At 55.0% G+C, this 57,671-nt stretch carries 45 protein-coding genes, 1 tRNA gene and 1 other RNA gene (1 of these 47 running past the window's edge); 31 read left to right on the forward strand and 16 right to left on the reverse strand.

All coding sequences use genetic code 11. The annotated features are described in order from the left end of the window. Positions 1-229: 229 nt before the first annotated feature. Positions 230-1,342, forward strand: a complete 1,113-nt coding sequence (locus HFD95_RS15185; protein ID WP_181955271.1) for a hypothetical protein — start codon at positions 230-232, stop codon at positions 1,340-1,342. A 49-nt stretch (positions 1,343-1,391) separates the two neighbouring features. On the opposite strand, the gene HFD95_RS15190 is transcribed toward HFD95_RS15185, so the two are convergent. Beyond that, entirely contained in the window at positions 1,392-2,303 is a 912-nt protein-coding gene (locus HFD95_RS15190; protein WP_167430449.1) for a bacteriophage abortive infection AbiH family protein, read from the reverse strand. Between the two features lie 91 nt (positions 2,304-2,394). Between HFD95_RS15190 and HFD95_RS22165 the strand changes: the two genes are divergently transcribed. The 5 genes from HFD95_RS22165 (at position 2,395) to HFD95_RS15215 (ending at position 8,774) form a co-directional block, all read left to right on the forward strand. Beyond that, positions 2,395-2,736, forward strand: a complete 342-nt coding sequence (locus HFD95_RS22165) for a hypothetical protein (protein ID WP_243208634.1) — start codon at positions 2,395-2,397, stop codon at positions 2,734-2,736. 1,104 nt (positions 2,737-3,840) lie between these two features. Continuing rightward, positions 3,841-5,340 (forward strand): SAVED domain-containing protein, encoded by a 1,500-nt coding sequence (locus HFD95_RS15200; RefSeq protein WP_167430450.1) that lies wholly within the window; start codon positions 3,841-3,843, stop codon positions 5,338-5,340. Positions 5,341-5,345: 5 nt separating this feature from the next. Continuing rightward, a complete protein-coding gene (locus tag HFD95_RS15205; protein WP_167430451.1) occupies positions 5,346-6,491 on the forward strand; it encodes a hypothetical protein in 1,146 nt (381 codons plus the stop codon). 68 nt (positions 6,492-6,559) lie between these two features. Further along, complete coding sequence (locus tag HFD95_RS15210) at positions 6,560-8,290, forward strand: ThiF family adenylyltransferase (RefSeq protein WP_167430452.1); 1,731 nt, start codon at positions 6,560-6,562, stop codon at positions 8,288-8,290. Next, entirely contained in the window at positions 8,280-8,774 is a 495-nt protein-coding gene (locus tag HFD95_RS15215; protein WP_167430453.1) for a Mov34/MPN/PAD-1 family protein, read from the forward strand. The genes HFD95_RS15210 and HFD95_RS15215 overlap by 11 nt, the downstream gene beginning before the upstream one ends. Positions 8,775-9,616: 842 nt before the next feature. On the opposite strand, the gene HFD95_RS15220 is transcribed toward HFD95_RS15215, so the two are convergent. Then, positions 9,617-10,921, reverse strand: coding sequence for a site-specific integrase (locus tag HFD95_RS15220; protein ID WP_167430454.1), 1,305 nt, complete (start codon positions 10,919-10,921; stop codon positions 9,617-9,619). Positions 10,922-11,068: 147 nt separating this feature from the next. Here HFD95_RS15220 and HFD95_RS15225 point away from each other — a divergent pair. Next, a tRNA-Met gene (locus tag HFD95_RS15225) sits at positions 11,069-11,153 on the forward strand. A 605-nt stretch (positions 11,154-11,758) separates the two neighbouring features. Then, positions 11,759-12,031, forward strand: coding sequence for a hypothetical protein (locus HFD95_RS15230; RefSeq protein WP_242459332.1), 273 nt, complete (start codon positions 11,759-11,761; stop codon positions 12,029-12,031). A 118-nt stretch (positions 12,032-12,149) separates the two neighbouring features. Here HFD95_RS15230 and HFD95_RS22240 read toward each other — a convergent pair whose 3' ends face one another. Next, entirely contained in the window at positions 12,150-12,305 is a 156-nt protein-coding gene (locus HFD95_RS22240; RefSeq protein WP_216844881.1) for a YnfU family zinc-binding protein, read from the reverse strand. 305 nt (positions 12,306-12,610) lie between these two features. Here HFD95_RS22240 and HFD95_RS15235 point away from each other — a divergent pair, with 305 nt between their 5' ends. Beyond that, positions 12,611-21,196, forward strand: coding sequence for a GH36-type glycosyl hydrolase domain-containing protein (locus tag HFD95_RS15235; RefSeq protein ID WP_167430455.1), 8,586 nt, complete (start codon positions 12,611-12,613; stop codon positions 21,194-21,196). A 225-nt stretch (positions 21,197-21,421) separates the two neighbouring features. After that, complete coding sequence (ddlA, locus tag HFD95_RS15240; protein ID WP_111534648.1) at positions 21,422-22,519, forward strand: D-alanine--D-alanine ligase; 1,098 nt, start codon at positions 21,422-21,424, stop codon at positions 22,517-22,519. A gap of 20 nt (positions 22,520-22,539) precedes the next feature. Here ddlA and HFD95_RS15245 read toward each other — a convergent pair whose 3' ends face one another. The 4 genes from HFD95_RS15245 to HFD95_RS15260 all read right to left on the reverse strand — a co-directional run bounded on the left by HFD95_RS15245 (position 22,540) and on the right by HFD95_RS15260 (position 27,728). Beyond that, on the reverse strand, positions 22,540-23,961 hold the full coding sequence (locus HFD95_RS15245) for a GGDEF domain-containing protein (RefSeq protein ID WP_163799470.1): 1,422 nt from the start codon (positions 23,959-23,961) through the stop codon (positions 22,540-22,542). Between the two features lie 269 nt (positions 23,962-24,230). After that, a complete protein-coding gene (locus HFD95_RS15250; RefSeq protein WP_167430456.1) occupies positions 24,231-25,706 on the reverse strand; it encodes a SulP family inorganic anion transporter in 1,476 nt (491 codons plus the stop codon). Next, positions 25,703-26,338, reverse strand: a complete 636-nt coding sequence (locus HFD95_RS15255; protein WP_029519418.1) for a carbonic anhydrase — start codon at positions 26,336-26,338, stop codon at positions 25,703-25,705. Before HFD95_RS15255 ends, HFD95_RS15250 begins: the two co-directional genes overlap by 4 nt. Before the next feature lie 580 nt (positions 26,339-26,918). Next, positions 26,919-27,728: a 5'-nucleotidase, lipoprotein e(P4) family gene (locus HFD95_RS15260; RefSeq protein ID WP_010699771.1), complete on the reverse strand. Its 810-nt coding sequence runs from the start codon at positions 27,726-27,728 to the stop codon at positions 26,919-26,921. Positions 27,729-27,834: 106 nt separating this feature from the next. On the opposite strand from HFD95_RS15260, the gene HFD95_RS15265 reads away from it, so the two are divergent. Both HFD95_RS15265 and HFD95_RS15270 read left to right on the forward strand, forming a co-directional pair. Continuing rightward, positions 27,835-28,542: a polyphenol oxidase family protein gene (locus HFD95_RS15265; RefSeq protein ID WP_167430457.1), complete on the forward strand. Its 708-nt coding sequence runs from the start codon at positions 27,835-27,837 to the stop codon at positions 28,540-28,542. 267 nt (positions 28,543-28,809) lie between these two features. Beyond that, positions 28,810-30,828, forward strand: coding sequence for an NADPH-dependent 2,4-dienoyl-CoA reductase (locus HFD95_RS15270; RefSeq protein ID WP_167430458.1), 2,019 nt, complete (start codon positions 28,810-28,812; stop codon positions 30,826-30,828). Here HFD95_RS15270 and rlmG read toward each other — a convergent pair whose 3' ends face one another. Then, positions 30,829-31,947, reverse strand: a complete 1,119-nt coding sequence (gene rlmG, locus HFD95_RS15275) for a 23S rRNA (guanine(1835)-N(2))-methyltransferase RlmG (RefSeq protein ID WP_064704043.1) — start codon at positions 31,945-31,947, stop codon at positions 30,829-30,831. Between the two features lie 83 nt (positions 31,948-32,030). Between rlmG and HFD95_RS15280 the strand changes: the two genes are divergently transcribed. Continuing rightward, complete coding sequence (locus HFD95_RS15280) at positions 32,031-32,534, forward strand: M48 family metallopeptidase (protein ID WP_010256568.1); 504 nt, start codon at positions 32,031-32,033, stop codon at positions 32,532-32,534. Here HFD95_RS15280 and HFD95_RS15285 read toward each other — a convergent pair. Continuing rightward, positions 32,531-34,219 (reverse strand): chloride channel protein, encoded by a 1,689-nt coding sequence (locus HFD95_RS15285; RefSeq protein ID WP_167430459.1) that lies wholly within the window; start codon positions 34,217-34,219, stop codon positions 32,531-32,533. The genes HFD95_RS15280 and HFD95_RS15285 overlap by 4 nt on opposite strands. A 146-nt stretch (positions 34,220-34,365) precedes the next feature. On the opposite strand from HFD95_RS15285, the gene HFD95_RS15290 reads away from it, so the two are divergent. The 3 genes from HFD95_RS15290 (at position 34,366) to sstT (ending at position 38,046) form a co-directional block, all read left to right on the forward strand. Continuing rightward, the gene (locus HFD95_RS15290) at positions 34,366-35,352 is read left to right on the forward strand and encodes a Gfo/Idh/MocA family protein (protein ID WP_033769826.1); all 987 of its coding nucleotides are present in this window, start codon (positions 34,366-34,368) and stop codon (positions 35,350-35,352) included. A 257-nt stretch (positions 35,353-35,609) separates the two neighbouring features. Then, positions 35,610-36,578, forward strand: coding sequence for a TerC family protein (locus HFD95_RS15295; RefSeq protein WP_010699777.1), 969 nt, complete (start codon positions 35,610-35,612; stop codon positions 36,576-36,578). 235 nt (positions 36,579-36,813) lie between these two features. Then, complete coding sequence (gene sstT / locus HFD95_RS15300; RefSeq protein WP_033785571.1) at positions 36,814-38,046, forward strand: serine/threonine transporter SstT; 1,233 nt, start codon at positions 36,814-36,816, stop codon at positions 38,044-38,046. A gap of 196 nt (positions 38,047-38,242) precedes the next feature. Here sstT and HFD95_RS15305 read toward each other — a convergent pair whose 3' ends face one another. The 3 genes from HFD95_RS15305 to uxaC are packed head-to-tail and all read right to left on the reverse strand — an operon-like array spanning position 38,243 to position 42,604. After that, positions 38,243-39,733, reverse strand: a complete 1,491-nt coding sequence (locus tag HFD95_RS15305) for a UxaA family hydrolase (protein WP_167430460.1) — start codon at positions 39,731-39,733, stop codon at positions 38,243-38,245. Between the two features lie 4 nt (positions 39,734-39,737). After that, entirely contained in the window at positions 39,738-41,186 is a 1,449-nt protein-coding gene (locus HFD95_RS15310) for a tagaturonate reductase (RefSeq protein WP_167430461.1), read from the reverse strand. Between the two features lie 2 nt (positions 41,187-41,188). Beyond that, a complete protein-coding gene (gene uxaC / locus HFD95_RS15315; protein WP_010256553.1) occupies positions 41,189-42,604 on the reverse strand; it encodes a glucuronate isomerase in 1,416 nt (471 codons plus the stop codon). 399 nt (positions 42,605-43,003) lie between these two features. Here uxaC and HFD95_RS15320 point away from each other — a divergent pair, with 399 nt between their 5' ends. The 10 genes from HFD95_RS15320 (at position 43,004) to HFD95_RS15365 (ending at position 49,776) form a co-directional block, all read left to right on the forward strand. After that, on the forward strand, positions 43,004-44,308 hold the full coding sequence (locus tag HFD95_RS15320) for an MFS transporter (protein WP_010699779.1): 1,305 nt from the start codon (positions 43,004-43,006) through the stop codon (positions 44,306-44,308). 86 nt (positions 44,309-44,394) lie between these two features. Next, on the forward strand, positions 44,395-45,171 hold the full coding sequence (exuR, locus tag HFD95_RS15325) for a transcriptional regulator ExuR (protein ID WP_022623920.1): 777 nt from the start codon (positions 44,395-44,397) through the stop codon (positions 45,169-45,171). A gap of 324 nt (positions 45,172-45,495) precedes the next feature. Then, a complete protein-coding gene (locus tag HFD95_RS15330; RefSeq protein WP_010699781.1) occupies positions 45,496-46,170 on the forward strand; it encodes a DedA family protein in 675 nt (224 codons plus the stop codon). Continuing rightward, entirely contained in the window at positions 46,170-46,517 is a 348-nt protein-coding gene (mzrA, locus tag HFD95_RS15335) for an EnvZ/OmpR regulon moderator MzrA (RefSeq protein WP_010256540.1), read from the forward strand. The genes HFD95_RS15330 and mzrA overlap by 1 nt, the downstream gene beginning before the upstream one ends. Positions 46,518-46,711: 194 nt before the next feature. Then, positions 46,712-47,086: a DUF1090 domain-containing protein gene (locus tag HFD95_RS15340; protein WP_010256536.1), complete on the forward strand. Its 375-nt coding sequence runs from the start codon at positions 46,712-46,714 to the stop codon at positions 47,084-47,086. 35 nt (positions 47,087-47,121) lie between these two features. Next, positions 47,122-47,427, forward strand: a complete 306-nt coding sequence (locus HFD95_RS15345; protein WP_010256532.1) for a YqjD family protein — start codon at positions 47,122-47,124, stop codon at positions 47,425-47,427. 2 nt (positions 47,428-47,429) lie between these two features. After that, positions 47,430-47,825 carry a phage holin family protein gene (locus HFD95_RS15350; RefSeq protein WP_010256529.1) on the forward strand — a complete coding sequence of 132 codons (396 nt, stop codon included), beginning with the start codon at positions 47,430-47,432 and terminating at the stop codon, positions 47,823-47,825. Beyond that, a complete protein-coding gene (locus HFD95_RS15355; protein WP_010256526.1) occupies positions 47,825-48,109 on the forward strand; it encodes a YqjK-like family protein in 285 nt (94 codons plus the stop codon). The genes HFD95_RS15350 and HFD95_RS15355 overlap by 1 nt, the downstream gene beginning before the upstream one ends. A gap of 202 nt (positions 48,110-48,311) precedes the next feature. Continuing rightward, complete coding sequence (locus tag HFD95_RS15360) at positions 48,312-48,725, forward strand: DoxX family protein (RefSeq protein WP_010256522.1); 414 nt, start codon at positions 48,312-48,314, stop codon at positions 48,723-48,725. A 76-nt stretch (positions 48,726-48,801) separates the two neighbouring features. Beyond that, a complete protein-coding gene (locus tag HFD95_RS15365; RefSeq protein ID WP_033758880.1) occupies positions 48,802-49,776 on the forward strand; it encodes a glutathione S-transferase family protein in 975 nt (324 codons plus the stop codon). Between the two features lie 293 nt (positions 49,777-50,069). Here HFD95_RS15365 and rnpB read toward each other — a convergent pair. Further along, positions 50,070-50,448: RNase P RNA component class A (gene rnpB / locus HFD95_RS15370), an RNA gene on the reverse strand. Positions 50,449-50,481: 33 nt separating this feature from the next. Further along, entirely contained in the window at positions 50,482-51,348 is an 867-nt protein-coding gene (gene rsmI / locus HFD95_RS15375) for a 16S rRNA (cytidine(1402)-2'-O)-methyltransferase (RefSeq protein WP_010256516.1), read from the reverse strand. Between the two features lie 62 nt (positions 51,349-51,410). On the opposite strand from rsmI, the gene HFD95_RS15380 reads away from it, so the two are divergent. The 4 genes from HFD95_RS15380 to dolP are packed head-to-tail and all read left to right on the forward strand — an operon-like array spanning position 51,411 to position 54,977. After that, positions 51,411-53,435: a penicillin-binding protein activator gene (locus HFD95_RS15380; RefSeq protein WP_045139594.1), complete on the forward strand. Its 2,025-nt coding sequence runs from the start codon at positions 51,411-51,413 to the stop codon at positions 53,433-53,435. Next, positions 53,393-53,788: a YraN family protein gene (locus HFD95_RS15385; protein ID WP_010699787.1), complete on the forward strand. Its 396-nt coding sequence runs from the start codon at positions 53,393-53,395 to the stop codon at positions 53,786-53,788. Before HFD95_RS15380 ends, HFD95_RS15385 begins: the two co-directional genes overlap by 43 nt. 14 nt (positions 53,789-53,802) lie before the next feature. Further along, a complete protein-coding gene (gene diaA / locus HFD95_RS15390; protein ID WP_010256507.1) occupies positions 53,803-54,390 on the forward strand; it encodes a DnaA initiator-associating protein DiaA in 588 nt (195 codons plus the stop codon). 14 nt (positions 54,391-54,404) lie between these two features. After that, positions 54,405-54,977 (forward strand): division/outer membrane stress-associated lipid-binding lipoprotein, encoded by a 573-nt coding sequence (gene dolP, locus HFD95_RS15395; RefSeq protein WP_010256504.1) that lies wholly within the window; start codon positions 54,405-54,407, stop codon positions 54,975-54,977. Positions 54,978-55,029: 52 nt separating this feature from the next. Here the strand turns inward: dolP and HFD95_RS15400 are convergent, their stop codons facing one another. After that, the gene (locus HFD95_RS15400; protein WP_033758884.1) at positions 55,030-55,734 is read right to left on the reverse strand and encodes a pirin family protein; all 705 of its coding nucleotides are present in this window, start codon (positions 55,732-55,734) and stop codon (positions 55,030-55,032) included. Between the two features lie 129 nt (positions 55,735-55,863). On the opposite strand from HFD95_RS15400, the gene HFD95_RS15405 reads away from it, so the two are divergent. Further along, the gene (locus HFD95_RS15405; protein WP_010256496.1) at positions 55,864-56,763 is read left to right on the forward strand and encodes a LysR family transcriptional regulator; all 900 of its coding nucleotides are present in this window, start codon (positions 55,864-55,866) and stop codon (positions 56,761-56,763) included. A gap of 9 nt (positions 56,764-56,772) precedes the next feature. Here the strand turns inward: HFD95_RS15405 and HFD95_RS15410 are convergent, their stop codons facing one another. Beyond that, positions 56,773-57,671 carry the final stretch of a transcription antiterminator gene (locus HFD95_RS15410; RefSeq protein WP_031594357.1) on the reverse strand. Its footprint extends 1,024 nt past the window's final position, so the window shows 899 of its 1,923 coding nt (coding positions 1,025-1,923); the start codon falls outside the window, past its right edge; the stop codon is at positions 56,773-56,775.

Consider the following 57,671-nt stretch of genomic DNA (forward strand, 5'->3'; position numbering starts at 1 on the left):
GAAAACTTACTGTCCTTCACTTGGATGCATACTACAAATGCTCCTTCTTCTGAAATTCCTTCATCCTTATTTGATGTTTTCAAATCTGGCGGCCTGGGGCCTAGCTCAGAACCTTGAGGGCCTCGGGCTCTTTCACTCTATAAATGACCTACCTTTACAGGTCGGAAATGACGTTATCTATCCCTGGAATCTAAGCCCGACGCACGGCGTTAATGGATTATCGGGTTTAATGACTATCTTGCTCCTCCCAATCGCCCTACTGAATATCCGTGCCGGATTTTACCTTAATCGCAGCATGGGCTGGATAAGCCTGTTTTTCTGGATCTCGCCAGGGACGTTCAGCCTGATGGGTTATGTTCCTGACTTTAATAGTTTCGGTCCTGATGTGTTCCGGTTTGGGAGCGACTTTACGGGCAGTGTGTCTTCTGCGGCAGCCAATCTGCTTATCTCAATGGTTGCCGGGTGGTCCATCATTATGCTTGTCAGCGCGCTCTGGAAGAAAAATACCTTCAAAAATGCTTATGACCACATCTGGTACGTCTTGGGTCTTATCGCAGCTCTTTATTACGTTACGGACAGCGGCCTGCCCTCCTATAAAGAGGACCTGTCAGAAGCTGGTGAACGCACCACCCTGATCATGCAGCACTATCGCAACGGCGAGCAAAACCTTGGATATCTGTGTAAAGAACCGGACGTGATAAATCAGGTTCCAGATTTATGCAACCTAGCGTCTGAGATGCGGTGGTCGCTACAGGACAGCTTTGCTTTAAAAGATATTTTGCGCGCCAGAATAGATTTACCCGACTGGGTGACAAGAGTTGCGTACGATCGGGGCATCGGCAAACAGATTGAGACGTTCAATGCTCTGGCATGTTCTGCGCATGCGTTCAGGGGTAACTGTGAGGTTGTCCCCATCGAGATGGCTCTTAACGGGGTGGATTATAAAACGCCCGGGGCCTTTCTAGCCCCAGTCTACGCCCAGAGACTTCTGCGACTGCATGAATCCATGCAAAAAGCCGACTCACGCATAAAAGATATCGAGCAGGGACATAACACGCGCTATTTTGTGTTTCTTATGCTGGCCTTTGTCGCGGGGGGTAAACTTGCAAATACGTCCAGGTCGATGGTCGGCCATGATACGGTTCGCCCTCGCTCATGGCTGCTTTCCGGTATAAGGTTTATCATTCACAACACGCTGCTGGTGATAAAGTTCCTTATAGCAGAACTGGTCTTGCCGCTTCTGCAACGTATGGTACAACGGGTTAAATGGCATACCGCCCGGATTAAAACCAGAACGCCCAAAAGCGCGGTAGAACATGATGCCTCCTCCGGTAAAGGGTAACCAGTTGACGATCGTGCTGTGACCTGGAGCTGGTGCGAGAAGAGCAGACCTACAACGTATCCCAAGCGACTTGCCTGACAGAGACCGGTCTGATTCCCATCAGGTCAAGTTTGCGAGACTTTTCTATCCACTCCTCTTCGCTGCGGCACGCTATGGACCACTGTGCCGCTGCAACGGATTTCTGAAGAAAAAGATATTTGAAATAAGCCTCATCCACTTTAGACAGAGAATGGCCCAAAATCATCACTTGATTAACTCCGCTCAGTCCCTCGAAAAAGTGTCGGTGTTTAGCGATAAGTTCCTGTGAGGGTTTAAATGTCGCACAGAAATAGTCATCAATGATGCTGTTAGCCTCCATGAGCCGCGTATCCATATCTGCAATATCTGCAATATCTGTCATGTCGTTGAGAGAGGCGCGGGATTCAGGCTCCCAGGCATGTCCAAGGATCAGTTCATCGTCCCCTGCTTCGGCGGAACCATGGATGTGGAGCACACGATCTGTCCCGACGCCATAAACGCGTTTCAGTGTGCTGGTGTAGTTAAAGGTGAGAAAAAGTGCCTGCGAATCCAGTTTAGTCAGGCGATTAAGCGAACTTTCACCAGAGGGTATCGGCAATTGACGGATCCACTGACCGAATCGGCTACGCATGCCCTTTGAGAGGCGTCTGACAACCTGATCCACCTCATACTGGAAATCATGATGACCTGCGTCACTCCAGTCCTCATCACCGTATGAACTCATGAAATGGCCGAGGTTGTTGATGAGCATGTCGGCATCGAGGTATGCAAGCGCGGTTTCGAGGTCACACCAATCATCATCCACTGGAAGGTATTCTTCCACGTCCCAATAAATATCCGAATCCCTGGCCAAAAGAAATTCCTTAAAATGCCACAGGCTAGAGGGGATGTTATGCCTGAGATCGAAGCCATTTCCAATGACATAGAGTGTAGTTGTCTGCATAGCCCCTCTCACGACAGATGACCTGTTTGCGTTGAAATACCAGAATATCTCGTGTTTTATAACAGCAGATATCTTATATCCCCGGAAAATTATGGAAAAAATCAGCCCCGCAACAGTTCAGTTCATCAAACTTGGTGAGGCCGGTGAATGGGAGCAGCAGTGCCTATCGGAGGGCACGCTTCGGTTTGGTTATCATAAAACCCCAGACAATCTTTGCGTTGACGACCAATGGGAAGACGTTCACGAGATATGGCTTAAAGAGCGGAAGGGAAATAAGGTCAGCGCCAGCAGTGACGTCAGGCAGATCAAAACTTTCTACACGGCAGATGAAGATACACTATTCATTACCATCAGGGGGGATTTCGTTACTGGTGTCGACCCACGGGGCCGGTTGAGGTACTGGCAGATAGTAGCCGGATCAGAAAAACGATAGAGGGGGTGGCAAAACACCAGTGTTGGGCGCGCGCGATTAACCACGGATCACCTGAGCGGAGACCTGTTAAAGGTTCAGGGGTATCGGGGTACGATCTGTAACGTAAGCGCACATGATTACGTTGTACGAAAAATCAATGATGAAGATCTCCCTGCGGTGTCTGATGCTAAGCAGGCTGAAGCAACGTACTTGGTCGCGATAAAAAATCTGTGCCAAATGCTGACCTGACAGGATTTCGAGCTACTGGTAGACCTTGTTTTTTCAACCAGCGGATGGCGGCGCACCAGTATTGTCGGTAAAACCCAAAAAACGCTGGATCTTGAGCTTGAATCCCTCACCACCAGCGAGAAAGCTTTTGTTCAGATTAAATCATATGCGGTCGCATATTCTTTCAGCGATTACGCAAAACGGTTCAGAGAAACCTGTGCCTATGAACGGATGTTTTTTATCTGGCACATCGGACCGTTATCCGAAAGTATCAAAACCGAAGGCATCACGTTAATCGGTCCCGACAAGTTAGCTGGACTCATTCTGGACAGTGGTTTATCAAGATGGCTTCGTAAAAAAGTTTCATGATATTCCGGCTGTTTCTTCAACTCATCGGCAATAAATCAACGTGATAAGGCTCCGCAAACGGGCTTTACCTGGAAGCTATCGGACCTCAGCCGCAGGCGCGAAATGCCTACTCAAGCAGTTCGGTGAAATTTTCCGTCCTACCGGTAAGCGCAGTCGGGCTGAAGACCCGGGGAGACGAAGGGGGCACTAGGTATGATGACTGTAATGACTCTTGTGTCTTGAATAGACAGTTAATAGTTACACCGTTGATCAATTTCATATTGTTCAATAGTTGATCATCCTGCAGGAGTCTGTAGTTAAATGCTCTTTTTCAGGCATCGTATAGGAATTAAAAAAATTTTATTCTTCAGTTTAACTGAAGTTTGATTGATATAATTTATTACAACATCAAATTTAATCCTAATATCAATTATTTAAATACAAATTAACCATCAACGAATCCCAAAACCCGCAATAAAAACTGTCTACTTGAACAGTATTCTCTTACGTTATAGTTTCAAAATATTACTGTTATTTGGGAGGAATCTTATGGCGACTTCTGTATTGGCTAACTGGCACGGTCATGATTATCAGGCTCGGTATTTCTGGATTGAGGCATCCCGGCTTAAAAATCCCCAACAAGATTTCGTCGTAGAAGTTTCCTATGAAGCCGACGGCCCTAAAGCCTTTGATGACGTGATTACGCGTTATAATCCCCCCCGCCGCAGCACTGGGCCCGATCGGATTCAGGCTGATTACTATCAAATCAAGTTTCACGTTACACAGGCTGCTAGTTTCGGATACGAGGATTTGATTGACCCTACCTTTATTGGTGCTGAGACCTTCTCAATCCTTGAAAGACTAAAACAGGCAAAAGGAACTGAGCCTGCCAACTCTGCTTTTCATCTTGTCACGACAGATAGAATTATCGATGAGGACCCACTTGGTGAAATAATCAGCAATGTGGATGGCTCAATACGACTCGATAAGTTGTTTGATGGCACGACCGACAGGAGCCGTAAGGGAAAGGTTCGTAAGCTCTGGCGCCAACATCTCAAGCTTTCCACTGACCAGGAACTGGAACAGGTACTTTCTGGTTTTCACATTCAGCAGTCGCAGCCCACACTCGAAGCGATGCGTGAAAAAGTTAATACCAGCTTTCAGATCATTGGCCTGATTACCTGCGAAACCAATTCAGAATTCCGTTTCGATGGCGCTGCGCGAGCTTTACGCAGTCAGGAACGTTATCGGTTTACCCGAGAGCAATTCACAGCCCTTTGCATGGAAGAGAACTGGATCAGATCGGAAGCACCTGAAAGCTTCAGAAATGTTGCACTACGCTCTTTCAGTGATGGGCCACTGGACATCATGGATGCGCTTCCGGAACAAACACTCTCCCTGCTTTCTCTCTTCGAAGGTAGATTTCCCTCCCCAGGCATTGAGTGGAATGATGTTATTAAGCCCCAGGTAGAAACCTTCCTCACAGGTATCAGGCAGACGGAGCGTAAAGTTCGGCTGTATCTGAATACCCACAGCTCCATTGCATTGCTTGCCGGTAAATGTCTTGGTCACAAGTCAGGCGTAGAAATCGAACTGGTCCAGAAAGGGAGATCGGGCGACTCCATCTGGTCTGAATACGAACCCCATAACGAACCTGCTGCGGTTATCGAGATCGAGACTGTCGGAACTGGAAGAGATGTCGCAGTAGTGCTCAGCATGGCGAGAAATGCGCTGCCAAAAGCGCACGCTTACATACTCGCAAATCAGCCTGACATAGGACGGATCATTCATGTCACCCCTGCATACGGGTACGGGCAACGATCTGTGAAAAACGGTTCACATGCCGTAGCGCTTGCCGAACAGATATCCGATGCCGTCACTGATGCAGATTTACCGGTTGAGGCAAGCCTGCATATTTTCAGCGCTGCGCCAAATGCCGTTAATTTTTATCTTGGCCAGCACACCGATTTTTTGGGGACATGCGTCTTTTACGAGTTTGACTTTCAACGCCAGCGAGATGGCTCCTACATTCCTTCATTTAAGGTTTAATCACCATGGAACTTCAACCTCAGTTCAACGAATTTTTAGCAAATATCAGGCCCACTGATACACAGAAGGAAGACTGGAAAAGTGGTGCAAGGACACTGCGCGAGCGCCTGAAGAATTTCGAACCTCTCAAGGATATTGTCGTATCAACATTCCTTCAGGGAAGCATTCGTCGTTCAACGGCAATCCGTCCGCTCGGCGATAAGCGCCCTGATGTTGATATTGTCGTGGTGACCAATCTTGACCATACCCGGATATCTCCCACTGATGCAATGGACCTGTTCATCCCATTCCTCGAAAATTATTACCCGGGTAAATGGGAAACTCAGGGACGCTCTTTTGGTATTACCCTCTCGTATGTCGAACTGGACCTGGTGATCACCGCCATCCCTGAGTCAGGTTCAGAAAAAAGCCATCTTGAGCAGCTCTATAAGTCAGAGTCAGTCCTAACTGTTAGCTCTCTGGAAGAGCAAACTGACTGGCGCCTGAATAAAAGCTGGTCCCCCAATACGGGATGGTTGTCTGAGAGCAACAGTGCGCAGGTAGAGGACGCCCCCGCTTCAGAATGGAAAGCGCACCCGCTAGTGCTGCCTGACAGGGAAAAAAATGAGTGGGGCCGGACGCATCCTCTCGCGCAGATCAGATGGACCGCTGAGAAAAACCGCGTTTGCAACGGTCACTACATCAACCTTGTCAGGGCGGTGAAATGGTGGCGACAGCAGAACAGCGAAAACCTGCCGAAATACCCTAAAGGCTATCCGCTGGAGCATCTGATTGGTAACGCGCTGGATAATGGAACCACCTCAATGGGCAAAGGTCTGGTTCAGCTGTTGGAGACTTTTTTGTGCCGTTGGGCAGACATTTACAGCCAGAAAGGTAAACCGTGTTTGCCGGATCACGGCGTTGAAGAACATGACGTGATGGCGCGCTTATCAACCGAAGATTTCTGTTCATTTTATGAGGGTATTGCGGGTGCGGCGGAAATTGCCCGTAACGCGCTGGCGTCTGAGGATGCGCAGAAAAGTGCAGAGCTCTGGCGCCAACTGTTCGGATCCAAGTTTCCTTTACCCGGCCTTCAGGGCGGCGATCGCAATGGTGGATTTACAACGCCAAGTAAACCAGCAGAACCACAAAAAACCGGACGCTTCGCTTGAGTACAGTCGTTCAGCAGGTACCTGGAGAGCTGCAGGCAGCGTTCACTCTTATCAATAATGATCCCAGGATGCGGACGAACAATGCCTGGGTGCTCTCTGCTGACAAGAAATGGTCGCTTAAATTCACCGCTGAGCTTTCCATACCCTGCTCCAGGTTCATGCCACACAACAGCGTCTGGCATCTGGTCCTCTGGCAGGAAGAGGCTCAGATACGCATAGAGCTCTATCCCGATAAATCGGAAGGTATATCAGCAACGTTTCGGCACCAGAACTACAACTTGTCGGATGCGTCTAGCCGCGAATGGACATCAGGAAATCCGTGCCTTGAGAATACGCCCGCCGCATTTGGTCGTAACTTATGGGGGCAGGAACCCGAAGCATTACTTGACAGAATCAGCTGGCGACTCAGTAGGCTGCTGCTCTGGATTGACGCCGCTGCACAGGAGAATCTGGCCACAACCGGGGATGCTGTTGAACTCCCCGCCTTCCCCGGTCAGTCAGCCTTTACCGTGATCGGTTTTAGCGAACAGACTGATGATCTTCCTTTCTGGGCATCGAAAACAGGAGAATGGGGGTTTGCAAGCAGCACTGGATTGCTTGGCGCGCGTGGTACCCGCTTTTTGCGTGAGTTTTTTGATAACAAGGGAAAGCTTATCCGGGCAACCAAATGGTCCCCGTTCATGCGCAAAGGCGCGAGAACAACGAACGCAGTTTGGTCTGTATTGCCTACCCTCCCCGTTCTGGCTCCTTGGCAGGCACCCAGGACCTGGCAGGAGCTCAGCTATTGCTTCGCACAATCCGGGTTATCACTGCAGGACCTCTTTTCAGACATTGGGCGTTCTGTCAGAGATCTGCGCAAGCAACGCTCGCCTGGATTGCTCTTGCTGGGTTTTCCGCTGGAAAACAAAATTGGAGATGAGCCAGCGCGCATTCACTGGCTGGCTCTGCGTCTGGCCGGTCTCAGTAATAAAATGACAAAACGCCCCGGATTCCGCCCAACGGAACGGAATCGCAGAGCCTGGGATCGCGAACAGCCACTTTCACAGGAGCCCATCAGGTGGGTGAGGACGCAGAACTGGGCTGCCGACCAGCTCAGAACACGTGGCGAAGCAGCCAACGACATTCGCAGCAAAAAGATGCTGATAATCGGTGCAGGCTCACTGGGCAGCATGATTGCAGAAAACCTGATGCGCATGGGTGTTGTCAGCCAGGGCATTCTGGACGCAGACCTCCTACAGACCGGAAATCTGAGCCGTCACGCCCTGACAATAACATCAGTTGGCCATAACAAAGCGGCCGCGCTGGTTGAACATCTGAATCGCATTCTGCCCGACGCAAGTGCACGTTCATTTAGCTGCGCGTTTCCCCCTGAGAGTGAGGTCGCAAAAAACTCACTGCGTCAGTACGACGTCATCATTGATTGTACCGGTGATGATGGTGTTCTTAAGTCATTGGCGGCATTTGACTGGCAAAGTGAAAAAATATTTATCACCCTGGCTATGACATGGCGGGCTGAAGGTTTATTTGCGTTTGCTGCCAGTGAAACAACGTTTCCGGTGACGGATGCTTCCAGCCGCTTCGCCGCCTCGGCGTCACCTGAGATCGACATGGATGAGGCGAGAATAGAAGGGATCGGTTGCTGGCACCCCGTCTTTCCGGCCCGAGCCGATGACGTACAGTTATGGGCGGCCGTTGGTACAAAATTCATTTGCAGGGTCGTCAGCGCGCCAGGGAGAATCTATGAATATTTTAAGCAGATGCCTGATGGCACTGTCGAGAGAGAGCCGCATGAGTATTAAAGATGTGACTTTTTCCAGTGAGGATGCACTTTATACGGTCGTTCTTAACGCCTCAACCATTGAGCAGATGGTTTCCGAATGCCTTAAAGCCGGCGTGAATGAAACAGGCGGCATTCTGATTGGCTCATACAGTGATGACAGTTTAACGGCTATGATCGTGGAGGCCACAACCCGACCTGCGGATTCACTCGCTGGCCGGACGACATTTCAGCGGGGTGTCAAAGGGCTGAGGTCTTTACTTCATACCCGCTGGAAAAAAGGATTGTATTACGTTGGTGAGTGGCATTTTCACCCAAGAGGCTCATCCGAGCCCAGTGGTGATGACTTCAGATCCATGACAAGCATTGCAGCGAACCCTGACTACCAGTGCTTGGAGCCTGTAATGATTATACTTGGAGGGGATCCGGCAGGCTCATACAGTCTGAGCGCCAGTGTTTTCCCAAGGGGAGACGCCCCCATCAGACTGCGAGAGGTACCGATTTAATATCCGTCCCCTTTGTTTTCGATCAGACCATGGTCTTCAGGCCCGAAACGCCACTTTTTACGGCCCGGCGGAGCCGCGCTCTGCCGGTTAGCGCAGTCGACAGATACTTCAGGCTGGCCAGCGAGCCGAAGCGTTCGTTATGTGCGGCGTCACTTAATCATCGGTCCCATGAACGATTTCCGTTGAGATGCTTAACACAAACCACACACGCTTATAAAACCGCTTTCCGGAACAAGAATAAGCGGCATTGCAGGGATGATTTCTTTCAGAGCGACCATTACCAGACCATAAAGCCTGTGTCATTACCATCTGCCCCGCCGTTGATTCAAAAAGAATGCTGTCATCACTGTCCGCTTTCGCTCAAAGCGGACAGTGCCTGAAAATCATTATACTTTTCGTCAGAAATGGACATAGCTCACACGTCACAAACTAAATTTTTTTTGGACATAATCTAACTTGTTATTTCTTTCAACATCCAATATACAAACATTGAAGGTTACCTCTAAGAAGGATGGCAAACATGGGTCTCAAACCTGGTCCAAAGCCGATTGCAAAATCGACCGGAAAACCTGATCAGCGCAGACGTGATAACAAAGATACTCCGGGCAACACTCCGGGACTAAACCCGAGTAAGTCCTCAGGTAAGTGAATAGGTGGGTATAGATTATTTATCTATGCCCATTCTAATAATAAAATGCACCTAAATTTTTTTTACCGCTGAATGATAACGTCTTTCATGGAGCACAATTCAGGGCTTGTGATTTAGATATATAACGATATATCTGAAGAATTACGCATCAGCTAATTTTTGCTAAAAGTTAATATTATGCTCAGCCGGTTATTTATGCTCTCTGGAACAAATTCACCACATTGCTGGTGGCTTGTTCAATCCTATTAACGCGCCTCTCCCATAACTCAAGTGCCTTACGCTTCTCACTAAGGTAATCATAACGGTCATAATGCTTCGAGCTGACATCCTGCAAAGCATGGTTTTGAATGCGGTCGCGCAACTCTTTCGAAACACCGATTTCGCCCATCAGCGTTTTGCAGGTCCGCCGTAAATCCCTCGCAACAAACACCGGATGATCAGGAAAGTGCTCGCGATAATAGATAATTGCCTGCGCAAAGCTGTCAGTTCGTAGATGCTTGCCCGCATCCAGTCGCTGCGGGAAGATAAACGGACTATCGTTAACGTTTTCCACCTTCAGCCTTTCCAGCATTTCGACCGCTGAATCCGTTAACGGCACCAAATGGTCGCGCTTGTTCTTTGAGACGTCAGCAACAATCAACAGTGTTTTCTCTTCCCAGTTCACGGCATCCCACCGACTGGAAGCCAGTTCATGCGGGCGCTGCCCACCAGCGTAAACACATAAATTAAGCAGCAAGCTCACCGTGCTGCCAACGCTTGGCGTTTTGGGAAAGTCATCCATCAGCTGTTGCAGCTCATTCAACTTCAGCCAGTTGGTTCCCGCTTTCTCTGCAGCCGACTGCTTAGGGATGACGCTCACCGGGTTCATCTCAAGCCCAAACATCACGTTCTGCTGATGGTTGGCCGGATCGTTATCCGCTTTAAGCCCGTAGTTGAAAGCTGCCATCAGATAAGAGCGCACACGGTTCGCTTCAACGCTCGCCCCGCGATGAATGATAGCGGACAGAATCTGTTTGATATGTAGCGGTGTGACTTCGTTAGCTTTCGTATCTTTGGCGATGAAGGAATAGGTTTCCTTTTCCAGACGGTACAGCACCTGCTGCCATGTCCGCTTTCCATCTTCCCGCATTTTGTTGGTGTAGCCCTGAATAAGCTGCTCGATACTGCCCTTTAACTGTTCGGCACGCTTTTGCTTTTCCAGCGCGATTTCCTGTTCAGCCTTTTCGACCTTAGGGTTCTTCCCTTCCTTAAGCGTACCGGCATAACCTTTTGCAAGCTGACGAGCTTGAGCTAACGACATTTCAGGGTAACGACCCAACTGAATGAAGTGGCGCTTAGCATCCCAGTAGTATCGATAGTAGAAAACCCGCTGCCCGGATGGCTCAACTTTCACGCCCAGTCGCCCAGCCCCACGCTCACCACTTTTGTCCCAAACCTGATAAGCCGAGTCGCGAGCTTTAAGGCCGCGTACCAGTGAGTCCGTTAAATTATCTGCCAAAAGAGAGTCCTTACGAGTATTTTCTTGCCGTTTTCTGGGTGATGTAGCAGGTGACGTAAGGATGATACTGAAAGCAAATAGCCGGAACAACATGAAACGAAAGAACAAACATAACATTCTGTTTTTAATGAATTAATGTATAAGAGTGGTTAAGATTGGAAAATAATGAAACAAGCTATTCATATGACTCATAATCGCTTGGTCGCTGGTTCAAGCCCAGCAGGGGCCACCAAATTTTACCTGTTAAATCAGCATATTGAAGCTAGCTTTCAGGGTGGCTTTTTTGTTTATCCTTCAAATCCCCCTTCCTTGTTTCTCTCTTCCTATAAAAATCTGAAATTTTTCTGTTAAGCCACCGCCAGCTAACCCGGCAGGCCGGAAATCTGCTGATTGATGTCCGATTCCATCAGATGGAAAGTTCGGCCTTTCGCGAACTCAACAGGCGGCGTGGTGATGCCTTAGTGCGCATATCTCCACTGGTCGGGGCCGTGCCGGGTAAACTACGTCAGGGAGATGAAGGCTTCAGTATATTGCCGACTCAGCCGTTTCACCTCTCCCTTTCCCTGATTAACCTCACATTCTCTTACCCACCATTTTCCCTGTAAAAGACGCCACTCATCCCCACTCTGATAACCCGACTGATACCCCGGAGTCACTTTTTAATCCTGCAGAGGGTGTATCAGATTATTTTCATAAACCCGCTATATTTACGGATATGAACAAATGCAGTCCAGACGGGCCAATTGAAATCTGCAAAACGTGTGCACTGAGGTCAGATTCACAATTCTGCAGATTAATTTATTGAACAGAAGAGTATGAATAGATTAGAGGTTTATCATGAAAAGTTCATCGAGTGCTGAACTCTGCTGCCGGGTAATTCGTGGAAGAACCATCATGCCGCTGAAGAAAGTTGCGTTGTATCAGGTCGAATTTGAAAATGGCAGATTTGCTGTGTTACGCATTAATAATCTTCTGACGCTTCAGGAAGGCGATATTATCTCAAGAGTTAATGAAGTGTGGTCTGCAGGACCAGATATTATTCAACTTTCATCATTCGAATTTCTCGACCAGGGCGAATCACAGCGTTATTTCACCGAGTACGAAAGATAATGCAGATTTATCAGCACATTGTAATTAATGTTACGAAGATATTGTCTCAATGAGAGATAAGGTTAAACAGTATGACTTGCTGCTGCCTGTTGATCGCAACATAAAAAGACGACGGACTTTATATAACATACAATGACTTACAGTGAGGGCATAAGACTGCCTGTCCTTTATTCTTTTTAGCTACAGACTGTCTGGAAAACTTTTTACACACCGGGCACTGTGTATTGGTTTCGCTGCTGTGTAGCGCGTCGAAGAGAAAGCTCAACCAGGTCATGTCGTTATCCTCTGAAATGTTGCCATCAGCGTAACACAGTGCAGGTAAATTAATTTTTTTATCTGTCGGCTCTGATGTTAAAAAGGGCTAAGGTGAGGAGAAGGCAGCTATTTATTTTTTTAACTTTATTTTATCGCCATAAGAGAACGCCAGACGGTTAATCAGGATAGCTACGAATAACGGAAACAGGACTATAATCAATATCATCTACACCTGTTTATCACCTCCAGCCCTTCTTTTGGCTCCTTTTTTGTCATCCTTTTTTTTTCCGGATCCAGCTGCTGCGCAAGCGCAAGGAAATGAGTGTGAAAATAAAACTGACGACGTGGTTCAGCCGGGAAAGTGAATTACCCGATGAACATTTTCCTTTGTTCCCGACAGAAGGTATTTATCAGGCCCACCGGCCAGATATTTTTTCGGCTGAACAAATGGATAACTACGGCGAAAAATTAGCGAAAACGCATAATCTGTCGGGTGGAAAATGGTCCTACCGACTGTTGCAGCAGCTGGCAGATAATGAACTGTCATTGACGCGCAGCGCAGAGATCCTGAGTGAAGGCGATAAACGCAGCCAGACACCGGCGGCCGTCTGGATACTGGATAATTTTTACATCATTGAAGAGCAGATCCGCCTGGTCCGGCACCTGTTACCGGCAAAATTTGGTAAAGGACTGCCCATGCTGGAGGAGTCGGCTCATTACCTGCGCATCCAGGCTATCGCCGAGGAGATGATTAAGCACAGTGATGGCAGACTGGAAACCAGCGTCCTGCATCCTTTTATCGCTGCCTACCAGCGCGTTACGCCCCTGCTGCTCGGCGAACTGTGGGCCATGCCTGCCATGTTACGGTTTGCGCTTATCAACAATCTGGCCCGGATTGCGGCTGACGTCGCCAGGGTACATCAGGAACGTAATAAAGCGGAGCAGTGGATCAGCGATATCCTCTCCACTGCCGCCGAAGATGCGTCAAAAGTTATTCTGGTCATCGCTGATATGGCCCGCCAGAACCCGCAGGTTTCCGGCGCTTTCGTCGCTGAACTTGAACGGCGCTTAAGTGGCCAGAACAATACTCTGGCGTTAACCTGGGTCGAACAACAGCTGGAAAATACCGGCCGGAAAACCTCGGAAGTCATTGAGCAGTTCAACCGGCAGCTGGCCCTGAGTCAGCTCTCTGTCAGCAACAGTATTACCGGCCTGCGACAACTCGGCGAAATTGACTGGCAGGCCTTTGTCGAATCCGTCAGCCTGGTTGAGAAAGTCCTGCAGCAGGATCCCACCGGGACATACCCGCTGATGCATTTTGACAGTCGCGATGACTACCGCCACGTGATTGAACGTCTGGCGCGGCACAGTCGGTTTGATGAACGTGAAGTCGCCCAGGCTGTGCTGACGCTGGCAAGCCAGCCTGATCTTCCCCTGCGTCAGCAGCATGTCGGCTATTACCTGCTGGATAAAGGATTTCAGCAACTGGAACAGCAGCTTGACGTTAAGGTGACGTGGCTGAACAGGAGCCGGCAGCATCTGAGTCAGACCCCTTTACTCTCCTGGTTAGGCAGCCTTTTACTGCTGACAACCGCGTTTACCGCCGAGATGCTCTACAGCACCCATCAGGCGGGCATGGCATCTTTATTGTGGTTGCTGGTGCTGCCCGCCATCATTGTCAGCAGCCAGCTAGCCTTGCAGTTGCTGAGCGAGTTAACCACCCGTAGCCGCCATCCCCTTCCCCTGCCCCGACTCGATTATTCTCTGGCGGTACCGGAGCATGACCGCACACTGGTAGTTATCCCCTGTTTACTCAGCAGCAATGAGGGAACAGACGCCCTGCTGCGCTCTCTGGAAATCTGCTATCTCGGTAACGCCTTAGCGAATATCAGTTTTGCGTTACTGACCGACTTTACCGATAGCGCCGAACAGGACCATCATCATGACGCCGCGCTTATCCGTTACGCCGTGCTGAAAACGGAAGCGCTGAATCGGCGCTACAGCGGGGGTAAATCGGATATTGCGCTCTTCTCCCTTTTACACCGTGACCGCACCCATAATATTTCTCAGGGCGTCTGGATGGGGTATGAACGCAAGCGCGGTAAGATCCATGCCCTGAATCGCTGGCTTCAGGGTGAAGAAAACGCCTTCAGCGTCACGGTAGGTGCCACGCAGACGCAGCTGCACAGCGTTAAATATGTGATTACTCTCGACAGCGACACAATACTGCCGCGTGAGACAGCGCATAAGCTGATTGGCGTCATGGCCCACCCGCTCAATGCGCCGGTGTTCGATGATGTCAAAAATCGGGTGGTTGAAGGCTATGCCATCCTGCAGCCTCGTCTGGCTGAAGAGATACCGGTTAACGGTCAGAGCCGCTATGCCCGGCTGTGCAGCAGCATTCCGGGGAATGATGCTTACTCCTCACTCTCATCCGATATTTATCAGGATCTGTTTGGTGAAGGCTCATTTGTCGGCAAGGGTATTTACGATGTCGCTGCCTTTAGCCGGGCGATACGCAATACCTGTCCGGAAAATCTGGTGCTGAGCCATGACCTGCTTGAGGGGTGCTATGCCCGCTCCGGTGTGGTCAGTAACGTCGTCCTGTATGAACAATATCCGGATAGTTATCTGAGCGATGTTGCCCGACGATTTCGCTGGGTGCGGGGCGACTGGCAGCTCCTTAACTGGCTACGGTTGCAGGTGCGGCAGGAAGATTGCAGTCGTCAAAAGAACCCGCTCAGTGCGCTTTCCCGCTGGAAATTAACAGACAACCTGCGCCGCAGCCTGGTGGCGCCTGCCCTGCTGATGCTGGTGTTTATGCTGTGTACGATAGTACCGAATCCAATATTCTGGGTCGGGTGCATCATGCTATTTCTGCTGCTTCCAGGACTGCCAGCGTTGGTAATCGACGGGGTGACGAAAAGTAAAACGCGTGCCTGGCGGCAGCATTTATCCATGCTGGTCACCGATGCATTTAACCGCCTTTCCCGCGCTGGCCTGGCGCTGGCCATCCTGCCTCACGAGAGTTACTGGTCGCTGAAGGCGATTATCGTGACCTTATGGCGCCTGACTATCAGCCATCGCTACCTGAACGAGTGGAAGAGCGCTTCATCACTGAAACCTGTCGAGCCTGATGTGCGCCATTTCTACCGCCGCATGTGGATTAATCCGGTAGCAGGCGCGGCTCTGGTATTCCTGACCAGCCTGAGCATGCCGTCGATGACGCATGTCGCACTGGCGCTCGCTTTATTGTGGGCGGTCGCCCCCGCGTTACTGAGCCGCATGAGCCAGCCCAAACGCGCTCAGCCAGGCAGCCTTTCAGCGGAACAGCGCCTCTTTTTGCGTCGCACCGCGCGTAGAACCTGGGCCTGGTTTAACGAATTTGCCAGCAGTGATAACAACCATTTGCCGCCGGATAATCTGCAGGAGATTCCGGAGTCGCGGGTGGCCAACCGGACCTCACCGACCAACATTGGCCTGTCGCTGCTGGCAAACCTGACGGCATGGGATTTTGGTTATATCAGCCAGAATCGGGTCATCAGCCGGACGCTCGACACCCTCGATACCCTTGATCGAATGGAGCATTTCAGAGGACATCTTTATAACTGGTATGACACCCAGACGTTAAAACCACTGAACCCACGCTACGTCTCAACGGTAGACAGCGGTAATATGGCGGCTCACCTTGTGACCCTTCAGGCTGGCCTGGCGCAGTGGAAATACCAGCCGGTGATGTCTCTCCCCTGTATCCTGGAAGGTCTCTCCGATACCTTCTCACTGCTTAAAGACCAACTGAGCGACACCCGCAGCGACATTGTGGAACAAATCGCAGCTAAGCTAAGCCTGATGCAGCGCGCTTCACCCACCGATTTTCACGCCGGGATGCAGGCTCTGCTGGCATTAAGCGTATTGGCAGAACAGGCTTATCTTCCGACAACGCGGGTAAACTGGCCGGCGCTTTTCCATCAGCAGCTGGTGGATTTTACTCAGGAGTGGTCCCTCCTTTTCAGCTGGGTTAGCCCGGATGCGCCACTGCCTGCCGACATTCCGTCATTGCTGTGGCTCGCTGAGTTGAACCTGAACCGCCCCGGACTCCCGGAAAAACAGGCAGAGACTGCGATATGGGCCGCCCGCGAACGAATGGCTGCCCTGCTGGAGCTGGACAGCCGCCTTAGCGATCACGCCAGTATGGACTTCCGCTTTCTCTATTATCCGGCCACGTCTTTACTCAGCGTGGGCTATAACATGGACAGCGGTCTGCTGGACGCCAGCAAATATGACCTTTTCCCTTCAGAAGTCCGCCTGACGCACTACTTTGCTATTTCCACCAGTCAGCTTCCGGCCAAGAGCTGGTTTGTACTGGGGCGCTTATTTACTCAGCTTAATAACCAGCCCGCCGTGATGTCATGGAGCGGCTCAATGTTTGAATACCTGATGCCGCACCTGGTCATGCCGGTTTACCCCGACACGCTGCTGGAAAAGATGGCGTTATCGGCGGTCAGGCAACAGATTGCCTCGGGTAACAGCACCGATACGCCCTGGGGCGTTTCGGAATCGGGTTACGCTGCGTTTGACGTCAATCATAACTACCAGTATCGGGCATTTGGTACGCCAGAACTGGGTCTGAAACGCGGCCTGAATGACAATCATGTTGTTGCGCCCTATGCGACGCTGCTGGCGCTGATGGTGCTGCCGCAGGAGGCGACGGCTAATCTGATAAGACTTAAAAAAATGGGTGCCAGCGGTGACTACGGTTATTACGAAGCGCTGGATTTCACCGCGGATCGACTGGCTCCCGGTCAGCCATTTGCGATCGTCAAATCGTATATGGCTCATCATCAGGCGATGGGATTGCTAGCGCTCTCTCACCAGCTGCTGGATGCGCCCATGGTCGCGCGCTTTATGTCCAGCGCACTGTTTCAGTCGTCGCGTTTGCTGCTGCAGGAAAAAGTGCCTGATGATATTGAGCTCTATACCCCACGCCGCAGTTTTGTCGAAAACAGTGACCCTAAACAGCAGCGCAGCATTCCCGACCAGCGTGAATTCAGTGGTTCAGATCCGCGCCAGCCACAACTTCAGCTGCTTTCCAATGCAGATTATCATCTGATGGTGACGCACGCGGGGACAGGCTACAGCCAGTGGAAGGGGCTGGCACTCACCCGCTGGCGTGCGGATAGCACCAGCAACAACTACGGAACGTTCTGTTACGTTACCGATCAGCAATCCGCCGAAGTGATTGCTCACAGCTATCAGCCGACCTGCTGCGAGCGTCCGCATTATAAAACCCGTTTCAATGATGCCGGGATTGAGTTTGACGCTTCAGGCACCACCTTCAGCATTCACACGCATATCGTGGTCTCCCCGGAAGATGATGTGGAGATCAGACGCATCACGGTCACTAACCGTTCCCGTCAGACCCGCCCGTTCGATATCACCAGCTACACCGAAGTGGTACTGGCGCCAGCAGCCAGCGATATGGCCCACCCTGCGTTCAGTAATCTGTTCGTCCAGACTGAGATCGTTGACAGGCTGGAAGCGATTCTGGCTCACCGTCGGCCACGTGAAGAGAAAGAAGTGACGGCATGGATGTTTCACGCGATGGCGATACATGGCAATACCGGTCGCCAGACCTCTTTTGAAACCGACCGGGCTCGTTTTCTCGGGCGCGGCAGGACCCCAGCCGATGCTCAGGCGCTGATGCCGGGCAGTGAATTAACGGGTCAGCAGGGAGCGGTGTTAGATCCCGTGTTATCAATTCGCCAGTCAGTGACGTTAAAAGCGGGAGAGACCGTCACCATCGATATGCTTTACGGTGTGACACTTCAGCGTGACACCACTATTGCGCTGATTGAGAAGTACCGTAACCACATCAGCGCCGATCGGGTATTTGAACTGGCGTGGTCCCACAGTCAGGTCGCCTTGCGTCAGTTGAATATCCGCACCGAAGATACCAGCCTGTTTAATCAGCTGGCCAGTGCCGTGCTGTTTTCCAGTGCCGAAATGCGTGGCGAATCAGACGCGCTGATGCAGAACCGGCTGGGCCAGGAGTCATTGTGGCGCCATGCGATTTCGGGTGATCTGCCGATTCTTCTGGTTCGGATAGAAAACATTAATCAGCTCGACCTGGTCACCACGCTCATTCAGGCGCACCAGTACTGGCGACAAAAAGGGCTGACGGTCGATCTGCTTATCCTGAACAGCGACCAGGGCGGCTACCAGCAGAACCTGTTCAATCAGCTCACGACCCTGATCCCTGCCGGAGATGAACGGCAGCAGGCGGACAAACCTGGCGGCATATTTATCCGCAAAAGCGAAAGTTTTTCCGCTGACGATCTGCAACTGTTGCTGAGCGTCGCGGCTGTCGTGCTGGAAGGCCGGAACGGTAGCCTCGCCGATCAGCTCAGCACGCTGTTAAAACCGGTGCGCACCCCGCCTGCTTTTGCGTTTCCATCGGTCAGTAAGACGCCGCCGCCTGCAGCCGTCACCTTTTCGCCGGAGCGGTTGCAGTTTTTCAATGGCACCGGTGGTTTCAACGAGGACGGCAGCGAATATCACATCATTCTTTCCGGCCAGCAGCAGACACCTGCGCCGTGGTGCAATGTGCTGGCCAACAGCCAGTTGGGCACCGTCATTTCCGAGAGTGGCCAGGGCTATAGCTGGTATGAAAACGCGCATGAATATCGTCTGACGCCCTGGCACAATGACCCCGTCAGTGACAGCTCTGGCGAAGCGCTTTATCTGCGTGATGAAGAGACGGGTGATGTCTGGTCGCCCACGCCGCTTCCGGTTCGCGGCAAGGGCGATTATCTGACCCGTCATGGCTTCGGTTACAGCACGTTTGAACACACGGAGTATGGCATCAGCAGCACGTTAACGGTGTTCGTGGCAGAAGAGGCGCCGGTCAGACTTTCCCTGCTGACGCTGAGTAACCTCTCTGGCAAAACGCGTAATCTGTCGATTACCGGATACGTCGAATGGGTTCTGGGTGAGCTGGCGAGCCGCTCCGCAAGGCATGTGGTGACGTCCCCTGCCGCTATCGCCACAGGCAGCGCGGTTCTGGCCAGAAACTTTTATAACAGCACGGGCTCTGCGCGGACCGCTTTTTTTGCCGTCACAGGTACCCGGATTGCGTACAGCGGCAACCGGCTTGAGTGTCTGGGCCGTAACGGCACCACACGGCAGCCCGCGATGATGAATGTTCGTGGTCTGTCAGGTAACACCGGGGCAGGAATGGATCCCTGCGCCGCGCTGCAGACGCTGACGACACTGATTGACGGCGACAGCCGCAGCTTTGTTTTTGCCCTTGGCGTCGGTGAGGATGAGAGTGCAGTGACCGCGCTGATGCAGCAGTTCCTCTCCACCGGGGAGGCTCAGAACGAGCTGTCCAAAGTTAAACAGCACTGGCACCAGCTACTGACTAAAGTGCAAATCCAGACACCGGCAGCGGAGGTCGATTTACTGGCAAACGGCTGGCTGCTGTACCAGACGCTGGCCAGCCGTTTGCTGGCGCGCAGCGGATATTACCAATCCGGTGGTGCCTTTGGTTTCCGCGATCAGTTGCAGGATACGCTGGCGCTGACCCACGCTGCCCCTCAGCGCCTGCGCGATCAGCTGTTGTTGTGTGCATCCCGCCAGTTTATCGAGGGAGATGTACAGCACTGGTGGCATCCGCCTGCTGGCCACGGCGTCAGAACCCGCTGCTCCGACGACTACCTGTGGTTGCCCTATGCGCTGTGCCGCTATGTGCAGGCAACCGATGATATTGCGCTGCTGTCACAGCCCGTCAGCTACCTTGAAGGTCGCCTGCTGGCAGAGGACGAAGAGTCTGTCTATGAGCTTCCGGGCGTCAGTAAGATTAATGAACCGCTATGGCAGCACTGCGTTCGCGCGGTTAACCACGCCCTTAATTTCGGCCAGCACGGCCTCCCGCTGATGGGCTCAGGGGACTGGAACGATGGTATGAGTACCGTCGGGATTGCCGGCAAGGGTGAAAGCGTCTGGCTCGGCTTCTTCCTCTATACGGTTCTGGACCGCTTTGCCGCGCTGGCTGTGCGGTTCGGCGATACCGATACCGCCCGCCACTGTCAGGAGCACGCGCAGACGCTCAAAACCGCGCTTAACCATGCGGCCTGGGATGGCGAATGGTATCTGCGCGGCTTTTTTGACAGTGGCCAGACGCTCGGTTCACATGCTGACAGTGAGTGCCGGATAGACGCCATTGCCCAGAGCTGGTCGGTACTCTCTGGCGCAGGCGAGGACGCCAGATGCCGGTCAGCAATGGCGGCGCTTTATCAGCATCTGGTTGATAAGGATAACCGGCTGATTAAATTGCTCACTCCGCCTTTCGATGGCGCAGGGCCAAATCCGGGCTACATTCGCGGTTATTTACCGGGCGTCAGGGAAAATGGCGGTCAGTACACCCATGGGGCTCTGTGGGCGATTATGGCCTTTGCGGCGATGGGTGAAACAGAGCGCGCCTGGTCCCTGCTCTCTATGATTAATCCGGTTAATCATAGTGGCAATCAACAGGATATGGCGATCTACAAAGCAGAGCCTTATGTGATGGCTGCGGATGTGTATGCGGCCGAAGGCCACAGCGGGCGAGGCGGCTGGACCTGGTATACCGGTTCGTCAGGCTGGACCTATCAGCTTATCAGTGAGAGTCTGCTTGGGATAAGCCGGCGCGGCAACGCGCTGTCTCTTCGCCCACAGCTTCCCGCTGACTGGTCAGAGATAAAAATTGTCTACCGTGAGGGAGAAGGGATCTACAACATCCGGGTTACTCGCGGTGACAGCACCTATCAGCTGTGGCTGGATGGCAAACGGTGTGACGGTGACGAAATAGCGCTGGAAAGCCATCGCCAGGAACATCAGGTTGAAGTCAGGCTGGGCTCTGCATCAGGTTAAGTTAAACCAGACACCCCGCCTGCATCAGCTTAAAGAGGAGATTAAGTGGCCTTTGCGAGCGGGCCGTTGAGCTGCCACCCGCGTCAGGTCGGGCAGCTCAACGGCAGCGTTCTGGTGAGTGGCGAGGGTTAATCGCCTGCTCACAATTATCTGTCGCCCTGCCCTGTTTTCCCTCGCGAAGCCCATGCTATCTTGTGGTTTTGATTTTTTCAGTGGGCAAAATTGATGACAAAGTTGCGGGTAGGGATCGTGTTTGGCGGGAAATCGGCTGAGCATGAGGTGTCGTTACAGTCGGCCAAAAATATCCTTGAGGCGATCGACAAAACCAGGTTTGACGTGGTGCTGCTGGGCATTGATAAGCAGGGACACTGGCGTCTTAACGATGCTTCAAACTTCTTACTTAACGCTGAAAATCCGGCGCTGATCGCGCTGAATCACGCCGCTGAAGATGTGGCGCTGGTGCCCGGCACAACTCAGCAGCAGATCATCACCCGTCATAACGCCCATCCGCTGTCGCAGATCGACGTTATCTTCCCGATCGTGCACGGTACGCTGGGTGAAGATGGCTCCCTGCAGGGCCTGCTGCGTATGGCCTCGTTACCCTTCGTCGGTTCCGACGTGCTGGGCTCTGCGGTCAGCATGGATAAAGATTTTACCAAACGCCTGCTGCGCGACGCCGGCCTCAACGTCGCGCCGTGGGTGAGCGTCACCCAGGCCCAGCGTGCACAGCTGGACGCCAGCGCAGTCATTGCCCGCTTTGGTCTGCCGCTGTTTATCAAACCCGCCAACCAGGGTTCATCCGTGGGCGTCAGCAAAGTGGATAGCATTGAAGAGTTTGATGCCGCGCTGGCGCTGGCCTTCTCCTTTGACCGCAAGGTGCTGATTGAGCAGGGTATCAAAGGCCGCGAGATCGAGTGTGCGGTGCTGGGTAACGATGCCCCTGAAGCCAGCCCCTGCGGTGAAGTGGTGGTGCATGACGCCTTCTATTCGTATGACACCAAATATATCTCTGAGAGCGGTGCGCAGACGGTGGTCCCGGCAGCCATTTCATCGGAAACCAGCGATGCGATTCGTGAGGTCGCCATCAAGGCCTTTACCGCGCTGGAGTGCTTTGGCATGGCGCGCGTCGATGTGTTTTTAACTGACGACGGCGAAATTATCGTCAACGAAGTGAATACCCTGCCCGGCTTCACCAATATCAGCATGTATCCGAAACTGTGGCAGGCGGCCGGACTCAGCTATCAGGACCTGATCAGTCGTCTGATCGACCTGGCGATTGAACGCCACCAGCAGGCCAGTACCCTGAAAAGCAGCGTCAGCTGACACAACCCGGCGGCGTGGCGTTATGCCACGTCGCTGGTGATGGCACGGTAGTTAACCGGCGAGGTCTGATTGCGGCCATTGCGTTTCGACAGATAGAGGTTTTTATCGGCTGCGGAAATCAGCCGGTTGATGACGCGGTGCCACTCCGTCGCCTCACCGGCATTGCCATGCGCCAGCCCCAGACTGACGGTTACCGTGGCCGTACTGCCCTGCAGCCAGAACTTCTCTTTCGCCATCTTCTGCCGGATGCTCTCAGCAAGAAAGTAGAGCTTTTCCGGATTCTGGTCGAACAGCACCACCGCAAACTCTTCGCCGCCAAAACGGCAGATGCGCCCCTCTTTACCCACAACGCGCTGCATACGGCGGGCGATCTCTTCCAGTACGCTGTCACCCGCATCATGACCAAAATTGTCATTAATCGCTTTAAAGTAGTCGACATCCAGCAGGATCACGCCCACCCGGCGGTCCGGGAAGATCGGCTCAGCACGCAGACTTTCATAGAGGCCGGAACGCGACAGCAGCCGGGTCAGGAAGTCATAGTTGGCGCGCAGCGCCAGACGCTGGTTGAGCTGGCGAATCGCATCCATGCTCACCGCCACAATCAGCGGGCTGATCGCAATGGTCGCCACGCCCAGCCGTGCCGAGGTCAGATGGGTGATCGGCAGCATATTGTCATCGCCCTGGATATTCATCACGCCATGCGAAACCAGAATGATTTCGCTAATGCCGGTCAGCAAAATCACCAGGCTGGTGAGCGGCATCGGCAGCACGATGGCGCACCAGACCAGCGCCGGAACCGGGAACGTCAGGCTGCCTGCGCCGCCCATCATCGCGCCAATCATCAGCGAAAAAATCACGGCGACAACCGGTGCCAGCTTGCGCATCTGCATAAACTGCCGGGGCGACAGCGACGCCCAGTCGCGCGTCAGCAAAAAGGGCAGCAGCATCAGCCCGGTTGAGAACTGTTCGCTGAACCATTCGCCCCAGGCCGTCACCAGCCCGCTGTTAAAATCGGCCTGCTGCGCCAGCGCCCCCCAGCTGGCGCAGGCCAGTCCGGCCAGCAGACAGGCCGGAAAAATGCGCAGCACGCTGGTTATACGCTCGCTGCCGGAGTCGTGCTGAAGATGTTTTACCAGCAGCGTCACCGCCACCAGCACAAACAGAAGATTCGCCATGTTGAGGGTAAAAGCAGAGAGCGCCCAGCCTGAAAAAACGATGTCGTTAAACACCATCGCAGCAAAGGTGGCCAGGTAATAGCGGGTCTGATGCAGAAAAGGATTCCGGACGATCACGCCAGTGACAATCGCATTGACCGGCCAGAACAGCGACAGCTCCTGTGGAAAGCGCAGGTGTCCGCCGATAAAGCAAAACAGCAACGTGATTAAAAACAGTGAAAATGCGTTCTTCTTAACGTTGTGCTCTTCAAACAGCTGTATGCGCATACATCCGGACCTTGTCACAGAGAGGCTGGCTGTCCACGCCAGCCTGGACAGGCGCGTGGTGTCAGAATGATTAAATCCTGAATCTCCTCAATGTCATCCGGCGATAAAACCTCGTTTCATGGGCTAACTCAGAAAAGTTACCGTTTTGAGGCTAAACCCATCAGATGACAGCAAAAACTGGGGCTCTATTATGCATCGCAAATAAAAAAATCGGATATCCGAGATATCCGATTTTTGCTGTTCTGACGACTTTACCGTTGCGCTAAACGCTATTTTACGGCAACCGGCCACTGACTCAGGCGAATGCCGCGTTTGTCGGCGTTATCGCCAAAATCTTTCAGCACCGCTTTGACGTCGGGATCGATATATTCCGCATTGTCGTTATCGACGATGACGACGCTGTTCTCCGGGATCTCATCCAGCAATCCCTGCAGCTTTGGATTGTGCATAAAGGTCAGGTTCTGCTGAAAGCGCAGCACGTAGTGGTCGTCATAGCGGGTGAGCTGCAGCGCGTTGCGATGGCTCTTATAGATGCTATAGAGGATCTGCGTGGCGATGCCGATACCAATCCCGACCAGCATGCCCAGCGTGATAATACCGACGATGGTGGCCAGAAACGGCACGTACTGCTGCGCGCCCATCCGGAACTGCTCAATAAACAGTTTGGGTGTCGCCAGCTTGTAGCCGGTATAGAGCAGCACGGCAGCGAGGCTGGCCAGCGGAATGGCGTTCAGCATCTCACTGAACCACATACCGCAAATCAGCAGCAGCACACCGTGAATGAAGATCGACAGTTTAGTCTGCGCGCCCGCACTGACGTTAACCGAACTGCGCACGATCACCGCCGTTATCGGCATCGCGCCAAGGAAACCGGCCGCCAGGTTACCGATGCCCTGCGCGAACATCTCTTTGTTGGGCGACGGCGCGGGCGTCTGAGGACGCAGTTTTTTCAGCGCCTCCTGACTCAGCAGCGTTTCCAGACTGGCGACCAGGGCTAAGGTTACCGCAACAACCCAGACCTGCGGATTCTGCCAGGCCATCCAGTCGGGCGTTTCCAGCTCTGCTACCAGCGCGGAAATGCTGTCAAAAGCGGGCAACGAAATACGCGCCAGACCGCTGGTCATCTCCGGGAACAGCCGTCCACCCACGACGGTAGCAAGGCAGCCTATCAGCACGGCAATCAGCGGCCCAGGGATCCAGGCCAGCGCTTTGATCCGCTTCACCGGTGCGGTGGTCCAGAGACATAAAATGGCCAGGCCGACACCCGCTACCGCTACCGCAGGCAGCGAGAAGGCCATCTCACCGGTCACCAGTGAAACCAGCTCCGCATCGCCCGCGGCACCCAGCGCCACCGGGATCTGCTGCATGATCAGCAGCAAACCGATCGCCGCCAGCATCCCTTTAATGACGCTGCCCGGCACCAGCGAAATAAACCGTCCGGCACGCAGCAGGCCAAACAGACATTGCAGTGCTCCGGCGATAATCAGCGCGGTGAGAAAGGCGGAAAAACTGCCCAGAGACGCCATTGAGGCAACGACGATGGTGACCAGGCCTGCCGCCGGGCCGCTGACGGCAAACCGGGACGGACTCAGTGATGTGACCACCAGGCCGCCAATCACACCGGTCAGCAGACCGGCAAACGGCGGTAATCCGCTGGCCTGTGCGATGCCAAGACAGAGCGGTAAGGCGACCAGAAACACCACCAGACCCGCAGGAATGTCGCGACGCAGGGTATCGAGGTTCATAATGAAGGTTCCTCTGCAGATTGATGAATCAGCTCTTTAAGATGGCCGGAGCGCAGGTCATACACACAACCAAACACCTCCAGTTCCTGGCCCGATTGCCAGATTTGCCGGACCGGTTCAGATTTCACCAGTCTGGCGAATTGCGCCTTAACGTTGGCCTCAACCAGCCGATCGAGCTGTTCACCCGGCTCCGCGTCTGAAGGGGGGCTTTCCGCCAGGCCATGCTGAATATCATGACGCAACGTCTGAATGCGTCTCGCCAGCGCGCTCTCCTGCCCGTCCAGCACGCTACCCGGCAGATTCTGCGCGGCTTCCACCCCACCGCAGCCATAGTGGCCGCTTAATACAATGCGTTTTACACCGAGAAAGAAGAGCGCGTATTGCAGCACGCTCAGTAAATTGTCATCGTCCTCAATCACCATGTTGGCGATATTACGATGCACAAAGAGTTCGCCAGGATGGGAGCCGGTTAAGACTTCTGCCGGAACGCGACTATCAGAACAACCTATCCAGAGTGAGTGCGGCTTTTGCTGATGAAGGAATTTTTTAAAGTAGTCTGGATTACGCTGGCGGCGCTGTAATGCCCAACTGCGATTTTTCGCTAATAAGGGTTTAAGTGTCGTCACAATCATCTTCTCTCTACTACCGGGATGTCGCATCCTGGCTAACCACAAAGTGTATCGGCTCACAAATAAAGCGTGAGCCGCCAGGCAAATAAGAACTGAGTCACAGAAAAAGGTTATAGCCGCTAACCATTACCAATGCACGAGCAATATTTCACAGCACTTTAACATCATGCTATTTGTCAATCTGGCGTCAGTAAGAGTCAGGGGTAAGTAAATTTAATTAAGCAGCAGAGAAGTGAAATAATTAGCGGAAACTATTTTAAGATCAATAATATCAATAGATTAAAATATAAAATATAATAAACTAAAGTTATTGCTGACAAAAAAATACAATCATTAACCAAGGGGATATTCACTGCCATACCAACCGGCCTGCTTTTTACCAGGAATACTCTTAATTAAAAAATTAACCATTAGCACGATCAACCGGCTTAATTGCTGATAGCCAGTCAGATATGCCTGATTTTAGATAAGAATGAAGCAAGAGATAATTAATTTAATTTGCAGCAAAATAGTGACGGGAGAAAGTAAATCAGGACCATGTTTTAACAGAGCCTGACACGGTCAGGCTCTTTTTCTTGACGAATTATTTACCGTTCCAGCTTTGCAGGCGCGATTCCCGCACAGACAGCTGCTGTTCGGGCGTCAGTTTATTGTAGTTTTCCGCCATTCCGCTCTCCCAGTCGCCGTAGAGCGGATTCGGCAGCACGATGAACTGCGTTCCAAACTGCTGATGGTTAAGATTCACAAAATCACGACGCGTCTGATTACCCTGATGCCAGGTCGCGCCACCAAAATCGTTGAGGTTATCGCCAACGTAGAGCACCACGTTATAACCGGCATTTTTAATGGCATCGAAACGCGCCTGCTTATTGGAGCTGTCAGTATTCAGACGTACCGTTTTATCGCTGACGTTGGGGAAGCCAAGCTGCTGCATGTTAGCGACCGTGGCCGCGTAATCTTTCTGATCGCGGTTCGACACATAGAACAGCGTGCCGCCATTCTGTGTGACATGACGCGCAAACTCTATCGCGCCCGGCACCGCTTTCGCCTGCCGCGCCTGTGTCCAGGCTGACCAGGTTTTGCTGCTGAACGGCTGGCCGTTCTTCGCCTGCCACGCGCTGTAGGCACTGTTATCCAGCATCGTCTCATCCAGATCGACAATCACCGCTTTGGGTTTGCCAGTCAGCGAGGGGGCCTGATCAAACGCCATACGCGCGGTATTAAATGCCTGCCAGGTCAGCGCCTGATATTCACCAGACTGCTGGAACCAGTTTACCGCCAGCACCGATTGCTGGCCGAGTTGCTGCTGCGCGGTCTGATGTGTCGACGAGGCGCAGCCGGTAAGCAGCAGCGCGACCAGTCCGGATGCAGCCAGTTTTGCGGAGGTTTTCATCATTTCATCCTTAAGGTGAGAAAGGTCTGAGGAGAAGCTTCAAAAATGTAGCAGTTAACGTAAGCTGTGGGCAGCCCAACGCACGCTGTTATAACAGGAGATTCCTATGGCCGTGATCCCGCGCTCGCCATTGCTCGATTCGCTGGAGTGGCTCGAATATGCGTTTCAGCCAGCCGGAGAGCCACCACCCGCTGAGGCCGCCTATGGACATCAGCGCCACAGCGCGACCGTGGTCACCGATATCGAGAACATCCCACCCAAAAGCTGCGAGTCTGATGGCGTGATTGGCAGCGGGACGCGCCCGGTGGCGGTCTACACCGCCGACTGCCTGCCAGTGCTGTTCGCCGATCACCAGCAGCGGATCGTGGCCGCGGTTCATGCCGGACTCAAAGGTACGCTGGCGGGTGTGCTGACCCGCGCGGTTGAAAAACTCTGCGAGCAGGGCTGCGAGCCGCAGAACCTGATGGTGGCGATCGGTCCGGCGATGGGCCCCTGCTGTTATGAACTGGCCGAACCGCAGCTGGCGGAGATTGCGCAGAACCCGGCATTGGCCAGCGGGCTGCGCTGGCACCAGAACCAGCCGGTTAATCCTCTGGCGCAACGTCCACAGGCCGCTGCCCGCCAGCAGGGTGTCTGGTTCGATCTGCCTGCGCTGGCGACGCAGTTGCTGGTAAACGCGGGGGTGCCGGCTGCGCAGATCGATAACGTCAATGTCTGCACCTACTGTATGGCCGAAAGCGGTTCAAGCTACCGCTTTAATACCCACCACGGCAGCGGCTATCACTCCCGCTATTCATGGATCCGTCGACGTTAATGGGTTTTCTGGCACCGCGCTGACAGCATGTAGTGGAATCTGAACTGCGACGGGCGCTGACGCCTGTCGCAAAGCTACGCGGGCCACGGATGGCGGTCTTAACCTCTTTGCGCAAGGCACGGGCTACCTCCGCCCACTCTTTGTTACTCACCTCACTCCCCTGCCGTTGTTTATGATTTCACTCACACCCTGACATTCTTTCACTTTTTTTTAACGCAGAAGTGGCTAGAGTGAACTCATCCGACCACTTTACCGTGAGTGACTATCATGTCCGTCAATCCTGACTATCCTGCGCTGTTTACGCCGCTGGACCTTGGCTTTACCCGACTGAAAAACCGCTTTCTGATGGGGTCAATGCACACCGGACTGGAAGAACACCCGGATGGCGCAGCCCGGCTGGCGGCTTTCTACGGCGAGCGGGCGCGTGAAGGCGTCGCGCTGATCGTCACCGGCGGCATCGCCCCCAATGCCCAGGGGGTCACCACCGCGCATGGCGCGATGCTCACCGACGAGACGCAATGTGACTGGCACCGGCAGATCACGGAGGCGGTACATCAGCATCAGGGCAAAATCGCCCTGCAGATCCTGCATACCGGCCGTTACAGCTATCAGCCCGATCTGGTTGCGCCCTCGGCACGCCAGGCGCCGATTAACCCGTTTACGCCACAGGCGATGAGCGAGGCGGCGATTGAACAGACCATTGATGACTTTGCCCGCTGCGCCCGACTGGCACAGCAGGCGGGCTACGATGGCGTGGAGATCATGGGTTCCGAAGGCTACCTGATTAATCAGTTTCTGGTAAAGCACACCAATCAGCGCACCGACCGCTGGGGTGGCGACTTCCGGCAGCGGATGCAGTTCGCGCTGGCGATTACCCGCGCCGTTCGCGCCGCGACCGGTGACGCCTTTATCATCATCTTCCGGTTGTCGATGCTCGACCTGATCGAAGAGGGCAGCACGCTGGAGGAGACGCTGTTGCTGGCGGGCGAACTGGAGCAGTGCGGCGTCACGCTGTTTAATACCGGTATTGGCTGGCACGAGGCGCGCATCCCGACCATCGCCACCTGCGTGCCGCGTGCGGCCTTTGCGTGGGTGACGCAGCGCCTGCGTGAACAGGTGAAGGTGCCGGTCATCGCCACCAATCGCATCAACCATCCCGCCGTCGCCGAGCAGCTGTTGCAGTCCGGCTGCGCCGATATGGTGTCGATGGCGCGCCCTTTTCTCGCCGATCCCGCCTTTGTCACTAAAGCACAGCGCGGTGAACCGGACAGCATCAACACCTGCATTGCCTGTAATCAGGCCTGCCTCGATCAGGTGTTCGCCGGTAAAATCACCTCCTGCCTGGTCAATCCGCGCGCCTGCCATGAGTCGCTGATGCCGGTCATCGCCAGCACCGCCCCGCGCAGGCTGGCCGTAGTGGGTGCCGGTCCGGCCGGCATGGCGTTTGCGCTACAGGCGGCGCAGCGCGGCCATCAGGTAACCCTCTATGAGGCCGCGCCGGAGATAGGCGGCCAGTTCAATATTGCCCGGCTGATCCCTGGCAAATCGGAGTTCAGCGAAACGCTGCGCTATTTCCGGCATGAGCTGGCGGCCGCAGGCGTGACGGTTCAGACGGGCTGGCGGGTGACGGCGGATCAGCTGAGTGACGCCGATGAAGTGGTTCTGGCGACCGGCATTCAGCCGCGTACGCCCGATATTCCGGGCATCGACCACCCCAGCGTGCTGAGCTACCTGGAGGTGCTGCGCGATAAGCGCCCGGTGGGGAAACGGGTGGCGATTATCGGCGCAGGCGGTATTGGCTTTGATGTGGCGGAGTATCTGTCACAGCCATCCCATGACGAGGATCTGGCGGCGTTTTATGCCGAATGGGGCATCGACCACAGCCTGACGCAGCGTGGCGGCGTGATGAAACCCGAGCCGCCTGCCGCGTTACGGCAAATCTGGCTGCTGCAACGCCGATCGGGAAAACCGGGTGCCGGGCTGGCAAAAACCACCGGCTGGATCCATCGCGCCAGTCTGCAGGCGCAGGGCGTAGAGATGTGGGGCGGCGTTGAGTATCTGGCGATTGATAACAGCGGCCTGCATCTGCGGCGCAACGGCGAAACGCTGCTGCTGGAGGTCGATAATGTGATTATCTGTGCCGGACAGGAGCCGCAGCGCGAACTGGAAGCCGCGCTGCGTGCAAAAGGACAGAGGGTGACAGTCATCGGCGGTGCGGATGTGGCGCAGGAGCTGGATGCGCGCCGTGCGATTGCGCAGGCGACGCAGCTGGCATTAACCGTCTGACTAGCGCATTTTCACCGCGCGCAGCACCACAAACTTCTGGTTAGAGGCGATCAGCGTACAGTTACCAAACAGCTTCTTCAGCTTGTGGTGATAATCGAGGTGGCGGTTGCCGACAATGCGCAACTCGCCGCCATACTGAAGGCAGCGTTTGGCATCACGGAACATCTGCCATGCCAGGTGATCGGTCACCGCGTGCTGCTGGTGGAACGGCGGGTTGCACAGCACCGCGTGCAGCCGATCTGACGGATAGCCACTCAGCACGTTGTTCACCAGGAACTGACAGCGTGACAGATCCTCAGGACGGTTCACTTCCACATTAAGCTTGCTGGAGGCGACCGCCATGTAAGACTCATCAAGGAAATGCACCTCGGCCTGCGGGTTCTGCTCCAGCGCCACCAGTCCCACCACGCCGTTACCACAGCCGAGATCGACAATCTCGCCCTCAATGTTTTCCGGCAGATGCTGCACAAAGAGCCGTGCGCCGATATCCAGCGAAGCGCGCGAGAAGACGTTGGCGTAGTTGTGAATCTGATAAGGGGTGCCATCCAGCGGCCAGACCAGCGTCGGCGTGGCCTCGCGCAGTGCAGGCTTGCTGAACTGGCTGTAGATCAGACGCGCTTTTTTCCACGCCAGAGAGGTTTTGGTTTCACCAATGATCTGTTCGAACAGCTGCAGCGTAGAGTTATGGATCTCTTTGGCGCGCGCCGCCGCCAGAATCACCGTATCAGGCGTGACGACTTCGCGAATGGCGCGCAGCTGGTGCTCCAGCAGCGCCAGGGTTTTAGGCACCTTGATCAGCACAGCCGCAGGTGAAGCAGGCAGTTCAGCCAGGCTATCAACAAAGTGAACGTCGCTGTCATCCAGCCCATTAAAGGTCAGGTTCTGACGGGCGGCCTGCTGGCTCAGCCAGGAGTCGCTGACGTGCCAGACGGTACGCGGATTCAGGGCGCAGGTTAATGCCCCGAAACTGTCGTTGAAGACCAGCACCGGCCCCTCTGGCAGCGCCTGCTGTAACAGATATTCATCAGCCGCATCCCAGGCTTGTAATGGACTTTCGTCACGCATCTGCGGGAAGCGATGCAGGATCAGTGTGCGATCGTTCAGTTCAAGTTGGCTCATGAATTCTCCGGCGTGGTACACTTTGGTTGATTTTCGCCCCAAAATCGGGGGCGCAGTATACTGTCTTTCGCCTGGAATCCCTAATGTCCTCACTGATCTACCTTCAGGGTTATCCTGCCCCCCTTCTTGAGCAGGTTCAGTCGCTGATCGCCCATCAGCGCTTAGGTGCGTTCCTGCAGGAACGTTATCCCGACACCCACGACGTGATGAGTGATAAAGCGCTGTATGACTACACGCAGGCGCTGAAAAATCGCTATATGCGCAATGCGCCGCCGATCAGCAAAGTGATGTGGGATAACAAGATTAAGGTGATGAAGCATGCACTCGGGCTGCACACAGCCATCTCGCGGATTCAGGGCGGTAAGCTTAAGGCGAAAGCGGAAATCCGTATCTCGACCTTTTTCCGCCTCGCGCCAGAGCCGTTTCTGCGGATGATCGTGGTGCATGAGCTGGCACACCTTAAAGAGAAAGATCACGATAAGGCGTTCTACCAGCTCTGCTGCCATATGGAGCCGGATTATCACCAGCTCGAATTTGATGCGCGACTGTGGATGACGGACCAGGCGATGCGCGGCAACGCGGCTTAAAGAAACTCCTGCGCTTTCTGAATCAGGCTGGTTTTGGTCAGCGCGCCCAGAAAGCGCCGTTCCTGCGGATTGTTGAGCACCGGCAACCGCTCCAGCGTCACCGCCGCAAAGGCTTCCCATCCCTCACGCATACTCTGATTCTGATACACCACCGGGAAATCCTGATCCATCACGCACTGCACCGGTGAGTCGAGGGTGATCTCCTGGGCCAGCACCCGGCGCGAAATTTCATGAATCGAGACCACACCGAGGAAAGCGCCCGCGGCGTTGATCACATAAACATAGCGTTCACGCTTCAGGGAGCTGACCGCCAGCGCCTGCCCCACCGACTCCTCCGGCTGCAACGCCGCACCCGCAATAATCAGCTCGGCAATGCGCATGTTATCGAAATCATATTTCGCTTCTGAACGGCTGAAGTGATGACTCACGACCGGATAGGTACTGGCGGATTGCAGGCGATAGACCACCATCGACGCCAGCACCGTGGCGATCATCAGCGGAAACAGCAGGCTGCTGTTGAGCGTCATCTCCAGCACCATCAGCATCGCCATCAACGGCGCCTGACTGACCGCCGCCAGCACCGCCGCCATACCAATCGCGGCATAGAGCAGCACATTGCCGAGCGGCAGATGCAGCGCCGCCCCCACCGTCGCGATGATCACCCCCAGCAGCGCGCCAATCAGCAGCGAAGGGGTAAAGAGTCCGCCGACGGCGTTCGACCCTACCGACAGGCTGGTAGCGAGGGTTTTTAGCACCAGCAACAGCAGCAGACCCGGCAGCAGGTAGTGCCCGGCCATCACTTTGACGATCACCTCGTAGCCGTTGCCGAGGGTATCAGTGGAGATCAGCGCCAGTAAGCCGACCGCAAAGCCGCCCGCCCCGAGGCGCAGCGGCAGGGAGGCGACCCGGCTGAACAGCACTTTGCTGCGGGCGATGCATTTAATCACGATCCAGCCCGCCAGACCGGCGCACAGACCAATCACCACCGTCATCAGCAGGCTGCTGAGATCCATGGCGAAGTTCGCGTCTGCCAGCGGATAGAGCGCGCTGCGAAAACCCAGCGTCCACATGGTCATCACCGCCGTGGCGGCAGCGATGATCAGGGGGATCAGCCGCTGCAACGCAGAAATGCCGAAGGCGATTTCCGCCACAAAAATCGCCGACGCCAGTGGCGCATGGTAAACCGACGCGAGGCCCGCCGCCGCCGCCATCGCCACCACGTCACTGTTTTTCAGGTTAAGTGAGGCCGGTAACAGGCGACCAATCGCACTGCCGCATAGTGCCGAGAGCTGCACCATCGGCCCCTCTTTACCTATCGACGCGCCGCTGCCGATACTGGCAATCGACGATAAGGCACGGAACAGTGAGGTCCGGGTCGGCACCGCATCCAGCCGGGCGTTGATCACTTCAAGGTAATCCGTTTTCACCGTCTGCTGCTGCTCAATGGCAACGGCATAACGCAGAAAATAGCCCGCCAGAACGCCGCCCGCCCCCACCAGCAGCGGCCAGAAGATCCACGGCCAGAGATGCAGGGATTCGGTTATTTCGCCACTGCGGGCAAACAGCAGATGGTTGATCAGTTCAATCACGCCGCGGAAAGCCAGCGTCACCAGCGACGCCGCACACCCGACCGGAATGGCGATCAGAAGTGTGGTCCAGTTTAATGCGTGCTTACTTGCTTTCACCTGCGCTCCCTGGTTGGTACATAAACATCATCGCTTCCGCATATTATTGGAATGCGGATCGCAGGATCAATCCCTGCCCGCCCGGCACCATTGCACAGCGTGGGTGAGATGTTACTCTGCCGCTTTACAGCTGCCGGAGAGATGACGTGATTCGTTTTGCCATTGTGGGAACAAACTGGATTACACGCCAGTTTATTGATGCCGCTCATGAAACCGGAGCGATGAAGCTCTGTGCGGTCTATTCACGCAGTCAGCAGCAGGCTGAGGCCTTTATCGCCGATTATCCCTGCAAACAGACCTTTACCTCACTGGAAGCGCTGGCCGCCAGTCCGGAGATCGATGCGGTCTATCTTGCCAGCCCCAACGCCCTGCACTGCCAGCAGGCGCTGCTGTTTATGTCGCACGGCAAGCATGTGATTTGCGAAAAACCGCTGGCCTCTAATCTGGCAGAAGTGGAACAGATGATCGCCTGCGCCCGTGAGCATCAGGTGGTGCTGTTTGAGGCGTTTAAAACTGCCAGCCTGCCGAATTTCCTGCGGCTGCAGCAGGCACTGCCTGACGTGGGTAAACTGCGAAAAGCGCTGCTGAATTACTGCCAGTACTCCTCACGCTACCCACGCTATCTCAACGGCGAGAACCCCAATACCTTTGATCCGCGCTGGTCGAATGGCTCAATTATGGATATCGGTTATTACTGCCTGGCCTCGGCGGTGACGCTGTGGGGCGAGCCAGATCGCGTGCAGGCCAGGGCGACTTTGCTTGCGAGCGGCGTGGACGCGCACGGCGTGGTGGTGCTGAGTTACGGTGATTTCGACGTGACGATTCTGCATTCTAAGGTGAGTGATTCCAGCCTGCCCAGCGAGATTCAGGGTGAAGCGGGCGCACTGGTCATCGAAAAGCTATCGGAGTGCCAGCAGCTGACGTTTGTGCCGCGGGGCGCGGAAAAGCAGACGCTGAGCCAGCCGCAGCATATCAACACCATGCTGTATGAGGCCGCCGCTTTTGCCCGGCTGGTTGAGCAGCGCCAGGTGGACCACCCTTCGCTTGAGGTTTCGCGGATTACTGCGTCGCTGCTGACAGAGATACGCCGCCAGACCGGCGTGATCTTCCCGGCCGACCAGGCTGCTGTGTAAATATTTCTAAATATGTCTGAGAGATGTTGCTTCCTGTGCGGCTAAACCGTAACTTACCCTCCTGCAAAGGGGAGTAACTTGTAAGCTGATTGATCGTCATTACGATGCGAAAGCATCCGGTCATCAGGCAACCCGGAATCAATTTCTGTGTTGTAAGTGAGACCTTGCCGGAAGGCGAGGTTTGCTTACACAAAAATAAGCGGCTGACGTCTTCTGACTTCAGCCGTTTTTTTTTATTTTTCGGACAGGATACGAATATGCAAACTGTGGGTACGCCTTTACTGTGGGGCAGCTTTGCGGTTGTGGTGCTTATCATGCTGGCTATCGACCTGCTGTTGCAGGGACGCCGTGGCGCGCAGACCATGTCTTTCAAACAGGCGGCCGTCTGGTCGCTGATCTGGGTTTCAGTCTCACTGCTGTTCAGCGCCGCCTTCTGGTGGTATCTGGAGGGCAGCGCGGGACGTGAAGTCGCTAACACGCAGACGCTCGCCTTCCTGACCGGTTACGTGCTGGAAAAAGCGCTGGCGGTGGATAACGTCTTCGTCTGGCTGATGCTGTTCAGTTACTTCTCTATTCCGGCAAATCTGCAGCGCCGGGTGCTGATCTATGGGGTATTAGGCGCTATCGTGCTGCGTACCATCATGATCTTCGCCGGTAGCTGGCTGGTCACGCAGTTCAGCTGGATCCTCTATGTGTTCGGTGCCTTCCTGCTGTTCACCGGTGTGAAAATGGCGCTGGCGAAAGAGGATGACAGCGCGGTGGGCGAAAAACCTGTGGTGCGCTGGCTGCGTAAGCATCTGCGCATGACTGACGATCTCGACGGCGAGAAGTTCTTCACCCGCAAAAACGGCGTGCTGTTTGCGACGCCACTGCTGCTGGTGCTGATCATGGTGGAAATCAGCGACGTGATCTTTGCGGTAGACAGTATCCCGGCGATCTTCGCCGTGACCACTGACCCGTTTATCGTACTAACCTCAAACCTGTTCGCTATCCTGGGTTTGCGTGCCATGTACTTCCTGCTGGCAAACGTGGCGGAACGGTTCTCGATGCTGAAGTATGGCCTGGCGATTGTGCTGGTGTTCATCGGCTTTAAGATGCTGATTGTCGACCTCTACCATATCCCGGTCGGTATCTCGCTGGGTGTGGTCGGTGCCATTCTGGCATCAACCCTGCTGATTAATGCCTGGGTTAACCGCAAAAGAGACCAGAAAAAGCTCGCACCATAATTACCTGCAGGGGCAGCCGATGCCCCTGTTTTATTTTGTGGCAGCCTGTCACGCCATTTCATCCCTCTGTCACACTTCCACTATCCAGCATAATAAAAATCTGACCTGCTCCACAGTGACAGAACTTTCTCTTTTCTCGTCCGATCTTTTCCTTATACTCCGCCGGGCAAACCGTTTTAGCCGATGCAAAACATCGCGTCTGAAACTACATCCGCGACAAAATATAGAAAATATTATGCAGAAAACTCTCTCCGCACGTCTGGGCACGCTGCTCGCCGGAAGCCTGGTGAAGCAAATCATGATTGGGCTGATCGCCGGTGTGGCGCTCGCCTGGATTTCACACGATGCCGCTATCGCGGTCGGTCTGCTGGGTGAACTGTTTGTCAGTGCGCTGAAAGCAGTCGCGCCATTGCTGGTACTGATGCTGGTGATCGCCTCGATTGCCAACCACCAGCAGGGCCAGAAGAGCAATATCCGGCCGATTATTATGCTTTATCTGCTGAGCACCTTTTTCGCGGCGGTCGTCGCGGTGGTCTTCAGCCATCTGATCCCGCAGACGCTGACGCTGGCGGTGGGCACCACGGAAATCACACCACCATCCGGCATTACCGAAGTGTTACGCGGACTGCTGATGAGCATGGTGTCGAATCCGATCACGGCCCTGATGAACGCCAACTACATCGGCATTCTGGTGTGGGCAATTGGTCTCGGGCTGGCTTTCCGTCACAGCAGTGACACTACCCGCGCCTTTCTCAATGATGCCTCTCATGCGGTGACCTGGCTGGTACGCTGCGTGATTCGCTGCGCGCCGATTGGTATTTTCGGTCTGGTGGCCTCGATCCTCGCGTCTACCGGCTTTGGCGCGCTGTGGCAATATGCGCATCTGCTGGCGCTGCTGCTGGGCTGTATGCTGCTGATGGCGCTGGTGGTGAACCCGCTGCTGGTGTTCTATAAAATCCGTCGCAACCCCTATCCACTGGTCTTCACCTGCCTGCGCGAAAGCGGCGTGACCGCCTTCTTTACCCGCAGTTCTGCCGCCAACATTCCGGTAAATATGGCGCTGGCGAAACGTCTGGATCTGGATGAGGATACCTATTCGGTGTCGATTCCGCTGGGTGCAACTATCAGTATGGCGGGGGCATCGATTACCATTACCGTGCTGACGCTGGCGGCGGTGCATACGCTGGGGATCAGCATTGATGTGCCGACGGCAATTCTGCTGAGTCTGGTGGCGTCACTCTGTGCCTGTGGTGCATCTGGCGTGGCGGGCGGTTCGCTGCTGCTGATCCCGGTGGCCTGTAACATGTTCGGCATTCCGAATGATCTGGCAATGCAGGTGGTGGCGGTCGGCTTTATTATCGGCGTCCTGCAGGATTCGGCGGAAACCGCGCTGAACTCCTCAACCGATATTCTGTTTACCGCCGCTGTCTGTCAGGCAGAAGCGGAGCGCGAAACCAGTCGGGCTTAACCTTTCAGATAGCTCAAAAGCTCAAAGAGTGGGTGGCAGAGTCCGAAGAGCAAAGCGTCCCGCGCCAGGGAAGGCGCGGGCCGAGCGAGCAGGGATGCTTTAAGCGACTTTGCGATCGGACTCTGCCACCCACGAAGGGCACAGGATTAACCGACGGTAATGACAACATCAGGATCGCCATTGTTTGCCTGACAAACTATAGCGTCACACCGCTTTTGAAAATCGCCAGCTCGCGGAAATCGTTCTTCTCGTTGTTGGTCGGCTGACCGCTGGCAATCGCCACAATGCTGTCGACAAAGTCTTCCAGCATCGCATCCATACTCATTCCCTCGATCAACCGTCCGGCATTAAAGTCGATCCAGTGCGGTTTCTTCTCCGCCAGCGGCGTATTGGTGGCCAGCTTCACCGTCGGCACAAAACCGCCATAAGGTGTGCCGCGTCCGGTACTGAACAGCACCATGTGGCAACCGGCTCCCGCCAGCGCACTAGTGGCGACCGCATCATTGCCCGGCGCACTCAGCAGATTCAGCCCCGGCGTTTTTAACCGTTCGCCATACTTCAGCACATCGACCACCTGGCTCTGCCCCGCTTTCTGAGTACAGCCCAGCGACTTCTCCTCCAGCGTGGTGATACCGCCCGCTTTGTTGCCTGGTGACGGGTTTTCGTAGATCGGCTGCTGGTGATCGATAAAATACTGTTTGAAATCGTTGATCATCGCCACCGTTTTGCTGAAGGTCTCCTCGTCGCGACAGCGACTCATCAAAATCCGCTCTGCGCCAAACATTTCCGGCACTTCGGTCAGTACGGTCGTGCCGCCATTGGCGATCATCTGGTCCGAGAAACGTCCCAGCAACGGATTGGCGGTGATGCCAGACAAACCATCCGAACCGCCGCACTCCAGACCAAACTTCAGCTCGCTGAGTTTGCCCGGCTCGCGCTGGTCGTGACGCATTTTTTCATACAATGCGTGCAGCCGCTCCAGCCCGGCTTCCACCTCATCGTCATGCTGCTGGCACACCATAAACTCGACCCGGTCGCTTTCAAACGCGCCGAGGGTGTCACGGAAGGCATCAACCTGATTGTTTTCGCAGCCGAGACCAATCACCAGCACCGCGCCAGCATTAGGATGGCGCACCATGTTCTGCAGCATGGTGCGGGTGTTTTCGTGATCCTGCCCCAGTTGCGAACAACCGAAGGTATGGCTGAACAGGAACGCGCCATCGATGTCTTCTGCATCCTGCGTCTCCTTCAGAAAGCGCTGCAGGATCTGACGCGCAATGCCGTTGACGCAGCCGACGGTCGGCAGGATCCACAGCTCATTGCGGATGCCGACCTCGCCGTTAGCACGACGGTAGATCTGCACCTCACGGTCACCCGGCTGCGGCGGCAGCGTCACAAACTCGGGCTGATACGCATACTGATCCAGATCGCTGAGATTGGTGCGGGCGTTCTGCGAATGGATTAACTCACCGGCGGCCACAGGCTGCGTGGCATGGGCAATCGGCAGCCCATATTTGATCACCAGCTCATCCTGCGCGATAGGCTGCAGGGCAAATTTATGCCCGCGTCCGACCGCCTGTTGCACCGCCACACTCAGTGGCGGCAGCTCTATCATGGCGCCCGCGTCTAAATCACGTAACGCCACGGCGACATTGTCGCGGGGATCAATTTTAATTGCGTCTTGCATAGCGTTATCTCAGTTGGCTCAGCGCCTCACGCATTCCGTGGGCGATGATATTTTGCAGGTGTTGGGTGACAGCCGCAGCCAGTCCGGGCTGACGGGTTAAATCTTCACCCCAGTGTTGCGCGTCGCTGAGTACGCCGTTCACCAGCTGTTGCGGTGACAGCTGATCCGCATCAAGTGCTTTCCAGGCGTCGGCGTAGCGCTGTAACCACTGCGGCTCGTCCTGCAATGGCCAGCTTTTGCCGGCTGACTCGCCGCGATAAAAAGCGATCAGCGCGGCCAGCGCAAAGGTGATGTGTGTCGGCCACTCGCCGGTTTGCTGATGCGCGGCAAGGAGTGGGGTCAGCAGACGGGTGCGGAATTTGGTCATGCCATTAAGGGCAATCGACAGCAGCGCGTGGCGAATAAACGGATTGCGGAAACGACGCTGTACCGCATCGGCAAACGCGTGCAGTTCATCGGCAGGCAGATCCAGCGTCGGGATCACTTCGTGACGCAGCAGGTTATCCACAAATCCGGCGATAGCCGGATCGGCCATCGCCTCTCCCACACTCTCAATACCGGCCAGAAACGCGACCGGTACCATTGCAGTGTGCGCGCCATTGAGAATGGCCACTTTTTGCGCTTTATAGGGCGCAATGTCATCCACATGCCGAACCTGCGGCGACAGCGCCGCCAGCTTCAGTTCATTAAACAGCGCCGACGGCCCCTGAATCACAAACTGATAGTAGACTTCGCCCGCCACCAGATAGCGATCTTCATAACCCAGCTCGCGTTGTAGCTGCTCGCTTTCCGCCGGGAAGCCGGTGACGATGCGGTCGACCAGGGTGTTATAGAACGCGCAGTGCTGATGAACCCAGGTTTTAAATTCGGAGGGCAGATGCCACTGATCGGCGTAGCGCAGCACCAGATCGCGCAGCGTATCGCCGTTATGGTCAATCAGCTCGCACGGCACCACCAGCCAGCCCCGGTAGCTGGCGCCATTGAAGTGGGAATAGCGCGCCCACAGCAGCTGCGTCAGTTTGCCGGGGAAACTGCTGGCGGGCTGATCGGTGAGCTGATCGGTGCCGACAAAGGCGATGCCCGCTTCGGTAGTATTGGAGAAGACCATGCGCAGATCCGGATTACGGGCCAGCGCCATAAACTCGCCGAACTGCTGCCAGGGCTGGATTTCACGGTTGAGGCTGCGGATCAGCCGGGTTTCGCTGACCTGCTCGCCCTGATCGTTCAGCCCGCGGATCAGCGTGGTATAGAGACCATCCTGCTGATTCAGGCTGTCGCTGACTTCACGGTTGCGCGGCCGCACCACCACGATCCCGGCATCGGTGCCCTGATGTTCATTCAGCCAGTCGATCTGCCAGTCAATAAAGGCGCGCAGGAAGTTGCCTTCGCCGAACTGGATCACCCGGTCGCGATAGACGGCGCCCGGAAAGTCGTGACGGTTTAGCCTTTTCATTATCAGGCTCCCAGCTCAATGCCGAAGTAATCGCGGGCATTGTTGAAGCAGATGTTCTGTACCATCTGGCCTAACAGTGCTTCATCGGCTGGCGCTTCACCCTGTTCCACCCAGCGGCCTATCATCTGGCACAGTAGCCGGCGGAAATATTCGTGGCGGGTGTAGGAGAGGAAGCTGCGGCTGTCGGTCAGCATGCCGACGAAACGGCTCAAAAGACCAATCTGCGCCAGCTGCGTCATCTGACGCTGCATACCATCCAGCTGATCGTTGAACCACCAGGCTGAACCGAACTGCATTTTGCCCGCCTGACCTTCGCCCTGGAAGTTGCCCGCCATGGTGGCCAGCACTTCGTTGTCGCGCGGGTTCAGGCAGTAGAGAATGGTTTTAGGCAGCGCATTATTGAGATTCTGCGCGCCCAGCAGGCGTGCCAGCGGTTCGGCCAGCGGCTGGTCGTTGATCGAATCGAAGCCGACATCAGGCCCCAGCAGCTGGTACTGGCGCGGATTGGTGTTGCGCAGTGCGCCAATGTGATACTGCTGCACCCAGCCACGGCGGGCATATTCGCTGCCCAGCCAGACCAGCACCGCCGTTTTAAACTGTGCCGTTTCCTGCGGGTTGGGCGCGGCACCGCTGCGACGACGCGCCAGAATCGCATCCAGCGTGGCGTCATCCGCCTCGGCGTAGCAGACCACATCCAGCGCGTGATCGGAGACTTTACAGCCGTGCGCCGCGAAGTGATCCAGCCGCTGATGCAGTGCGCTGCGCAGATCGTCAAAACGCTGCACGCTGATATCCGTCAGCTGCTCCAGCGTCTCGATCCACGGCAGGAAGGTTTCCGCTTCGATATTAAACGCTTTGTCCGGACGCCAGCTCGGCAGCACTTTAACGCTGAAGCTGGCATCGTCTGCCAGCGCGCGGTGATGGCGCAGGTCATCCAGCGGATCGTCAGTGGTGCCCACCATCTTCACCTTCATCTGCTGCATGATGCCGCGCGTGGTAAAGCTATCCTGCGCCAGCAGTTCATTGCAGCGATGCCAGATGCTGTCAGCCGTTTTCTCAGAAAGCAGCGTATCGGTAATACCGAAAGGCCGGCGTAACTCCAGGTGGGTCCAGTGATAGAGCGGGTTGCCGATAGTGTGCGGCACGGTGCGCGCCCAGGCGTCAAATTTTTCACGATCGCTGGCGTTACCGGTACAGAACGCCTCAGCCACACCGTTGGCGCGCATGGCCCGCCACTTATAGTGATCGCCCTTCAGCCAGATGTCATAAAGGTTGGCGAAGCGATAATTTTCAGCAATCTGCTGCGGCGGTAAGTGGCAGTGATAGTCGAAAATCGGCTGATCCTTTGCATAGTCGTGATAGAGACGACGGGCGAATTCGGTATCCAGCAAAAAATCTTCGGTCATGAAACGTGACATACATGCTTCCTCATCGACTGAACCACGGATGGCCCAAAGTTATCATACCAATTTTAGTCCGTTACGGATTTATTTGCGATCCTGCTCACATAAACGGCGGTAGCTGGCTGCCGTTATGGACGTTTTTGTCGCCCGCATCGCGCTAAATGGCTGTCATTACGCAGGTTTCCAGTATCCCACAGTGCAGAAAGGGTTTTTGTGATGGCTCTCAACTTTTAAAGTTGTATAACAAGTTAGGCTCTCGCCCCATCGTGAGGTCGTTAGCGACTCACAAATGGCAAGGTCATAACAGGGTTGCTCATACAGAACCTGCGGGCGTGAGCAGAGCTGCATCACGTGCTGTCCCGCTCCAGATAACAACAGCGGCAAGACCGCATACAGAACTGGAAGAGGTAGAGGATGCGTAAGATCAAAGGGTTACGCTGGTACATGATTGGACTGGTGACGCTCGGTACGGTGTTGGGGTATCTGACCCGTAACACCATTGCCGTGGCGGCCCCGACATTAATGTCAGAGCTGCATATCACCACGCAGCAGTACTCCTACATAATTGCGGCCTATTCAGCCTGCTACACGCTGATGCAACCGGTGGCAGGTTATGTACTCGATCTGCTCGGCACCAAAGTCGGCTACGCGGTGTTTGCTATTATGTGGGCGATTTTCTGTGCCGCTACGGCGATGGCGGGCAGCTGGGGCGGACTGGCGCTGGCACGTGGCGCAGTCGGTGCGGCTGAAGCGGCGATGATCCCGGCCGGATTGAAAGCGAGCAGCGAATGGTTCCCGGCTAAAGAGCGTTCGGTCGCCGTGGGCTACTTTAACGTGGGTTCGTCTATCGGTGCGATGCTGGCTCCGCCGCTGGTGGTCTGGGCGATCGTGGCGCACAGCTGGCAGATGGCATTTATCATGACCGGTGTGCTAAGCATGGCCTGGGCACTCAGCTGGCTGGTGTTTTACAAGCACCCGAAACAGCAGAAGAAGCTGAGCGATGAAGAGCGCGACTATATTATCTCCGGCCAGGAAGCGCAGCATCAGACCGGCAACACCCGCAAAATGTCAGCACTGGAGATTATCCGTAACCGCCAGTTCTGGGGTATTGCCCTGCCGCGCTTTCTGGCAGAACCGGCCTGGGGAACGTTCAACGCCTGGATTCCGCTGTTTATGTTTAAGGTTTACGGCTTCAATCTGAAAGAGATTGCGATGTTCGCCTGGATGCCGATGCTGTTCGCGGACTTCGGCTGCATCCTCGGTGGCTATCTGCCGCCGCTGTTTCAGCGCTGGTTCGGCGTTAACCTGATCGTCTCCCGCAAGATGGTAGTGACCATGGGTGCGGTGTTAATGATTGCGCCGGGCACCATCGGCCTGTTCACCAGCCCCTACGTCGCTATTGGTCTGCTGTGCATCGGCGGGTTTGCGCATCAGGCCCTCTCTGGCGCGCTGATCACCCTCTCCTCAGACGTTTTCGGCCGCAATGAAGTTGCCACGGCTAACGGCCTGACCGGCATGGCAGCCTGGACCGCCAGCACCATGTTTGCGCTGGTGGTCGGTGCACTGGCCGATACGCTGGGCTTCAGCCCACTGTTTGCCGCGCTGGCGGTGTTTGATCTGCTGGGTGCCGTCGTTATCTGGACGGTTCTGAAAAATAAACCCATTTCAGAGCTGAATGCCGAAGCCGTTATTCCGCAGGCCAGCGCCGTTCGCAGTTAATCTGCCGGGCTGGCGCAAGCCAGCCCATTTCCTCGCACCTCCTGAAGTGGTATAACAACTTATCTGTCTGCTACCAGGATTGTGCTATGGACTTCACTGAATCCCGTCGACTTTATCAACAGCTGGCCAGCGAGCTGAAAAGCCGCATTGAAACCGGGATCTATCCGGTGGGTGACAAACTGCCTGCTGAGCGCCTGATTGCCGAAGAGATGGAAGTGAGCCGCACCGTCGTACGTGAAGCGATCATCATGCTGGAAGTTGAAGGCTATGTTGAGGTCCGCAAAGGCTCGGGCATCCACGTCATTGCCAGCCAGCAGCAGAACCGCATCGCTTCCACCAGCAGTCAGCTGGAGTTCGCCACGTTTGGCCCCTTCGAACTGCTCCAGGCTCGTCAGCTGATTGAGAGTAATGTTGCCGAGTTCGCTGCGACGCAGGTAACGCGTCAGGACATTATCGACCTGATGGCGATTCAGGAAAAAGCCCGCCAGGAGGATCACTTCCGCGACTCCGAGTGGGATATGCAGTTTCATGTACGTATCGCGCAATCCACCCAGAACAGTGCCTTAGCCGCCATCGTTGAAAAAATGTGGCTGCATCGCCTGCACAATCCCTACTGGCTCAAACTTCACGAACACATCGACCAGCGCAGCATTCTCAGCTGGTGCGACGACCACGATCAGATTCTTAAAGCTCTGATGCGCAAAGATCCCGCCGCCAGCAAACTGGCGATGTGGCAACATCTGGAAAATACTAAACAGATGCTGTTTAACGCGACGGCGGATGATTTTGAATTTAACGTGGATCGATACATGTTTGGTGAGAATCCGGTCATCCTGCCTGATGGGTCCAATAACGCCCGCTAAAAGTGCCTGAAAATGCCCTGAGATGGTCAGTTAATCTGCAATAGTGTCAGGTCATGTAAAGCTCCTTTTTACACGCCGTTTCACAAGGTAAAACTCCTGTTCGCAAGAGAGTTTTCCTGTCTCAGACAGGCGATTTTTGTTACAGTTATCGCCCTTTTATTACCCTTTGCGACTGGGGGTTATAAAGTCGCTGATTTAACAATCAATTCTGGAAGGATCCGGAAAATCCCGCCCAGGCTGCGCTCCTAAAATTTATAACGAAATGCCGGTCTGCGTTTAAGTCCCTGTGGGACATGTTTAACAATGATGTTCAGGAATGAATTGATGGATATTTTGCAATCGTTGCTGCATGCCCTCTGGCAGCAGGACTACGAAACCCTCTCCGATCCCACGCTGGTATGGGCCATTTACGGCGTGCTGTTTATGATTTTGTTTTTAGAAAATGGCCTTCTTCCCGCTGCATTTCTGCCGGGTGACAGTCTGCTGATTCTGGTCGGCGTACTGATTGCCAAAGGCACCATGAGCTTCCCCCTGACGATTCTGGTTTTAACGACCGGTGCCAGTCTTGGCTGCTGGGTGAGCTACTTACAGGGCCGCTGGCTGGGTAACACGCCCACGGTACAGAAATGGCTCTCCCATCTTCCCGCCCAGTATCATCTGCGCGCGCACAGCATGTTCCATCGTCACGGCTTATCTGCCCTGCTGATTGGTCGCTTTATCGCGTTTGTGCGGACTCTGCTGCCTACCATCGCCGGATTATCAGGCCTCAGTAATGCCCGCTTTCAGTTCTTCAACTGGGTAAGTGCGTTCCTGTGGGTGGTGATTCTGACCGTTATCGGCTTCGCGCTGGGTAAAACCCCGATTTTCCGTCGTTATGAAGATGAAATGATGTTCTTCCTGATGATGCTGCCGCTGGCGCTGCTGGTGTTTGGTCTGGTGGGATCGCTGGTGGTCATATGGCGTAAGCGTCAGGCGAATCAGAACGGGAAAGCCGAGTAATGAAACTGCTGCAGGCTATTCCTAAACGGTGGTTACCGTGGTTGATCGCTGGCGTCTTTGCGCTGGTCGCGCTTTGTGTGGTCCCCGGTCTGATGAAGCACGAGACGGTGGTGCAGATTCGGGTTTCCCATGCTGGCGCCACCCTGCCCGATGGTTTTTATCTCTACCAGCAATTAAGTGCGCAGGGTATTCGTATCAAAAGCATTACGCCTGCGGGTGATGCACTGATCATCCATTTTGATAGCGAAGAGCAGAGCCTGGCGGCCCAGAAGGTGTTACGCCGTCTGCTGCCACAGGGCTTTATTGTGGCGCAGCACGATCACTCTCAGCACCTCTCACTGGCGTAATCCCCCGACTCCCCTCTCCTTTTCAGACCGTCGCGCCATCGCTCGGCGGTCTGAAAGGCGCTCTATCTCCCGGTCTTCTTTGAACTTTTTACTATGGGTGTCTATGCTTAAGCGAGAGTCGATTCTTAGCACCCGCAGCCATATGATTACGCGGGTGATGACGGATCAGGTCGCAATGGAAGGGTCCAGGACCAATGAAATATCAAGTATTACTGGGAGTCGCGCTGTTTTCGCTGTCGGGATCGCTGCTGGCGGCAGAATCGCTGTGTGAGCAGAAAGAGCAGGATATTCAGCGTGAAATCGGGATGGCGCAGAAGCATAACAACCAGCGCCGGGTTAACGGTCTGGAGCGCGCGCTGACCGAAGTCCGGGCCGATTGCAGCGACAAAAAGCTCGAGGCCGCCCATCTGGAAAGAATTAACGCTCAGAAGCAGAAAGTTGCTGAGCGTGAGCACGCACTCAGGGAAGAGCGTGAAGAGGGCCATGACAAGGAGAAGATTGCTAAGCGACAACAAAAACTGGATGAAGCGCGCCGGGAGCTGAAAAAGTTACAGGCGGAGCCCTATTAATCGGAACTAACCAACTGATGTTAAAGGAGTATTTTATGTCTAAAGACACATCATCGGAACATTTGCGTGCTGAACTGAAAAACCTGGCTGATACCCTGGAAGAGGTGCTGAGCAGCAGCACTGAAAAATCCAAAGGCGAGCTGGATAAACTTCGCAATAAAGCGCGTGTGGCGCTGGATAGCTCACGTGAACGTCTGGGCGAATCAAGCGAGCGCATTGCTGCGACCACCCGCGAAGCGGCGCAAAAAGCCGAAGGCTACGTGCGTGAAAATCCATGGCATGGTGTGGGTATCGGTGCAGCGATTGGCGTCGCACTGGGCATGCTCATTTCGCGTCGATAATTATGGCTGACTCACAGCATAACCACGGCCCGGCTAAAGGGGTCATTAACATCGGCCAGCGCATTGTTACCACGCTGGTTGGCATGGTCGAGACACGCGTTCGTCTGGCAGTGGTGGAACTGGAGCACGAGAAAGCTAACCTGATTCAGCTGCTGTTGATGGTTGGCCTGACAATGCTGTTCACTGCATTTGGTCTGATGAGCCTGATGGTTCTGATTATCTGGGCAGTGGATGCGCAGTACCGTCTGATGGCCATTGGCATCACGACCGGCACGCTGCTACTGCTGGCGGTTATTCTGGGGCTCTGGACGCTTCACAAATCACGTCAGTCCACGCTGTTGCGCCACACGCGCAAGGAGCTGGAAACAGACCGGGATTTACTTGAGGACCAGCGCTGATGAGCCGCCGCGAGCGTGAAGAACGCATCCATGAACTGCTTAAGCATGTGCAGCAGCAGCGGCTGGATTTAAGCGCTGCGCGGCGTGACTGGCTGGAAGGCACCGCCCATTACGATCGCGGCTGGTTCACCTTCCTCAGCTTACGCCGCTACCTGGCCATTGGCAGCAGTGCGCTGGCTATCTACTCCGTTCGCAGTCCCAACATGCTGTTACGCTGGGTAAAACGGGGATTCGGCGCCTGGAGTACCTGGCGCATGATCAAGTCCGCTCTGCCACCGCGTTAATTTTGCTAAAAGCCGGTCCTGAAAAGGCCGGCTTTTCTTCATCAGAATTTCTGAAAAACACTGACAGTATATCTCGCTTACAACCTTTCCACTCCGCGACTATCATCTCCAGCTATCAACCCAATGAACGCAATACTGCTTTCAGCGGGCATAAACCTTGCGGGCAGCTTGCCCTGCATCCCTGATAGCGCTGGAGTAAATGATGAAAAAATTCGAAGACGTTGGTTTGTTACTGGCTCGCATCCTGATGCCAATCCTGTTCATTACGGCTGGCTGGGGCAAAATCACCGGTTATGCAGGTACTCAGCAATATATGGAAGCAATGGGCGTCCCGGGCTTTATGCTGCCGCTGGTTATCCTGCTGGAGTTTGGCGGCGGTCTGGCTATCCTGTTTGGTTTCCTGACCCGTTTCACTGCCCTGTTTACTGCAGGCTTCACCATCCTGACCGCGTTTCTGTTCCACAGTAACTTTGCCGAAGGCGTGAACCAGCTGATGTTCATGAAGAACCTCTCTATCGCCGGTGGTTTCCTGGTGTTAGGTCTGGTGGGTCCTGGTGCATACAGCATTGATCGCCTGATCAGCAAAAGAAAAACACAGCCAGCGATTGCGCGCTAATCTCACATAAAGCGTAATGCCACATATACTTAGCAGGGCGGGGACATTTCCCCGCCCTGTTTGCATTGGAGCCATTATGGGACAGTTAATTGACGGTGTCTGGCATGACACCTGGTACGACACCAAATCTACCGGCGGACGCTTCAAGCGTTCAGAGTCGGCTTTCCGCAACTGGGTTACCGCGGATGGCAGTGCTGGCCCGGTGGGTAAAGCGGGATTTGTCGCCGAACGCGACCGCTATCATCTTTATGTCTCGCTGGCCTGCCCCTGGGCGCACCGCACGCTGCTGATGCGTCAGCTGAAGGGCCTGGATAGCATGATTGATGTCTCCGTGGTGCATCCGCTGATGCTGGAGAATGGCTGGACGTTCGATGATAGTTTTCAGGATGCGACCGGCGATAAGCTCTACCAGAATGAGTTCCTCTATCAGCTCTATCTGCACGCCGATCCGCAATACAGTGGCCGCGTAACCGTGCCGGTATTGTGGGACAAGCAGCAGAACACCATCGTCAGTAATGAGTCTGCCGATATCATCCGCATGTTCAACAGTGCGTTTGATGCTGTCGGTGCCCGTGCCGGGGATTATTATCCTGTTGCACTGCACGAAAAGATTGATGAACTGAATAGCTGGATCTACGACACCGTGAACAACGGCGTTTACAAAGCGGGCTTTGCCACTTCGCAGTCCGCTTACGACGAGGCAGTCACTGCGCTGTTCCATTCGCTGTCGCGGCTGGAGCAGATTTTAGGCCAGCATCGCTATCTCACCGGCGATCAACTGACCGAAGCGGATCTGCGGTTGTGGACCACACTGGTGCGATTTGATCCGGTCTATGTGACCCACTTTAAATGCGATCGCCATCGCATCAGTGACTACAGAAACCTGAGTGGTTTCCTGCGTGATATCTATCAGATGCCTGATATCGCAGAGACGGTTAATCTGCCGCATATTCGTCATCACTACTATTGCAGCCATAAGACCATCAACCCGAACGGCGTCATTTCACTGGGCCCGGCGTTTGACTGGGACGAGCCGCACGGCCGCGGTTAAGCTGCCTGCATATCGCGCAGGGAGCAGATACAATCTGACCGTAATGACAATCTAAACGCGAAGGGAACAGGGTCAGAAGAGGAAAGCGTCCCGCGCCAGGGATGGCGCGGGCCGAGCATGTCAGGGATGACGGATTTTGCGACTTTCCGATCTGACCCTGTTTCCTGCGCAGGCGCGATCTCCCAGCCAATCATTAACCGCACTCTTTCAGGAATAAGCGTCGTGGGCAGTCATTCATCCTGTCACCGCGCGTCACAAAGCAAAAACCCCGCCGAAGCGGGGTTTTGATAAAAAGTCGAAGCTGACCGTTAAGCCGGGTTCTGTCGTGGACAGTCATTCATCTAGGCCAGCAATCGCTCACTGGCTCAAGCAGCCTACCCGGGTTCAGTACGGGCCGTACCTTGTGAACCCCTATTTGGCCTTGCTCCGGGTGGAGTTTACCGTGCCACGAACTGTTGCCAGTCGCGCGGTGCGCTCTTACCGCACCCTTTCACCCTTACCTGATCCCATTTCTGGGCCATCGGCGGTTTGCTCTCTGTTGCACTGGTCGTAGGCTTGCGCCTCCCAGGCGTTACCTGGCACCCTGCCCTATGGAGCCCGGACTTTCCTCCCCTCTGCCCGTCTCCCCACAAGTGAGGACGACGACAAAGCGGCGACTGTCTGGTCAGCTTCGGCGCGGGATAATAGGACATTCGCCGGCGTTTGTCACGCCTCTTGCTGCTCCAGCGCATACTTATAAAGCGCATTTTTCTTCACGCTGTGGATCTCAGCGGTCAGCGCAGCCGCGCGTTTCAACGGCAGCTCTTTTTGCAGCAGCGCCAGCGTACGCAGCGCATCGGCCGGTAACGCATCTTCATCATCGGTCTTGTAACCTTCGACAATCAGCACCATCTCGCCTTTGCGACGATTCTCATCTTCTTTTACCCACGCCAGCAGCTCGCCGACCGGTGCACCGTAGATCGACTCCCAGGTTTTGGTCAGCTCGCGCGCCAGCACCACGTAGCGTTCGGCACCCAGCTCACTCACCATATCCTGCAGGCTGTCGATCAGACGGTGGGTCGACTCATAGAAAATCAGCGTGCGCGGCTCCTGCACCAGCGCCCGCAGGGCGTCGCAACGGCCTTTGGTTTTGGCGGGCAGAAACCCTTCGTAACAGAAACGATCGGATGGCAGTCCTGCAGCACTTAACGCAGCAATGGCAGCACAGGCGCCCGGCAGCGGCACCACACGAATCCCCGCTTCACGGCAGCGACGCACCAGATGGTAGCCTGGATCGTTGATCAGCGGCGTGCCAGCATCAGAAACTAAGGCTATGCTTTGACCCTCCTGCAGCTTCGTCAGCAGCAGTTCAGCCTTGTGCTGCTCGTTGTGGTCATGAAGTGAGAAGAGTCGCGCATTGATGGCGAAATGTTGTAGCAACAGTCCGGTATGACGTGTATCTTCCGCAGCGACCAGATCGACGCTCGAAAGCACCGTCAGCGCCCGCTGGGTGATATCACCCAAATTACCAATCGGGGTTGGAACGATGTAGAGCGTGCTGGCAGAAATCTCTGCCCGATCGAGTTGTTTCATTGTTTCATCCGAATTGCCGATTTAATATTGAGCATCTTGAAAAAAACATCACTGGATACAGTATGCTTCCTTCAAAAGTCGTTCGTCATAAAGCAGGACGCTTTCTGCCTGTCATTCTTGCTGGGCTGATTTTAGCCGCATGTAGCGGTCAGGGGCCGCAAACCTCAACCGTCAATATTCAGGGGCCCGTCACAGCCAGCTCCGCTTACTATCTGCAGCAAGCGCAGCAAAGCAGCGATGATAGCAAGACCGACTGGCAATTACTTGCAATCCGCGCCCTGTTGAAGGAAGGAAAGTATCCTGAGGCGACTCAGCAACTGAGCCAGTTGCCGCAGCAGCTCTCTGAGACGCAGCAACAGGAATCCCTGCTGCTGAAAGCGCAATTGCTGATTGCACAGCAGAAGATCAAAGACGCCGAACCGCTGTTAGCGGCAGTGAAAACCGGCGCACTGTCGCAGGATCAACTGGCGCGTTACTACAGCCTGCAGATCGCCAGCGCACAGGGTCGCCCTTCACTCTCGCTGCTGCGCAACTATATTGCCCAGGAGCCGCTGCTGAAAGGCACCGATCATCAGGGCAATATCGACGCCACCTGGCAGACACTGACCCAGATGTCGCCGCAGGAAGTCAGCAACCTGGTCATCAATGCCGATGAAAATGTGCTGCAGGGCTGGCTGGATCTGCTCGCGGTCTGGCGCGCCAACACGCAGGATGCCGAGATGCTCAAGTCAGGCATCAAAGACTGGCAGACCCGCTATCCGCAGAACCCGGCGGCCAAAACGCTGCCGACGCAGCTGAGCCAGATGCAGAACTACACCAAAGCCTCAACCAGCATCATCGCGCTGCTGCTGCCGCTGAATGGCCAGGCTCAGGTATTCGCCAACGCGATTCAGAAAGGCTTTAATGATGCGAAGAATGGCATCTCCGCGCCGGTCGCTCAGCCTGCGGCAGCTCAGCCCGCCGCTGCTGATGCAACCGCCAGCACCCAACCCGCTGCCGCTGCTGGTTCTTCCACCGATCCCATCAGCGCGCCGCAGCAGCAACAGCCTGCCGACGCGACGCCACAGCCTCAATCACAGCCTGCTGCCGCAGAACCGGCCAGCAACGCACAGATCAAGGTCTATGACACCAGCAGCCAGCCGATTGAACAGGTGATGCAGCAGGCACAGCAGGATGGCGCCACCATCGTGGTCGGTCCGCTGCTGAAGAGCAACGTTGAGAAGGTCGCCAACAGCCAGACGCCACTGAATGTGCTGGCGCTCAACGAGCCGGAAAAGATCCAGAACCATCCGAATATTTGCTACTTTGCGCTTTCTCCTGAAGACGAAGCGCGCGATGCGGCGCACCATATCTGGGATCAGGGCAAACGCCAGCCGCTGTTGCTGGTTCCGCGCAGCGGACTGGGCGATCGCGTCACCAACGCCTTTGCTCAGGAGTGGCAGACGCTGGGTGGCAGCACCGTGATGCAGCAGCGCTTTGGTTCGACCTCAGAGCTGAAGCAGGGCATTAACAGCGGCGCGGGCATCAGCTTATCCGGTACGCCAGTGAACGCTGCACCTGCCGAGCCGCAGGGTGTTACGATTGCGGGCCTGACTATCCCGGCACCACAGCAGAACACGCCAGATGTGGTCAGCACCAGCAGCGGTGGTGGTGTCGATGCGGTCTACATCGTCTCAACGCAGGACGAACTGCAGCTGATCAAACCGATGATCACCATGCGCACCGGCAGTCGCAGCAATATCTCGCTCTACGCCAGTTCGCGCAGCGCGCAAGCCGGTGCCGGCCCGGACTTCCGTCTGGAAATGGATGGCCTGCAGTTCAGCGATATTCCGCTGCTCTCCGGCAGCAATCCTGGCCTGATGCAGCAGACGTCGAAGTCATTCAATAATGACTATTCGCTGGTGCGTCTCTATGCCATGGGAATGGATGCCTGGACGCTGGCGAATCATTTTAACCAGATGCGTCAGTCACCTGGCTTTACGCTGGACGGCAATACCGGCAAGCTCAGCGCCGACACGGATTGTGTGATCAACAGGAAGTTGACATGGAACCAGTATCGTCGGGGCGAAATCGCACCGGCCAACTAAATCGGCGTCAGACTGGCGCCAGGTATGAAGAAGATGCCCGGCGCTATCTGGAGCAGGCTGGCCTGATATGGGTCGCCAGTAATGTTCACTTTCGCAATGGTGAACTTGACCTGATAATGCGTGACGGGCACTGTTGGGTGTTTGTTGAAGTTCGCTACCGACGCGATGCGCGTTATGGTGGCGCGCTCGCCAGCGTAACCCGGAATAAACAACAAAAGCTGCTGCGCGCTGCCGCTCTCTGGCTGGCGCAACGCGGCGGCAGTTTTGAAACAGTGAATTGCCGTTTCGACATCATCGCCATTACCGGCACGGCGCTCGAGTGGCTGCCGAATGCCTTTAATGCAGACGTTTAGAACCAGGTGGTCGTGTGCAGGACAGAATTAAAGCGTGTTTTACCGAAAGTATTCAAACTCAGATTGCCGCAGCCGAAGCGTTGCCCGATGCCATCTCCCGCGCCGCTATGACGCTGGTGCAGTCGTTACTGAATGGCAATAAAATCCTGAGCTGTGGCAACGGTGCCTCATCCGCCAATGCACAGCACTTCGCCGCCAGCATGATCAACCGTTTCGAGACCGAACGCCCAAGCTTACCGGCGCTGGCGTTGAGCGCCGACAACGTGATGCTGACCGCGATTGGTAATGACCGCCTGCACGATGAAATCTATGCCAAGCAGGTGCGCGCTCTGGGACACGCAGGCGATGTGTTACTGGCTATCTCAACCCGTGGCAACACCCGTGACATCGTTAAGGCCGTGGAAGCGGCGGTAACACGCGATATGACTATCGTTGCGCTTACCGGGTATGATGGCGGAGAGCTCGCCGGACTGCTGGGTCCGCAGGATGTGGAGATCCGCATTCCGTCGCACCGCAGCGCCCGTATTCAGGAGATGCATATGCTCACCGTTAATTGCTTATGCGATCTGATCGATAACACTCTCTTTCCCCATCAGGAATGACCGAAGGAGCACGAATGAAAGCATTGAATGCTATAGCTATTCTGTTAACCGCCATGCTGCTGCAGGGCTGCGTTGCGGTTGTGGCGGGTGGCGCAGCAGTTGCCACTAAAACGGCCACCGATCCACGCTCGGTGGGTACGCAGGTTGATGACAGCACGCTGGAGCTACGCGTGACTAACGCGCTGGCTAAAGATCAGCAGATTAAAACCGATGCCCGCATTATCGCCACGGCCTATCAGGGCAAAGTGTTGCTGACCGGTCAGGCGCCTTCGCAGGAGATCGCCGGTCGTGCCAAACAGATCACCATGGGCGTTGATGGCGCAACCGAGGTCTATAACGAGATCCGTATCGGCCAGAAAGTGACGCTGGGCACCACGTCGTCAGACACCTGGATTACCACCAAAATCCGCTCGCAGCTGCTGGGCAGCGATCAGGTGAAATCTTCCAATGTGAAGGTGACGACGGAGAATGGCGAAGTGTTCCTGCTGGGTCTGGTGACACCGCAGGAAGCGCAGGCAGCGGCTGATGTCGCCAGCCGCGTCAGTGGCGTGAAGCACGTCACCACGGCCTTCACCATGCTGAAGTAGTACGCAAAACGCAAAAAAGGCGGCCATGGCCGCCTTTTTTATTGCCCGATGTTCAGACGGGAATGTCGATGACCAGTGCGCGGGTCGCGGTTTTCGCCGTCAGTTGCAACAGCTTCTCTTCCTGCAAAAAGGCACCATCGCCACAGCCCAGCTTCTCCTGATGATCCGTGCCGGACATCGCTTCCAGCGAACCGTGAATCGACTGCAGATAGGCACGCGGCCCCTGTAACCGCAGCGCATGCTTTTCGCCTGGTGCCAGCTCGACCTGATGAATCCACACCTGCTGACGCAGTTGCAGACTGTCGTCCATGCCATCCGGCGAGGCGATCAGCTGGGACAACCGGCCATCCGTCAGGGCAATTTTCTGCATCCGCGGATTTTCACGCTCCGGACAGGCGGCCAGCCAGAGCTGCATGCGTGTCAGCGGTCGATCTTTGCTCAGGTTCATTTCGGTGTAACTCACGCCCGGCTGGGCAGAGAGCAGCAGCGCCTCCCCTTCCCGCACGCTGATGGTGTTGCCTTCGCTGTCGCGGTATTCAGCTTCACCCTGCAGCACGATGTTCAGGACATCAACCTGTGGATAGGTGCGCGGCTGAAAAGCGGCACCCGGCGCCAGCACTTCCTGGTTCAGTACGCGCAGCGACGCGTACCCCATCAGTTTGGGATCAAAATAGTGGCCAAAAGAGAAACTGTAGCGCGCCTGTAACCAGCCGAAATCGGCCTGACCACATGCGGACGCACTGCGTGTCGTTATCATTGTTTACCTCCAGCATCCGGTGACGAGGATCGGCCACGGACTATATGCTCCCATGGTAAAAGTCTGGACGCCGGATTGTTAGCCAGTTAATCTGCCGGGCATGTTCAAATTTCCTGACAGAGAACCGGGATGGCTAAAGAGCGTGCGTTAACCCTTGAATCTTTACGCGTAATGGATGCGATTGATCGGCGTGGCAGTTTTGCCGCGGCGGCGGATGAACTGGGGCGCGTCCCTTCCGCCCTCAGCTACACCATGCAAAAGCTGGAAGAGGAGCTGGATGTGGTGCTGTTTGACCGTTCCGGTCACCGTACCAAATTTACTAACGTGGGACGCATGCTGCTGGAGCGTGGCCGGGTGCTGCTGGAAGCAGCCGATAAGCTCACCACCGATGCGGAAGCGCTGGCACGTGGCTGGGAAACCCATCTGACCATCGTCACCGAAGCACTGGTACCTGTTGATGCGCTGTTTCCGCTGGTGACGCGGCTGGCCGACAAGGCCAATACGCAATTTTCGCTGGTGACGGAAGTGCTGGCGGGCGCATGGGAACGGCTGGAACAGGGCCGGGCCGATATCGTGATTGCCCCCGATATGCACTTCCGCGCCTCCACCGAGATCAATACCCGCAAGCTCTACACCATGATGAGCGTCTATGTCGCCAGTGCCGACCACCCGATTCATAACGAGCCTGAACCCCAGTCTGAAGTGACGCGGGTGAAATACCGTGGCATTGCGGTCGCAGATACCGCGCGTGAGCGTCCGGTGCTGACCGTGCAGTTACTGGATAAGCAGCAGCGCCTGACCGTGAGCAGCATGGACGATAAGCGCCGTGCGCTGCTGGCTGGCCTGGGCGTGGCGACCATGCCCTATTCGCTGGTAGAGCAGGATATTGCGGAAGGCCGTCTGCGGGTGGTGAGTCCGGAATATACCCGCGAGGTCGATATTATTATGGCGTGGCGGCGTGACAGCATGGGCGAAGCCAAATCCTGGTGCCTGCGTGAGATCCCGCGCCTGCTGGCGAAGAAAAACTAAAGCGCCGATTCAGGGCGAGGGCCAGGAGCGGCTCAGGCAATCCATCGCCACTGCCCTGAAGCGGGTGAAATCGGTGCTGTCCCGCAGGCGGGTCATCGCCCTTTCACGCAGGAACGTCACAAACAGATCGTATATCGCCATCGCCTCTTCATATTCACTTTTGCTGATCGCCAGCAGGAAAATGACATAGGCGGTATCGTCTCCCCAGGCAATGCCGTGCGGCGCCAGCACGGTGTAAACCACGGTTTTCTTTGCCAGCAGCCCCAGCGAGTGCGGCAGCGCAATGCCTTCGCCGAGCATGGTGCTGACAATCGCTTCGCGCTCTTCAACCGACGGATAGAACGCCGCATCCACAAATCCCTCCGCCTCCAGTTGATCGCACAGCTGGCGAAACAGTTCAGACTGGGTCATCGGCCTGTCGACGATATGAAAGTGCTGGGCATCAAAAAATTTCGCCAGCATATAGGGCCGGGTACGGTCCACCAGCACCAGCTTGCCAATCTGTTCCAGCTGAAAACCGGTGGGAAACGGCGACATCACCACCACCGGCTTCTCTTTTTCGCTGAGCCGGATGGTAGAGATAACAAAATCTTCGTCGATGCGGCTGCGCGCCTCATACTCGCGCTGCGACAGGCGGGCCGTGACCTGCAACTGCGGATATTTGCGCAGCAGCATCGCCTCAATCATTCGCAGCGTAGAGTTACCGCTGTCGCAGACCAGCAGCACCTGCGGATGACGCTGATAACCGACGTCATAGTGGCGCTCCAGCCCGACACCGATATGCAGCACCAGAAAGCCAATCTCATTCTCGGTGATGACGTAAGGGGTATATTTTCCCCAGCTGGTCACCGCCGCTAAGGTGACATCATAGGCCATGGGATAGTGCTGTTTGATGTTGCTGAGCAGCG

The sequence above is a fragment of the Pantoea sp. EKM10T genome (assembly GCF_011800685.1).
Lineage (GTDB): Bacteria > Pseudomonadota > Gammaproteobacteria > Enterobacterales > Enterobacteriaceae > Pantoea > Pantoea agglomerans.

Coding starts and splice junctions, on each gene's coding strand:
- HFD95_RS15185 (WP_181955271.1), top strand. CDS start 230: ATGACTATCTTGCTCCTCCCAATCGCCCTACTGAATATCCGTGCCGGA.
- HFD95_RS15190 (WP_167430449.1), bottom strand. CDS start 2,303: ATGCAGACAACTACACTCTATGTCATTGGAAATGGCTTCGATCTCAGG.
- HFD95_RS22165 (WP_243208634.1), top strand. CDS start 2,395: ATGGAAAAAATCAGCCCCGCAACAGTTCAGTTCATCAAACTTGGTGAG.
- HFD95_RS15200 (WP_167430450.1), top strand. CDS start 3,841: ATGGCGACTTCTGTATTGGCTAACTGGCACGGTCATGATTATCAGGCT.
- HFD95_RS15205 (WP_167430451.1), top strand. CDS start 5,346: ATGGAACTTCAACCTCAGTTCAACGAATTTTTAGCAAATATCAGGCCC.
- HFD95_RS15210 (WP_167430452.1), top strand. CDS start 6,560: ATGCGGACGAACAATGCCTGGGTGCTCTCTGCTGACAAGAAATGGTCG.
- HFD95_RS15215 (WP_167430453.1), top strand. CDS start 8,280: ATGAGTATTAAAGATGTGACTTTTTCCAGTGAGGATGCACTTTATACG.
- HFD95_RS15230 (WP_242459332.1), top strand. CDS start 11,759: ATGAAAAGTTCATCGAGTGCTGAACTCTGCTGCCGGGTAATTCGTGGA.
- HFD95_RS22240 (WP_216844881.1), bottom strand. CDS start 12,305: ATGACCTGGTTGAGCTTTCTCTTCGACGCGCTACACAGCAGCGAAACC.
- ddlA (WP_111534648.1), top strand. CDS start 21,422: ATGACAAAGTTGCGGGTAGGGATCGTGTTTGGCGGGAAATCGGCTGAG.
- HFD95_RS15245 (WP_163799470.1), bottom strand. CDS start 23,961: ATGCGCATACAGCTGTTTGAAGAGCACAACGTTAAGAAGAACGCATTT.
- HFD95_RS15250 (WP_167430456.1), bottom strand. CDS start 25,706: ATGAACCTCGATACCCTGCGTCGCGACATTCCTGCGGGTCTGGTGGTG.
- HFD95_RS15255 (WP_029519418.1), bottom strand. CDS start 26,338: ATGATTGTGACGACACTTAAACCCTTATTAGCGAAAAATCGCAGTTGG.
- HFD95_RS15260 (WP_010699771.1), bottom strand. CDS start 27,728: ATGAAAACCTCCGCAAAACTGGCTGCATCCGGACTGGTCGCGCTGCTG.
- HFD95_RS15265 (WP_167430457.1), top strand. CDS start 27,835: ATGGCCGTGATCCCGCGCTCGCCATTGCTCGATTCGCTGGAGTGGCTC.
- HFD95_RS15270 (WP_167430458.1), top strand. CDS start 28,810: ATGTCCGTCAATCCTGACTATCCTGCGCTGTTTACGCCGCTGGACCTT.
- rlmG (WP_064704043.1), bottom strand. CDS start 31,947: ATGAGCCAACTTGAACTGAACGATCGCACACTGATCCTGCATCGCTTC.
- HFD95_RS15280 (WP_010256568.1), top strand. CDS start 32,031: ATGTCCTCACTGATCTACCTTCAGGGTTATCCTGCCCCCCTTCTTGAG.
- HFD95_RS15295 (WP_010699777.1), top strand. CDS start 35,610: ATGCAAACTGTGGGTACGCCTTTACTGTGGGGCAGCTTTGCGGTTGTG.
- sstT (WP_033785571.1), top strand. CDS start 36,814: ATGCAGAAAACTCTCTCCGCACGTCTGGGCACGCTGCTCGCCGGAAGC.
- HFD95_RS15305 (WP_167430460.1), bottom strand. CDS start 39,733: ATGCAAGACGCAATTAAAATTGATCCCCGCGACAATGTCGCCGTGGCG.
- HFD95_RS15310 (WP_167430461.1), bottom strand. CDS start 41,186: ATGAAAAGGCTAAACCGTCACGACTTTCCGGGCGCCGTCTATCGCGAC.
- uxaC (WP_010256553.1), bottom strand. CDS start 42,604: ATGTCACGTTTCATGACCGAAGATTTTTTGCTGGATACCGAATTCGCC.
- HFD95_RS15320 (WP_010699779.1), top strand. CDS start 43,004: ATGCGTAAGATCAAAGGGTTACGCTGGTACATGATTGGACTGGTGACG.
- exuR (WP_022623920.1), top strand. CDS start 44,395: ATGGACTTCACTGAATCCCGTCGACTTTATCAACAGCTGGCCAGCGAG.
- HFD95_RS15330 (WP_010699781.1), top strand. CDS start 45,496: ATGGATATTTTGCAATCGTTGCTGCATGCCCTCTGGCAGCAGGACTAC.
- mzrA (WP_010256540.1), top strand. CDS start 46,170: ATGAAACTGCTGCAGGCTATTCCTAAACGGTGGTTACCGTGGTTGATC.
- HFD95_RS15340 (WP_010256536.1), top strand. CDS start 46,712: ATGAAATATCAAGTATTACTGGGAGTCGCGCTGTTTTCGCTGTCGGGA.
- HFD95_RS15345 (WP_010256532.1), top strand. CDS start 47,122: ATGTCTAAAGACACATCATCGGAACATTTGCGTGCTGAACTGAAAAAC.
- HFD95_RS15350 (WP_010256529.1), top strand. CDS start 47,430: ATGGCTGACTCACAGCATAACCACGGCCCGGCTAAAGGGGTCATTAAC.
- HFD95_RS15355 (WP_010256526.1), top strand. CDS start 47,825: ATGAGCCGCCGCGAGCGTGAAGAACGCATCCATGAACTGCTTAAGCAT.
- HFD95_RS15360 (WP_010256522.1), top strand. CDS start 48,312: ATGAAAAAATTCGAAGACGTTGGTTTGTTACTGGCTCGCATCCTGATG.
- HFD95_RS15365 (WP_033758880.1), top strand. CDS start 48,802: ATGGGACAGTTAATTGACGGTGTCTGGCATGACACCTGGTACGACACC.
- rsmI (WP_010256516.1), bottom strand. CDS start 51,348: ATGAAACAACTCGATCGGGCAGAGATTTCTGCCAGCACGCTCTACATC.
- HFD95_RS15380 (WP_045139594.1), top strand. CDS start 51,411: ATGCTTCCTTCAAAAGTCGTTCGTCATAAAGCAGGACGCTTTCTGCCT.
- HFD95_RS15385 (WP_010699787.1), top strand. CDS start 53,393: ATGGAACCAGTATCGTCGGGGCGAAATCGCACCGGCCAACTAAATCGG.
- dolP (WP_010256504.1), top strand. CDS start 54,405: ATGAAAGCATTGAATGCTATAGCTATTCTGTTAACCGCCATGCTGCTG.
- HFD95_RS15400 (WP_033758884.1), bottom strand. CDS start 55,734: ATGATAACGACACGCAGTGCGTCCGCATGTGGTCAGGCCGATTTCGGC.
- HFD95_RS15405 (WP_010256496.1), top strand. CDS start 55,864: ATGGCTAAAGAGCGTGCGTTAACCCTTGAATCTTTACGCGTAATGGAT.